Raw genomic sequence first — 53794 nt, forward strand, 5'->3', positions numbered from 1 at the left:
CGGCCCCGGCTCCCGGGTCGTCCGGGACCTGCCGGTCGCCCTGCCGGGCGAGCGGGACCAGATCACCACGCGCAGCTCTCCCGGTTTCGTGGCGCTGCGCACGGAGGTCGGACGGGCGGTGCGGAACGCTCCGCCGGAAGGACCGAAATGAGCGACCGCCACGAACCGCGCGACCGGGGAACCGGGTCTCGAGGGGGTCGAGTCCGGGGTGGAGGGGCTACAGGGCCCTGAAGAGCCCCTCCTGCACCACGGACACCAGCAGCCGCCCCTCCACGTCGTAGATGCGGCCGCGGGCCAGACCGCGTCCGCCTGTCGCGATCGGTGACTCCTGGTCGTACAGGAACCACTCGTCCGCGCGGAACGGCCGGTGGAACCACATGGCGTGGTCCAGCGAGGCCATGTCGAAGTTGCGCGGGCCCCACAGGGGCTCGACCGGGAGGCGGACGGCGTCCAGCAGGGTCATGTCGCTGGCGTAGGTCAGCGCGCAGGTGTGCACGAGCGGGTCGTCGCCCAGCGGCCCGACCGCGCGCATCCACACCGCACTGCGCGGTTCGGCGCCCTTGACGTCCTCGGCGCTCCAGCGCAGCCGGTCGGCATACCGGATGTCGAAGGGCTGACGGCGCGCCATCCGCTCCAGCTGCTCCGGCAGCGCGCCCAGATGCGCCCGGACCTCTTCCATGACGGTCGGCAGGGACTCCGGGTCGGGGACCCTCCGGGCCGGCGGCAGCTGGTGCTCGAAAGGACCTTCCTCAGGCCGGTGGAAGGAGGCGGTGAGAATGAAGACCGTGCGGCCCTGCTGCACGGCGGTGACCCGGCGGGTCGTGAACGACCTGCCGTCCCTGATCCGCTCGACCTGGTACACGATCGGCACCCCCGGCCGGCCCGGGCGCAGGAAGTAGGCGTGCAGCGAGTGCACCTGACGGTCGCCGTCCGTGGTGCGGCCCGCGGCGACCAGCGCCTGGCCCGCCACCTGGCCGCCGAAGACCCGCTGGAGGGACTCCTGCGGGCTGCGGCCGCGGAAGATGTCGACCTCGATCTGCTCCAGGTCGAGAAGATCGACCAGTCTGTCGGCCGGGTTCGTCATGCGGGGGACTCTCCTCGGCTCACAGCTGACCGACGTCGGTGACCCGGACCACCGCGCGGCCCTCCGCGTCGGAGGCCGTGAGGTCGATCTCCGCGCTGATGCCCCAGTCGTGGTCGCCGTTCGGGTCGTCGAAGATCTGCCGGACGCGCCACAGACGGTTGTCCGGTTCCTCCTGGATGACCAGCAGCTTGGGACCCCGGGCGTCGGGTCCGGTGCCGAGGTCGTCGTACTCGTCCCAGTACTTGTCCATCGCCCGGCCCCAGGCCTCGGCGTCCCAGCCGGCCTCGGCGTCCATCTCGCCCAGCTCCTCGACCTGGTCCAGGGCGGCGAGCTCGACGCGGCGGAACAGGGCGTTGCGGACCAGCACGCGGAACGCGCGCGCGTTGGTGGTGACCGGCTTGACCTCGTCGGCCTTCTCCTGGGCCTCCTCGGCCGTCATCACCTCCGGGTTGGCGAGCTGCTCCCACTCGTCCAGCAGACTGGAGTCGACCTGGCGGACCGTCTCGCCGAGCCACTCGATCAGGTCCTGCAGATCCTCGGACTTCAGGTCGTCCGGGATGGTGTGGTCCAGGGCCTTGTAGGCGCCGGCGAGGTAGCGCAGCACGATGCCCTCGGTGCGGGCCAGCTCGTAGAGGGACACCAACTCGGTGAAGGAGAGCGCCCGTTCATACATGTCGCGAACGACCGACTTCGGCGACAGCGGATGGTCGCCCACCCACGGATGGCTCTTGCGGTAGGTGTTGTAGGCGTGGAAGAGCAGCTCCTCCAGGGGCTTCGGGTAGGTGATGTCCTGGAGGCGCTCCATGCGCTCCTCGTACTCGACGCCGTCCGCCTTCATCGCGGCGACCGCCTCGCCGCGCGCCTTGTTCTGCTGGGCGGCCAGGATCTGCCGGGGGTCGTCCAGCGTCGACTCGACGACCGAGACCATGTCCAGGGCGTACGACGGAGACTCCGGGTCCAGCAGCTCGAACGCGGCGAGCGCGAAGGTGGACAGCGGCTGGTTCAGCGCGAAGTCCTGTTGCAGGTCCACGGTGAGGCGCACGATGCGGCCCTCGGCGTCCGGCTCGTCGAGCTTCTCCACGATGCCGCCGTCGAGCAGCGAGCGGTAGATCGCGATGGCGCGCCGGATGTGCCGCAGCTGCTGCTTGCGCGGCTCGTGGTTGTCCTCCAGCAGATGCCGCATCGCCTCGAAGGCGTTGCCCGGACGGGCGATCACCGACAGCAGCATCGTGTGCGTGACCCGGAACCGGGACGTCAGCGGCTCCGGCTCGGACTCGATGAGCTTGTCGAAGGTGTTCTCCGTCCACCCGACGAATCCCTCGGGCGCCTTCTTGCGGACGACCTTCCGGCGCTTCTTCGGATCGTCGCCGGCCTTGGCGAGCGCCTTCTCGTTCTCGATGACGTGCTCGGGCGCCTGCGCGACGACGAAGCCCGCCGTGTCGAAGCCCGCCCGTCCGGCGCGGCCCGCGATCTGGTGGAACTCGCGGGCCCGCAGCGTACGGACACGGTTGCCGTCGTACTTGGTGAGCGCGGTGAACAGCACGGTGCGGATGGGCACGTTGACGCCCACGCCGAGGGTGTCCGTGCCGCAGATCACCTTCAGCAGCCCGGCCTGCGCGAGCTTCTCCACCAGCCGGCGGTACTTGGGCAGCATGCCGGCGTGGTGGACGCCGATGCCGTGCCGGACGTAGCGGGAGAGGTTGCGGCCGAACTTGGTGGTGAAGCGGAAGTTGCCGATCAGCTCGGCGATCTGCTCCTTCTCCTCGCGCGAGCACATGTTGATGCTCATCAGCGCCTGCGCCCGCTCGACGGCCTGCGCCTGAGTGAAGTGGACGATGTAGACCGGCGCCTGCCTGGTCTCCAGCAACTCGGTCAGCGTCTCGGTGAGCGGGGTGAACCGGTACGCGTACGACAACGGCACGGGCCGGGTCGCCGAGCGGACCACCGACGTCGGCCGGCCGGTGCGCCGGGTGAGGTCCTTCTCGAACATCGAGACGTCGCCGAGCGTGGCGGACATCAGGATGAACTGGGCCTGGGGAAGTTCCAGCAGGGGGATCTGCCAGGCCCAGCCGCGGTCCGGCTCGGCGTAGAAGTGGAACTCGTCCATGACGACCTGGCCGACGTCCGCGTGCTTGCCGTCGCGCAGCGCGATCGACGCGAGCACCTCCGCGGTGCAGCAGATCACCGGGGCGTCGGCGTTGACGGACGCGTCACCGGTCAGCATGCCGACGTTCTCGGTGCCGAACAGCTTGCACAGCTCGAAGAACTTCTCCGACACGAGCGCCTTGATCGGAGCCGTGTAGAAGGTGACCTCGTCCCGGGCCAGCGCGGCGAAGTGCGCCCCCGCCGCGATCATGCTCTTGCCGGAGCCGGTGGGCGTCGACACGATCACATTGGCCCCGGAGACCGCCTCGATCAGCGCCTCCTCCTGGTGGGGGTACAGCGTGAGACCGCGCTCCTGGGCCCACGACTCGAAGGCTTCGTACAGGGCGTCGGGATCGGCGGTCGGCGGCAGCTGGTCGATGAGGGTCACGCACCCATCTTGCCTGGCCTTCCGCCCGGTAGGGGAATCGGATGTCCTGAGGAAGATCACGACCGCTACGCTGTGTCGCCGACGGCGCGTCAGCGCACCGGGGCAACCGGACAGCGGCACAGGACGAATGGGGCGGGCAGCGGCGATGATGGGACCAGCACACTCACTGTCGGGGGCCGCCGCCTGGCTCGGCGTCGGTGCGGCCGCCGCCGCGGCCGGGCACTCGATGCCCTGGCCCGTCCTCTTGACCGGCGCCCTGATCTGCGCCGGAGCCGCGCTCGCTCCGGACCTCGACCACAAGGCGGCCACCATCTCGCGCGCCTTCGGGCCGCTGTCGCGGTGGCTGTGCGAGATAGTCGACAAGCTCTCCTACGCCGTCTACAAGGCGACGAGGAAGCAGGGCGACCCGCGCCGCTCGGGCGGCCACCGCACGCTCACGCACACCTGGCTGTGGGCCGTCCTGACCGGTGCGGGCGCCTCGGGCATCGCGATCACCGGCGGCCGCTGGGCGGTGCTGGCCATCCTCTTCGTCCACATGGTGCTGGCGATCGAAGGCCTGCTGTGGCGGGCCGCCCGCGGCTCCAGCAGCGACGTCCTGGTCTGGCTGCTGGCCGCGGCCACCGCGTGGATCCTCGCCGGTGTCCTGGACAAGCCGGGGAACGGATCGAGCTGGCTGTTCACCGAGCCCGGCCAGGCGTATCTGTGGCTGGGACTGCCGATCGTGCTGGGGGCGCTCGTGCACGACATCGGGGACGCGCTGACGGTGTCCGGCTGCCCGATCCTGTGGCCGATCCCGGTGGGCCGCAAGCGCTGGTATCCGATCGGCCCGCCGAAGGCCATGCGGTTCCGGGCGGGCAGCTGGGTCGAGCTGAAGGTGCTGATGCCGGTGTTCATGCTGCTCGGCGGGGTGGGCTGCGCGGCGGCACTGAACTTCATCTGAGCCGGGCGCCCGCGCGGGCCCGCTCCGGCGGGCCGCGCCGCGCGCCGCTCACGGTCCGTCCGGCGCCGGGTGTCAGCCGGCCTGCCCCGCTTCGCCGCCGTACCGCCGCTCGCACCGGGCGATGCGGCCGTCCGAGCCCATGGTCCCGGCCTTGCCCGTGCGGAAGGGGCGGCTCTCGGAGGAGATCTCCACGTCCACCGGGCAGGGCTCACCGTCGTCCCACTCGGTGGTCCGCGCGCGTGTTCCTCGGACGGGGGGCGTCGCGGTCAACCGGGCAGGCTGTCCTCGTCGACGATGTGCACGGCGGCCTCCTCGGCGGACGCCGCCGCGCCGTCTATGCCCACGTCGTTGGCGATCAGCGCGCTCTCCTCGTCCTCGTGCGCCCCTTCGTCGGGGGCCACCAGCCGGCCGGATCGGGCGGCGCCGACCTCGTTGTCCAGGGGTTCCCCGTCGGTGCCGTCGCAGTCGCCGATTCCGTCGCCGTCGGGCGGCGCGAGGTCGGGCAGTTCCTCGGCGAGCCGCTGGTCCAGCGTCTCCCCCTGCTGGCGTTCCGCCGCCGTCACCCCGACGTGATCCACGGCCCAGGGTCTCTCCGGAGGGGACCAGCCCCGGTCGAGGGGGTCGTCGACCCCGTCGTAGTCCAGGGTGTCCTCCGCATCCAGCAGACCCGAGTCGTCCCGGATCTCGGACGCGTCCGGCTGGTAGACGTCGTCTCCCCATCCTTCGGCGCTGGTCACGGTACCTCCAGGTGCTGGGGACGGGCCCTTCTCGCCGCGGTCGGCGGGCGTGCCGCCGGGACGCGGGGCACCGACCGCGCACGCGGATGAACCGACGTTCCCGGGCGCTCCCCGAGCCGGTGCCGATGTCCAGCCTTCCACCCCGGTTCGGGGCTGCGCAACGCCAAGGCGCGAGCGCCGGGGCGAGCGGTGGCCCGGTGGGCCCGCGGCCCGCACCCACCGCGCCCCCCGGTCACCCCTCCCGGCCGCCGCCCGCGGTCACCCGTGCCACGACCTCCACAGCGCGGCGTAGGCGCCGTCCGCCGCGACCAGTTCGTCGTGGCTGCCCAGCTCACTGATGCGGCCGTTCTCGACGACGGCGATGACGTCGGCGTCGTGGGCGGTGTGCAGGCGGTGCGCGATGGCGACGACGGTGCGGCCGTCGAGGACCCGGGCCAGCGACCGTTCCAGGTGCCGGGCCGCCCGCGGGTCGAGGAGCGAGGTCGCTTCGTCCAGGACCAGCGTGTGCGGGTCGGCGAGCACCAGACGGGCCAGCGCGATCTGCTGGGCCTGGGCGGGGGTGAGCGCGAGCCCTCCCGAGCCGACCTCGGTGTCCAGTCCTTCACCGAGTGCTCCGGCCCAGCCGTCGGCGTCGACCGCGCCGAGCGCCGCCCACAGCTCCGCGTCGGTGGCGTCGGTGCGGGCCAGCAGCAGGTTGTCGCGCAGTGAACCCACGAAGACGTGGTGCTCCTGGTTGACGAGGGCCACATGCGAGCGCACCCGCTCGGCGGGCATCCGGGCCAGTTCGGCGCCGCCGAGCAGGACGCGGCCGTCCCGGGGCGCGTAGACCCCGGCGAGCAGCCTGCCCAGGGTGGACTTGCCGGCGCCCGACGGGCCGACCAGCGCCAGCCTGGTGCCGGGAGCGACCCGGAGGGACACCTCGCGCAGGACGTCCACGCCCTCCAGGTAACCGAAGCGGACCCGGTCCGCGTGCACGGCCCGCCCGTCGGGGACCACCGAGGCGTCGCCGGCCGCCGGCTCGATGTCCCGCACCCCGACCAGACGGGCCAGGGACACCTGTGCCACCTGCAGTTCGTCGTACCAGCGCAGGATCAGCCCGACGGGGTCGATGAGCATCTGCGCGATCAGCGCGCCGGTCGTCAGCTGCCCGACGTCGATCCAGCCGCGCAGCACGAACACACCCCCGATGATCAGTACCGAGGAGAGGACCGTCACGTGGGTGACGCTGACGACCGGGAACAGCACCGACCGCAGCCAGAGCGTGTAGCGCTCCCAGGCCGTCCACTCCTTGATCCGCCGTTCCGACAGTTCGGTGCGGCGCGGGCCGAGCCGGTGGGCCTCGACGGTGCGCCCGGCGTCCACGGTCTCGGCGAGCGCGGCGGCGACGGCCGCGTACCCGGCGGCCTCCGACCGGTAGGCGGCGGGCGCCCGCCGGAAGTACCAGCGGCAGCCGATGATCAGCAGCGGCAGCGCCAGCAGAACGGCGGGGGCCAGCGGCGGAGCGGTGACCACCAGCCCGCCCAGCAGCAGCGTGGCCCACACCACGCTGATGGACAACTGGGGCACGGCCTCGCGCATCGCGTTGGCCAGCCGGTCGATGTCGGTGGTGATCCGGGACAGCAGGTCGCCCGTCCCGGCTCGCTCCAGGACGCCCGGCGGCAGGGCGACCGACCGCACCAGGAAGTCCTCGCGCAGGTCGGCCAGCATCCGCTCGCCGAGCATCGCCCCGCGCAGCCGCACCTGCCGCACGAACGCGGCCTGCACGGCCAGCGCGAGCAGGAACAGCCCGGCGGTGAGCTCCAGGTGGAGTTCCCGCGTCCCGTCCGACACGCGCTGCACGAGACCGCCCAGCAGCCAGGGGCCGACCATCGAGGCGGCGACGGCCACCGTGTTGACGGTGACGAGCAGCAGGAAGGCCAGGCGGTGGCGCCGGAACAGTTCGGCCACGTAGGCGCGTACGGTCGCGGGGGCGCCGACCGGCAGGGTGTTCGCCGTCGTCGGGGCCGCCGGGTCGTACGCCGGTGGCGCCACGCCGATCATGCCGACTCCTCGATCTCTTCCAGGGCGATCCGCAGGGCGTCGTCGTCGTTCCGGTCACCGCGTCCCGGCAGGGCGGCGCGGTCGTTCGCGTCCGGCGAGCCGTCCGCGTCCGGGGAGTCGGCTTCCGTGGCCGTCTCGCGGGACACCACCGCCCCGTACCGGGGCTCGGTGCGGACCAGTTCCCGGTGCCGACCGACCGCCGCGACCTGGCCGTCGTGCACCAGCACGACCCGGTCCGCACGGTCCAGCAGCAGCGGCGACGAGGTGAACACCACCGTCGTCCGGCCTGCCCGCAGATCCCGTACGCCCCGCGCGATCCGCGCCTCCGTGTGCGAGTCGACGGCGGAGGTCGGCTCGTCCAGGACGAGCACCTCCGGGTCCGTGACCAGGGACCGGGCCAGCGCGAGCCGTTGGCGCTGGCCGCCGGAGAGCGACCGGCCCCGCTCGGTGACGCGGGCGTCCATCGGGTCCGCCGCGTCCAGCGACCCCTGGGTGATCGCCGCCAGTACGTCCGCGCACTGCGCGGCCGCCAGCGCCTCGGCCGCCGGCACGTCACCGGAGGCGGGTACGTCGAACAGCTCACGCAGCGAGCCGGACAGCAGGACCGGGTCCTTGTCCTGGACGAGGACGGCCGCCCGGGCCGAGTCGAGCGGCAGACCGTCCAGCGGCACCCCGCCCAGCAGCACCGACGTGCCCTTCTCGGCGGGATGTGCGGGATGCCCGCCCAGCCGTTCGGCCAGCCGCCCCGCCGCGTCCGGGTCGCCGCACACCACCGCGGTCAGCAGTCCCGCGGGCGCGAGCAGACCGGTCTCCGGGTCGTACAGGTCCCCGGAGGGGAGGTCGGCAGCGTCCGGCCCGGCGGTGTCCGACCCGGCGGTGCCCGGCCCCGTGGTGTCCGACCTGGCGGTGCCCGGCCCCGTGGTGTCCGTGGCCCGCTCCAGCGACAGCACACGCGCCGCCCGCCTGGCCGAGGGCCGCGAGAAGGAGTAGGCCATCGCGATCTCCTCGAAGTTGCGCAGCGGGTAGGTCAGGACCATCACCGAGCTGTAGACGGTGACCAGTTCGCCCACGGTGACCCGGCCCTCGTGGGCCAGCCGGACGCCGTACCAGACGACCGCGATGAGCAGCAGCCCCGGCAGCAGTACCTGGATCGCCGAGATCAGCGACCACATGCGGGCGCTGCGCACCGCGGCCTGCCGCACCTCCTGGGAGGCGCGGCGGTAGCGGTCGAGGAACAACTCCTCGCCGCCGATGCCGCGCAGCACGCGCAGACCGGCGACGGTGTCCGAGGCCAGTTCGGTGGCCCGGCCCGCCTTCTCGCGCTGGAGGTCGGCGCGTCGGGTCGCCCGCGGCAGCAGCGGGAGCACCGCGACCGCCAGCACCGGCAGGCCCACGGCGACGACGACACCGAGCGCCGGCTGGTAGACCACGAGGGCGACGCAGACCAGCACGGTCGTGACCGCCGCCGCGGTGAACCGGGAGACGGCCTCGACGAACCAGCCGATCTTCTCGACGTCGCCGGTGGAGACGGCGACGACCTCGCCGGCCGCGACGCGCCGGGTCAGCGCCGAGCCCAGCCGGGCCGCCTTGCGGGCCAGCAGTTGCTGCACGCGGGCGGCTGCCGTGATCCAGTTGGTGACCGCGGCCCGGTGCAGGAATGTGTCGCCGACCGCGTTGCCGGCGCAGACGAGCGCCAACAGCCCGCCCGCGAGGGCGAGTCGGCCGCCGGAGCGGTCGACGACGGCCTGCACGGCGACGCCCACGCAGAACGGCAGCGCGGAGACCGAGGCGAAGTGCAGCAGTCCCCAGGCGAACGACGCGCACTGTCCACCGAGCTGATTCCGGGCCAGCCACCACAGAAATCGCGGCCCGGACCGCGCGTCCGGCAGGCCGGGGTCGGAGTAGGGAAGGTCTTGGATCTGCATGACGGATGACGTCCCGGAGGCTCGTGTCAGGGACCCGGAGGCTCGGGTCGGAAAGGGGCGGGTCGGGAGGGAGCGGAAAGGGAGACAAGGGGAGACGAGGAGGAACCGCGCGGTGTGGCAGCAAACCGTGAAAGGCTCGCGTCAGAAAGCGGTCGGAAGCAAACGGTTTTCGACGCCACCGCTCAGAACCGGCTGCCGTGTCCGGTACGCCACGACCGGCGGTGCGACCATGGGGCGATGCACAGTGGCAGCGGTGTCCGGCACGCGATCGTCACCACGGCGGCCCTCGTCGGTCTCCTGGCCCCCCTGACCCTCCTGTCCGCATGCGACGGCGCCCGCCACGACGCCCGTTCGGGGCGCGACGACGGCGCGGACTCCCGTTCCGCCGGCCACCCCGCCCCCGGCCGCACCCGCGTCCCCGGCATCGGCGACCGTCTGCTGCGCAGGATTCCCGCCGGCTCCCGCCAGGTCCTGGCCGTCTACGGCGCGGGCCCGGACTCCGCCGACTCCACCGCCGTTCTGTACACCAGGCGCGGCGCCTCCTGGCAGCGCGTCCGCGGCTGGCCCGCGCACAACGGCAAGCGGGGCTGGACCACCGGCCATCACGAGGGCGACAACCGCAGCCCCGTGGGAGTGTTCACGCTCACCGACGCGGGCGGTGTCCTCCCGGACCCCGGAGCGAGGCTGCCCTACACGCGCTCCACCGCCTTCGCGGCCCCCCGCTGGTGGGCCAGGTCGCACTGGCACGACTTCGACTACGTCATCGCCATCGACTACAACCGCGTCGAGGGCAGGCCGCCCAACGACCCGGCCCGCCCGGAGGGCCAGGGCAAGGGCGGCGGCATCTGGCTGCACATGGACCACGGCAGCGGCACGTCGGCCTGCGTCAGTCTGCCGAAACCGGCGATGGAGTACCTGCTGCGCACGCTCGACCCGGACAGCCGTCCGGTGGTGGTGATGGGGGACCGGGCCCACCTGAAGGACTGAACGACGTCGTGTCCGGCCCGGCCCGGCACGACACGACGACGAGCGGCGGGACGCTCAGCAGGTGCGCCCCTGCTCGGGCGCCCCGTCCACCAGCGTGTCCAGCAGCCCGCCGAGCACCTCGCGCTGCTCGCCGGTGAGCGGCGCGAGGATCTCCTCGGCGGCCGACCTGCGGGCTCCGCGCAGCTCCCGCAGGGCCTTGCGTCCGTCGTCGGTGAGCTCGATCCGGATCACCCGGCGGTTGGCCGGATCCGGCACCCGGCGCACCTTGCCGCTCGCCTCCAGCCCGTCGACCAGCGTCGTCACCGCCCGCGGCACCACCTCCAGGCGTTCGGCGAGGTCGGCCATGCGGGGCGGCGAGCCGAAGTGCGCCAGGGTGCGCAGCAGCCGGGACTGGGCCGGGGTGACGCCCAGCCCGGACTGCTCTATGTGGCGCTTCTGGATGCGGTGCACGCGGCGCGTGAACCGCAGCAGCTGCTCGGCGAGCAGGCTGTCCGGATCGGGGGTCGTCATACGGGAACAATAACAGGACCAGGTTCATTGTGAGCATAGGTAACAATGAGCTAAGCTCCGTTCGTTCTCGTCCTCTCACTCCCCGTAGGAGCCCATGCATCCCGACCACGAACCCCGCTGGACACCGCCGGCCGACGCCAAGGAGCAGCCCCGGCAGGTCCGCCGCATCCTGCGACTCTTCCGCCCCTACCGCGGCCGCCTCACCGTCGTCGGCCTCCTGGTCGGCGCCGCGTCCCTGGTCTCCGTCGCGACGCCCTTCCTGCTGAAGGCGATCCTCGACGTCGCCATCCCCGAGGGCCGCACCGGCCTGCTCAGCCTGCTCGCCCTCGGCATGATCCTGAGCGCCGTCCTCACCAGCGTCTTCGGCGTGCTGCAGACCCTGATCTCCACGACCGTCGGCCAGCGCGTCATGCACGACCTGCGCACCGCCGTCTACGGCCGTCTGCAGCGCATGTCGCTCGCGTTCTTCACGCGCACGCGTACCGGTGAGGTGCAGTCCCGCATCGCCAACGACATCGGCGGCATGCAGGCCACCGTCACCTCCACCGCCACCTCCCTGGTCTCCAACCTGACCAGCGTGATCGCCACGATCGTCGCGATGATCGCCCTCGACTGGCGCCTGACCGTCGTCTCCCTCCTGCTGCTGCCGGTCTTCGTGTGGATCAGCCGCCGCGTCGGCAACGAACGCAAGAGGATCACCACCCAGCGCCAGAAGCAGATGGCGGCGATGGCGGCCACGGTCACCGAGTCGCTCTCCGTCAGCGGCATCCTGCTGGGCCGCACCATGGGCCGCTCCGACTCGCTCACCCGGACCTTCTCCGACGAGTCCGAGCGCCTGGTCGACCTGGAGGTGCGGTCGAACATGGCCGGCCGCTGGCGCATGGCCGTGATCACCATCGTCATGGCCGCCATGCCGGCCGTCATCTACTGGACCGCCGGGGTGACCCTGCGGCTCGGCGGACCCGAGGTCTCGATCGGCACGATCGTCGCCTTCGTCTCGCTCCAGCAGGGCCTGTTCCGCCCGACCGTCAGCCTGCTGGCGACCGGCGTCCAGATCCAGAGCTCCCTCGCGCTGTTCCAGCGCATCTTCGAGTACCTCGACCTGCCGATCGACATCACCGAGCGGGACAAGCCGGTCCGCCTCGACCGGATCAAGGGCGAGGTCCGCTTCGAGGACGTCGAGTTCCGCTACGACGGCCACGACGGCAGGAGCGCCCCGATCCTCGACGGCATCGACATCGCCGTCCCCGCGGGCAGCAGCCTCGCGGTCGTCGGCCCGACCGGGGCCGGCAAGTCGACGCTGGGCTACCTGGTACCGCGCCTGTACGACGTGACGGGCGGGCGGGTCACCCTCGACGGGGTCGACGTCCGCGACCTCGACTTCGACACCCTCGCCCGCGCGGTCGGCGTCGTCTCGCAGGAGACGTACCTCTTCCACGCCTCGGTCGCCGACAACCTCCGCTTCGCCAAGCCGGACGCCACCGACGAGGAGCTGCGGGCCGCGGCGGAGGCGGCGCAGATCCACGAGCACATCGCGTCGCTGCCCGACGGCTACGACACGGTCGTCGGCGAGCGCGGCCACCGCTTCTCCGGCGGCGAGAAGCAGCGCCTGGCCATCGCCCGCACCATCCTGCGCGACCCGCCGGTGCTGATCCTCGACGAGGCCACCAGCGCCCTGGACACCCGTACCGAGCACGCCGTACAGGAGGCCATCGACGCCCTGTCGGCCGACCGCACCACGATCACCATCGCGCACCGCCTGTCCACGATCCGCGGCGCGGACCAGATCGTGGTCCTCGACTCCGGGCACGTTGCCGAACGGGGCACGCACGAGGAACTGCTGGAGCGGGACGGACGGTACGCCGCCCTCGTACGCCGGGATGCCCAACTGGAGCCGACAAGCTGAAAATATGCCGGGTTTGTAGCGATATGCGGGTTAACGTGCCCGCATGCAGACGAACACTCCGCCTCGGAACACGATCCGACTGACGCGCCGGGGCCGGCTCGTCCTCATCGCGACCGGAGCCGTCGTGGCCGGCACCGCCGTGGCGGTGCCGCTGCTGACCCGGGAGGAGACCGGCGACACCCGGCCCACCTCGCTGGTGATCCCGGAGGGCTGGCGGGCGAGCCAGATCTACGCGGCCGTCGACAAGGCCCTCGCCCTGCCCCCGGGCAGCACGCGGAAGTCGCTCCCGAAGGCGAACCTGAGGCTGCCGGACGACGCCCGGGGCAACCCGGAGGGCTATCTCTTCCCGGCGACGTATCCACTGCCGGAGAGGGCGACCCCGGAGTCCCTGCTGGCGGCCATGACCGAGAACGCCGGAAGGAAGTTCAACGGCGCCCCGATCGCGGCCGGCGCGCAGCGCAACGCGATGAACGTCTATCAGGCGGTCACCATCGCCAGCCTCGTCCAGGCCGAGGCCGCCACCAAGGCCGACATGGGCAAGGTGGCGCGGGTCATCTTCAACCGGCTGGAGCGCGGCATGCCGCTGCAGATGGACTCCACCGTCGACTACGGGCTCAACCGCCCGAAGGGGCGGACGACCGAGAAGGACACCCGGATCGACAGCCCCTACAACTCGTACCAGCGCATGGGCCTGCCGCCCACGCCGATCGACAACCCGGGGGTGGACGCCATGCGCGCGGCCATCAGCCCGACGCCGGGCGACTGGCTGTACTTCGTCACCGTCAAGCCCGGCGACACCCGCTTCACCGCCGACTACGCCGAACACCGGCGCAACGTCGCCGAGTTCGACGCCCGCCACCCCGGCGGACGGCCGACCCGATGACCGGGAGGCCGGCTGCCTCCAGGCCGTCGCCGCGGGGCGTCACGCGGCGACGGCCGGTTCCCCGGCGAGTAGGCGCCTGATGTCCCGGACGGCGGCCCGGCCGGCCCGGTTGGCGCCGACGGTGCTGGCCGACGGCCCGTAGCCGACCAGGTGGACCCGGGGATCGGCGAGCGCGCGCGTCCCCGCCATCCGGATACCGCCGCCCGGCTCGCGCAGCCGCAGCGGCGCCAGATGGTCGATCGCCGCCCGGAACCCGGTGGCCCACAGGATGACGTCGGCGTCGACGTGCCGCCCGTCCTTCCACTCCACCCCGTCCGGTGTGATCCGGTCGAACATCGGCTGCCGGTCGAGGACCCCGTCCGCGATCGCCTGCCGGACCGCGTCGTTCAGCGGCAGCCCGGTCACCGACACCACGCTCCGCGGCGGCAGCCCCTGCCGCACCCGCTCCTCCACCAGCGCGACGGCCGCCCGGCCCACCTCCTCGGTGAAGGGCCCCTCGCGGAAGACCGGCGGCCGCCGGGTCACCCAGGTGGTGGCGGCCGCGTACGGGGCGATCTCCATCAGGTGCTGGGTGCCGGACGCGCCGCCGCCCACCACGACCACCCGCTGCCCGGCGAACGCCTCCGGCCCGGGGTACCGCGCGGTGTGCAACTGGCGTCCCGAAAAGGTCTCCTGGCCGGGGTAGCGCGGCCAGAACGGCCGTTCCCAGGTGCCGGTCGCGTTGATCAGCGCCCGCGCCGACCAGGTACCGGCCGAGGTCTCGACGAGCAGCCGGCCGCCCGCGCCCTCCCGCACGGCGCGCACGTCGACCGGCCGCCGCACGGGCAGGCCGAAGGCGCGTTCGTACCCGGCGAAGTACTCGGTGATCACCTCGGAGGACGGCCGCGCGGGATCGGCGTCCGTCAGCTCCATCCCCGGCAGCGAGTGCATTCCGTGCACCTTGCCGTACGTCAGCGACGGCCACCGGAACTGCCAGGCGCCGCCCGGACCGGGGGAGTGGTCCAGCACCACGAAGTCGCGCTCCGGCTCGAAACCGGTACGGCGCAGGTGATAGGCGCCGGACAGGCCGGCCTGACCGGCGCCGATGACGACCACCTCGACCTCGCGCATGTTGTTCACGCTTCTACCAACCGCGCGAAGGTCACGGGTCTTCCCAGCCCCTTGGCCCGCCGACTCCTCGGTCGCCGGCCTTCGGCCGCCTGCCCCGGTCTCCGGTCGCGGGCCCCTGATCCCGGGCCGGAGGCCCGCGGCATGGGTCAGGATGGGGGCATGTCAGACGCCTTCACCACCCGAGTCCTGAACGTGGCCTCCGGTTCCCACGAGCGGGTCGTGGACCTCACCCGCGACTGCGAAGCCTTCCTGCGGGAGGCGGCGGCCGGCCGGGACGGCCTCCTGAACGTCTTCGTCCCGCACGCGACCGCCGGCATCGCGATCATCGAGACGGGGGCCGGGAGCGACGACGACCTGCTCGCCGCCCTGCACACCCTGCTGCCCGCCGACGACCGGTGGCAGCACCGGCACGGCAGCCCCGGCCACGGCCGCGACCACGTCCTGCCGGCCTTCGTGCCGCCGCACGCGACGCTGCCGGTGCTGGGCGGCCGCCTGGAACTGGGCACCTGGCAGTCGGTGTGCCTGGTCGACACGAACAGGGACAATCCGCATCGAAAGGTACGCTTGAGCTTCCTTGCGTGAAGAATTCGGCCCACGACGGTGACCTGGGCTCCCGAAGACCGGCCGGCCGCGAGATCATGCAGGTGACCCATACGAGTCCGGTCAAGGAGAGCGCGATGGGAACGTACGAAGATGTCTTCCGCGCCAGCCTCGAAGCCCCGGAGACCTTCTGGCTGAAGGCGGCGCAGGGCGTCGACTGGGAAGTGACGCCGTCGCGGGCCCTGGACTCCACGGGCGCCCCCTTCCACCGCTGGTTCCCGGACGGGCGGCTGAACGTCTGCTTCAACGCGCTCGACCGGCACGTCGACGCCGGCCGGGGCGAGCAGCCCGCGCTCGTCTACGACTCCCCGGTCACCGGCACCCACCGCACCTACACCTACGCCGGCCTGAGGGACGAGGTGGCGGCCTTCGCCGGCGCCCTCACCCGGCTCGGCGTGGGACACGGCGACCGGGTGGTGATCTACATGCCGATGGTCCCGGAGGCGGCCGTGGCGATGCTGGCCTGCGCCCGCATCGGCGCCGTCCACTCGGTCGTCTTCGGCGGTTTCGCGCCGCCCGAGCTCGCGGTCCGCATCGACGACGCCACCCCCAAGGTGGTCGTCTCCGCCTCCTGCGGCATCGAGGGCAAGCGCGTCATCGCCTACAAGCCGCTGCTGGACCGGGCGATCGAACTCGCCGCCCACAAGCCGGAGAAGTGCGTCGTCCTGCAACGCCCGCAGGCGGAGGCCGAGCTGGGGCCGGACGACCTCGACTGGAACGAGGCGGTCGCCGGCGCCGAGCCGGCCGCTTGCGTCCCCGTGGCCGCGACCGATCCGCTCTACATCCTCTACACCTCCGGAACGACCGGGAAGCCCAAGGGAGTCGTCCGCGACTGCGGCGGCTACGCCGTCGCGCTGCGCTGGTCGATGGAGGCCGTGTACGACGTGGGCCCGGGCGAGACCATGTTCACCGCCTCCGACGTGGGCTGGGTGGTCGGTCACTCGTACATCGTCTACGGGCCGCTGCTGGCGGGCGCCACCACGGTCCTGTACGAGGGGAAGCCGGTCGGCACGCCGGACGCCGGCCAGTTCTGGCGGGTGGCCGCCGAGTACCGCGTCAAGTCGATGTTCACGGCGCCGACCGCCTTCCGCGCCATCCGCAAGCAGGACCCGGAGGGCTCCTTCGCCGCCCAGTACGACCTCTCCCACCTGCGCTACCTGTTCCTCGCCGGTGAGCGCCTCGACCCCGAGACCTACCGCTGGGCGAGCGAACTGCTGGACATCCCGGTGATCGACAACTGGTGGCAGACGGAGACCGGCTGGCCCATCGTCGCCAACCCGGTCGGCATCGAGGCCGCCCCCGTCAAACCCGGCTCGCCCACCTTCCCGCTGCCGGGCTGGGACGTCCGCGTCGTCGGCCCCTCGGGGCAGCCGCTCCCGGCGGGCACCGACGGCGCGATCGTCGTCAGGCTCCCCCTGCCGCCCGGCGCCCTGCCCACCCTCTGGAACGACGACGCGCGCTACGTCGCCTCCTACCTCTCCGCCTTCGACGGCTACTACCTCACCGGCGACAGCGGCCACATCGACGAGGACGGCTACGTCTTCGTCATGGGCCGCACCGACGACGTCATCAACGTCGCCGGGCACCGGCTGTCCACCGGCAGCATGGAGGAGGCCCTGGCATCCCACCCCGATGTCGCCGAGTGCTGCGTCATCGGGGTCGCCGACGCCCTCAAGGGGCAGGTGCCGCGCGGCTTCGTCGTGCTGAAGGCGGGCAGCGGCCGCGAACCGGAGGAGGTCGAGGCCGAACTCGTCCAGCTGGTGCGCGAGCGGATCGGCGCCGTCGCCGCCCTCAAGGACGTCGCGGTCGTGCCCGCGCTGCCCAAGACCCGCTCGGGCAAGATCCTGCGCAAGACGATGCGGGGCATCGCCGACGGACGGGAGGAACCCATCCCCTCCACGGTGGACGACCCGAGCGTCATCGAGTCGCTCCGCCCGGTCCTGCGCCGCACCGGCCAGCCGGGCTGAGCGGGACATCGCGCGCGCGGCGGGACTGGGCGGGCGGGTCTTCTACGACGCCGGGCTCGCCGAGTCGATCCCCTACCGCACCGCCCTGGCCCAGGGAGGTACTCCACCGGGTCGGCCCGCATGGACTCGAGGTCCATGCGGGCCACCTCGCGGTACAGGTGCTCGACCGGAGATGGTCCCGCGCATGCCGCCGCTCTCGATGACCAGGGCCAGGCGCAGGCCGTCGCGGCGTTCGCCGGGGTTGCTGCCGTCACAGACCTCGTACGGCGGACGGTTCTCATGCTCACACGGGCCCGTCGCCCGTGGCGGCCTGGGTGTGCCGGCCGCCACGGGCGACGGTCTCATCCTTGGGGGATCCCCTTGCGCGCCAGGTACTTCGCGCGCCCCCGCCGGCCGATCGCCTCGGCCGGGCCCAGCAGGTGCGGCACGGCCCAGGGGAACGACTCGAGGATCCGGCACAGGACCGAGTCGCTGTACGGAAGGTAGTGCTCCAGGCGGCGCCGGCGCAGCGCGCGCTCGAAGACCCGCGCGACGTCGTCGGCCGTGCTCACCTTGCCCAGGAAGTTGAGCAGGCTGCCGTCGTGCGTCGCCTCGTGCAGCAGCATCGGGGTGTCGACGGCGCTCGGGTAGATTCCGCTGACCGCGACCCCGGTCCCGCGCAGTTCGGCGCTCAGCGCCGCGAGGTAGGCGCGCAGCCCCGCCTTGGCCGCCGAGTACGCCGCCGAGCCGGGAAGCGCGAGGATGCCGCCCGTCGACACCGTGGCGACGATGTGCCCCCGGCCGCGCGCCTTCATCACGCGAGCCGCGGAGGCCGCGAGCTCCGTGACGGATCCGAGCATGACGTCGAGCTGGAGGCGGAGCCGGGCGGCCGAGGAGTCCACGACGTCTCCGGGGACGATCACCCCGGCGTTCAGGAAGACCAGTTCCAGCCGGTCGGCCCAGTCGTCCTCGATCCGTGCGCAGAGCGCCGCGACCGCGTCCCGGTCGGACAGGTCGCAGGCGACGGGGACGGCGTCCGCTCCGGCCGCGAGGGCCGCCTTCCGGGCGAGTGTCTCGTCGCGCTCGACGCACAGCAGGGTGCCGCCCCGTGCGGCGAGCCGGGCGCAGACGGCCTCGCCGATCCCGCCGGCGGCGCCGGTGACGAGCGTGAGAGGCGGACGGTCAGACATGGCTGGGCTCCTTCGGCGGTTCGGACGTGGGGGAGGCCGAGGTGGTGCCGGCCGGCGCGTCGGCGCGCAGGCCGTCGTAGGTGTGGTCGTCGACGTCGTGCCAGCCGAACCGGTCGCGGAACTGCGCGAGGTAGGCCATGTACGTGGAGCGCTCGACGTAGTTGGTGTGTCGCGGGCTGTCGACGTACTCGACGCCGCCGCGCAGGTCCGGGGTGTCGGTGCGCTTGAGCTCGGTCAGCTCGTCCTTGCGGACGCCGGTCTCCCGGGCGTTGATGTCGATCATGATGAGCTGGGCCATCTCGTCGAACCGCTTGTACGCGGCGTCCGCGAACTCGACGAAGCCGAGCACGTACAGGGAGTCCAGCTCCCGCGCGAAGACGTTGAGGTACAGCTGCGGGTGGCCGTGCTTCCACTCCAGCAGTCCCTGGTCGAGGAACGGCATCCGGTACTCGTAGCCGGTCGCCAGGAGTATCTCGTCGACCTCGGCCTCGCTGCCGTCGGCGAACACCACGCCGGTCTCGGTCAGGCGCGCGATGTCCGGCTTGGCGACCAGGTCGCCGTGCGCGAGGTGGTGCAGCACCTGGGTGTTCATGATGGGGTGGCTGCTCAGCGCGTCGTGGTCCGGCGCCGGGAGCCCGAGGCGGGTCAGGTCGCCGACGAGCGAGTCGAGCATCGCGTTGACGTCGCTGGAGAGCACGACGCCCTTCGGCGGGTCGAGCTTCCCGGTGAGCAGAGCGTCGGTCGGCAGGCCGGCGACGTGCTTGGGCACGAACCGGTAGCCGCGCCGCACCGACAGGTACGCCGTCTCCGCGTGCCGTGCGGCGTCGCAGGCGATGTCGACGCCGGAGTTGCCGGCGCCCACGATGAGCACCCGCTTGCCGCGGAACTCCAGGCCGTCCCGGAAGGTGACCGAGTGCCGGACCGTGCCGCGGAAGACCTCCTGCCCGGGCAGGGCGACCTGGTTCGGGTGCCAGGTGACGCCGGGGCAGCAGATGAGCCCGTCGTACTCGCGGACCGTGCCGTCGGAGAGCGTGACCCGCCACCGGTCGTCGGCGATCGGCTCGGCGGACGTCACCTCGGTGCCGAAGCGGACGTGCCGGTGGAGGTCGTACTGGCGGCCGAAGTCCCTGATGTAGTCGCGGATCTCCCGCCAGCGCGGGTAGTCCGGGAAGTGGGCGGGCATGGGCGCGCCGTAGAAGCCGCTGGTGTACCTGGAACTGATGAAGTGACAGCTGTCGTACATCGGGCTGCCGGCGAAGTCGGGGTCCCAGATCCCGCCGAAGTCCGGATTGCGCTCGTACCAGTCGAACGGCACGCCCTCGCGCAGCAGGTTGCGCGCCATGATCATCCCGGAGGGCCCGGCGCCGACGACGCAGTAGCGCCGGGTGTACGCCGGCCGCTCGTCCGGGGTGCGCCGGTCCGGGCGGTGCCGGTTCCTGGTGCCGGCCAGCTGGGTGTAGGCGAGCGGGCGCCGGGAGCGCAGCCGCAGCGCGGCGACGACACCGGCGGCGGCCGTGACGACGATCAGCAGCGGAACGGCGTTGACGATCACGTTGTCGGAGCCGGTCAGGGTCTCGTAGTTCGTGGAGGCCAGGACGAACGCCGTCCCGAGTCCGAGCGCGCCGACGACCGGTGCCACGACGCCGGAGAACGGCCGCCGGTCGCCGCGGCCGCGGAAGAACACCGCCACCGCCAGCGCCGTGCCGGCCTGGACGAGGACGATCGACAGCGTGCCCAGGCCGACGACCGCCGCGGCGATCGTCTCGTAGGGGTCCGCGCCGGCCAGGCCCATGACGCCGACGACGCCGACCGTGACGGCGGTGACGACGGTGCTGCCGACGTGCGGGCTCTGGTGCACCGGGTGGTAGCGGCCGAGCGCCCGCGGCGCGACCTGCTCCCAGCCGAGTGCGAACAGGTAGCGGCTCGCGGCGTTGTGCAGCGCGATCCAGGAGGCGAGGACGCTCGTGCACAGCAGTACCGCGCAGGCGTCGACCAGCACGGTCCCGCCGTACTGCTGGGCGAGCGTGAAGACCAGGTTCCCCAGGTCCTTGCGCGCCCGCTCCGGCGCCGCGGTGCCGCCGGCGCCGCCGATCACGATCCACGCGGTGAGCACGTAGAAGACGGCGATCGAGGTCACCGAGATGTACAGCGCGCGCGGGATGCTGCGCGCCGGGTCCCCGGTCTCCTCCCCGTACAGGGCCGCCGACTCGAAGCCCACGAAGCTCGTGAAGGCGAACATGAGCGCGATGCCGAGCGAGCCGCCGAACAGTTGCCCCGCCGAGAACGACTCGGCCGGGAACGCGGCGCCGCCCTTGTGCCCGACGACGAGGACGTCGAGGACGAGCAGGACCGCGAACTCGAGGGCCATGAGGATGCCGAGGAAGCGCGCCGAGACGTCCGCGCTCCGGTGCCCGAACGCGGCCACGACCACCACCCCGGCCGCGGTGAACACGCCCCACGGAACGTCGACGCCGGACTGGGCGAAGACCAGGGAGGTGAAGTACCCGAACACCGCGGCCATCCCGACCGCGAGCGAGAGGTACCCCAGGGCCGCGACGTACGCGGTGGCGACGCCGGCCTGCTTGCCGAGGCCGCGGGCGACGAAGACGTAGAACGCGCCGTCGTTCACGACCCGCCTGCTCATCGCCGAGTATCCGACGGCGAAGCACAGCAGGACCGCGGCCGCCAGGATGTACGCGGCGGGCAGGGAGATGCCGTCGCCGCGGACGAGTGCGAGGGGCGCGTTGCCGGAAATGGCGGCCATCGGGGCCGCGGCGGCGATGACAAGGAAGACCACCCGGCGGGTGGACAGTACGCGGCGCGCTCGGCCCTTGCCCGCTTCGGGCGCGCCTGTGCTGGGCGCGGAACGTTCGCCCTGCTGATCGGTTCTCACGGTGCCTCCTCTTGCTGTGCTCGGCGAGGTTGGGCGTGAGCGTACGCGGCGTTTGGTCGGCTGACCAGATATCTTGGTCGCGTGACCAAATCGAGACGCCGTGCCAGACTGAGGCCCATGGATGCCGAACCCGTCGAGTCCGGGCAGTCGCCGAGCAGACGCCGTCGTGCGCAACGCGCCACGAGCGAGGAACTCGTCACGGCGGCGATCCGGGTCATCGGCCGGGAGGGCGTGGCCTCGGCCACCACCCGCAAGATCGCCGAAGAGGCGGGCGTTCCGCAGGGCACGGTCCACTACTGGTTCACCGACAAGAACGAGCTGCTCCAGGACGTGGTCCTCGCCATCGTCGAGCGCCTGCGGAAGTCGGTCGCCGCGGGTGACCGACTGGACGGCGTGGTGACGCCGGAGGATCTGCGGGCGGGTCTGCGCGCCGCGTGGGCCGAGGTGTCCGGCGACGACCCCGGCACCCAGCTCGGGTACTACGAACTCACCGCGCTCGCGCTGCGGAACCCGTCCATGCGCGAACTGGCCAGGCGCCAGTACCGCAGCTACCGGGATCTGGCGGCGCACACCCTCGCGCCCCTGCTCGTGGACGTCGAACCCGGACGGGCCGCCGCGCTCGCCCAGCTCGTGGCCGTCACCTTCGACGGTCTCGTGCTGGCCTGGCTTGCCGATCCCGAGGGCACCCGGCCCGAGCCGGTCCTCGACCTGCTCGCCGACGCGGTTCTCCAGGCGAGGGAAGCCGGCCGCGGCGTCGCCGCGCAGGCGGCGGACACCGGCGCCTGACACCGGCGCCTGACATCGGCGCCTGACACCGGAACGGCCGGTCGCCGAGTCACGCCGATGGCGCCGCGCCGGGTGAGGAAGGCGCGCGCCGCGGCGGCCGGGCAAGGCCGGCGCCGTGGCGGCAGGTCCGGACTCCCGCCGTGGCGGCAGGTCCGGGCCATGTTCCGGTTCAGGGCCCGGGGTTCGCCCGGCCCCCGCGCCGCCGGACGGGCGCATCGCGCGCTTTCCGGCACGGCGGACCGGCACCGGTCGCTGCTCGTGGCTGGGTGCTCCGGCCCCGGCCGGGCGCGTCGGGGAGGCGGTGTGTCGCGCACCCCGCGGCCGGGGCCGGAGTGGGTTGAAGGTAACACCGATGCAGTCCTTGCGAAAGAGCTTTCACGTCTCACGTTCAACCATTGCCTGGTCAACTCGGTTTTCTGCGAGAAGGGTTGACCTCGGGTAACCCGCGCCGTACGGTCTCGACCGAAATTTCTTGCAGCAAGAACCATCGATGAGGCCTTCCCTGGCACGGCGCGTTGTCACCCGAGGCCGACCTCCGGTATCACCCCCCTCCGGAACTGGAGAAAACATGGCCAGAAAGACCGTGGCCGCTGCACTCGCCCTGGTGGCGGGAGCCGCTGTGGCCGTCACGGCACCGACGCCGGCGCAGGCAAGCGCGCCCGGCGGCAAGGACGTCACCGCGGTGATGTTCGAATGGAACTTCGCGTCCGTCGCGAAGGCCTGCACGGACGAGCTGGGCCCCGACGGGTACGGGTACGTCCAGGTCTCCCCGCCCAACGAGCACATCCAGGGCAGCACTTGGTGGACGGCCTACCAGCCCGTCAGCTACAAGATCGGCACCAAGCTGGGCAACCGCTCGGACTTCAAGAGCATGATCGACACCTGCCACGCGGCGGGCGTCAAGGTGGTCGTCGACAGCGTCATCAACCACATGGCGAACGCCTCCGGCACCGGCACCGCCGGGTCGTCCTTCACCAAGTACGACTACCCCGGCACGTACTCCGCCGCCGACATGGACGACTGCACGGCCAACATCACCAACTACGCCGACCGCTGGAACGTCCAGCACTGCGAACTGGTGGGCCTGCCCGACCTCGACACCAATGAGGAGTACGTCCGCAAGACCATCGCCGGCTACCTGAACGACCTGCTCTCCCTCGGCGTCGACGGCTTCCGCGTCGACGCCGCCAAGCACATCGCCGAGGACGACCTCGCCAACATCAAGTCCCGCCTGAGCAACCCGGGCGTGTACTGGAAGCAGGAGACCATCGGCGCCTCCGGTGAGGCGGTCCAGCCGTCCGAGTACTACAACACCGGCGACGTCCAGGAGTTCCACTACGCCTACGACCTCAAGCGGGTCTTCAACAACGAGAAGCTCGCCGAGCTGAAGAACTTCGGCGAGGCCTGGGGCTACGTGCCCAGCGGCAAGGCGTCCGTCTTCGTCGCCAACCACGACACCGAACGCAACGGCGGCACCCTCACCTACAAGGACGGCGCCAACTACACCCTCGCCCACGTGTTCATGCTGGCCTGGCCCTACGGCTCGCCCGACGTGCACTCCGGCTACGAGTTCAGCAACACCGACGCCGGCGGGCCGAACAACGGTCAGGTGAACGCCTGCTACACCGACGGCTGGAAGTGCCAGCACGCCTGGCGCGAGATCGCGAGCATGGTCAAGTTCCGCAACACGGCCGCCGGAACGGCGGTGACCAACTGGTGGGACAACGGCAACAACCAGATCGCCTTCGGCCGCGGTGACAAGGCGTACGTCGTCATCAACCACGAGGGCGGCACGCTGAGCCGTACCTTCCAGACCTCCCTGCCCGCCGGCAGCTACTGCGACGTGCAGAGCGGCAAGGGCGTCACGGTCGACTCCTCCGGGCAGTTCACCGCGAGCCTGGGCGCCAACACCGCACTCGCGCTGCACGTGGGGGCGAAGAACTGCGACACCACCACTCCGCCCGACCCGGCCCCCACCGCCGGCGCCTCCTTCAACGTCAACGCCACCACCCAGTGGGGCGAGAACATCTACGTCGTCGGCAACACCTCGGCCCTCGGCAGCTGGAACACCTCCGCCGCCCTCAAGCTGGACCCGGCGAGCTACCCCGTCTGGAAGCTCGACGTGTCGATGCCGGCGGGAACGTCCTTCGAGTACAAGTACATCCGCAAGGACGCGAACGGCGCGGTCACCTGGGAGAGCGGCGCCAACCGCACCGCCACGGTCCCGTCGAGCGGCGTGATCACGCTGAACGACACCTGGCGAAGCTGACCGCCCCGCCCGGCACACCCCGACCGCGGGCGACGCCGGGAGGACATCGAAGAATCCGGACCGTCCGGCCGCCTCACCGCGGCCGGGCGGTTCGGCTTCTTCGAGGCTTGCCTCTCCCCGAGGCCGGGCGGGGACCCGGCCGGCGGCCATGGCCAGGTGCCAGGTGCCAGGTCAGTCTTCCGAACCGTCGAGCGGGGAATGGGCGAGGCTGTCCGCGAGCCACTGCTCGACGGCGGCGATGTGCACGGTCGCGGCCGACGCGGCCGGCAGGGCATCCCGTTGCTCCAGCGCGCGGAGGATCGCCTCGTGTTTCCGGTGGGGCGTGTTCCACGGCCCGCTCGGCGCGGGTTCCCCGGACGATGCGTGCCCGCTGGGTGCGCGTGGAGAGGACCCGCAGCAGCATGGACAGCACCGGGTTGCCGACCACCTCCACGATGCGCAGGTGGAACTCGATGTCCTGCGCGACGAATTCCTCGACGGTGGACACGGACCGGGACCGGTCCAGGACGGCACGCAGTTCGGCCAGGTCCTCGGCCCCCAGCAGCGCGGCGGCCGTCTCGGTCGCCTGCGGCTCGAACATCCGGCGCATTTGAGGGAGTTGCAGGGCCGTCCGGCCCTGGGAGACGTCCGAGGCGAAGGCGAGGGTCTCCAGCAGGAGATGCGGTTCCAGGCTCGACACGTAGGTGCCGTCACCCTGCCGGGTGACGAGGATCCGCATGGCGGTCAGGGCCCGCACCGCCTCGCGGAGCGAACTGCGGGACAGGCCGGGCTGTCCGGCGAGCACGTCCTCCTTGGGCAGCCGCGCACCCGGCGCGAGTTCGCCGTCGACGATCACCGCCTTGATCCTGTCCATGGCTTCGTCCGTCGCTGCCACGAGCGTGCCTCCCGGTGCCAGGGTGGGTGCGAGCGGGCGGCCCGGCGGGCCCGCGGGAGGGCCGGTGGGGCCGGCCGTGCCGCGGATGCCTGCCGTCACTCCTGCTTCTCGCCCGAGGCGAACCGGGAGATGACCAGGGCGACGATGATGATCGCCCCGTTGAGGAACTGGTTCCACAGCGGGGGCACGCCCGCCAGCGTCATGACGTTGACGACGAGCTGGAGCGTCAGCACGCCGGTGAGCGCGCCGAAGACGGACCCCTTGCCGCCGTTGAGGCTGACCCCGCCGATCACGGTCGCGGCGAACACCTGGAAGATCCAGCCGCTGCCCTGGGTGGCGGAGATGGACCCGTAGTGGCCGCTGTAGAGGACGCCGGCGAACGCGGCCAGCAGGCTGCCGAGGACCAGAACCGCCCACACGATCCGGTCGACCTTGATGCCGGCCGTGCGAGCCGCTTCCGCGTTGCCGCCGATCGCGTACAGCGCCCGGCCGTGGCGCAGCCAGGCCAGCGCGCTGCCGCCGAGGGCGAACAGCACCACGCAGATCCAGATCGCGGCCGGCGCACCCAGCCAGGACGCCCTGCCCAGGTAGGTGAAGGAGGAGGGCAGTTCGACGATGGACTGGCCCTGGGAGAGGGCCACCTGAAGGCCGCGCAGCATGGTGAGCATGCCGAGGGTGACGATGAACCCGTTCAGGCGCAGCTTCAGGATCAGGAATCCGTTCACCGCGCCGATCACGATGCCGACCAGCAGGCAGAGCGGTACGGCAGTCCACTCGGGCAGCAGTCCGAGCCCGTTGAACCGGCCGCCATGGGTCGGCAGCACCAGCCAGACCGCGATGACCGGCGCCACGCCGATGGTGGACTCCAGGGAGAGGTCCATCCGCCCCGCGACGAGGATCAGCGCGGTGGCGAGGACCAGCAGGCTCAGCTCCGTTGACTGCTGGGCGACCCCGATCAGGTTGTCGGCGGTCAGGAAGGCCGGCGAGACGATGAAACCGATCACCATCAGAACGAAGATGGCCGGGATCAGGGACAGTTCACGGAAGCGGCCGAGGTGGAGCCCGCGCCGGGTGTCCCCGGCGACGGGCTGTGAGGCTTTCGTCGCGGAGTCGGTGACATCTGTGGTGGCGGACATGACTACCCTTCGCGCTCTTCGGAGTCGGATGCTTCGTGCCTGCCGGCCACGCCCTCCATGGCGGCGACCAGTTCCTCGTCCCTCCAGCCGGGGCCGAACTCGGCGACCGTCCGGCCGTGGAACATGACGACGACCCGGTCGCACGCCTTGAGGTCGTCCAGCTCGTCGGAGACGATCAGCGAGGCCCTGCCGCCGTCCGCCACCTGCCGGATCCGGTTCAGGAGGAACTCCTTGGACCTGACGTCCACGCCGTTGGTCGGGCGGATGGCCACCAGTACGTGCGGGTCGGTGGCCAGCGCCCGGGCGACCACGACCTTCTGCTGGTTGCCGCCCGACAGCGCCGACACCGGGGTGGCCGCGCTCGGGGTCTTGATGCCGAGGTCGCGGATCATCCGCTGGGCGAACGAACGGGTGCGGGCGGGCAGGACCGTGCCGTAGGGGCCGAGCTGGTCGGTGACCGTCAAAGTGGCGTTCTCCGCAACACTGCGGCCGTTGACCAGACCCTGCAGATGCCGGTCCTCGGGAACCAGGCCGACCCCCGCGGCGAGCGCGGACGGAATGCTGCCGGTGCGGACGGACCGGCCGGCGACCGAGATCGTGCCCTCGGCGGCGCGGTGCAGACCGGCGATCGCCTCGCCGACCCGGACGTTGCCGCTCGCCGTCGCGCCGGCGAGCCCGACGACCTCGCCCGCGCCGACGGACAGCGAGAGGCCGCGGCAGACGCCCTCCAGCGTCAGGCCGTCGACCGTCAGCAACTCCCCGGCGTCGGCCCGCCTCGCCGCGGGGGCGGTTCCGGCGAAGACGCCGCCGGCTGCGGACTCACCGGTCATGGCCTCCACAAGTGCCTGGTGGCCCACGTCGGCCACCGGCGCGGTGAGGATGTGCGCGGCGTCGCGGTAGACGGTGACCGTGCCGCAGAGGTCGTACACCTCTTGCAGGTGGTGCGAGATGAAGAGGAACGCGACGCCCTGGCTCCGCAGGTCGCGGAGCTTCTCGAAGAGCTTTCCGATGCCCCGCGCGTCCAGCTTCGCGGTCGGCTCGTCGAGGATGATGAAGCGCGCGCCGAACGACAGCGCGCGGGCGATCTCGACGAACTGCCGCTGCTCGACGGAGAGATCTCCGGCCCGTGCGGTGGCGTCGACGTCCACGCCGTACTCGGCGAGCAGTTCCTCGGCCCGTCGCCTGAGCTCCTTCCAGCGGATGGGGCGCAGCGCGCCGTCGCTCTGCCGGTTGAGGAAGAGGTTCTCGGCGACGGTGAGGTCCTGGATGATGGTGGACCGCTGGTAGACGCAGGCGACCCGGGAGCGCCAGGCGGCGATGTCCCCGAAGGCGGGCGCCGGGTCGCCGGAGAAGCGCAGGCTGCCGGTGTCGGGTTGCTGCAGCCCGGTGAGGATCGACACGAGCGTCGACTTGCCGGCGCCGTTGCGGCCGACCAGCGCGTGCGCCTCGCCCGCGGTGACGGTGATGCGCGCGTCGCGCAGGGCGACGGTGGCGCCGAACCGCTTGCTGACTCCGGCGGCCTCGGCCACCGGGACGGGGGGCCCGTCGCCGTACGCGGGGGCGGTCGCGGTGTCCGCCATGGTGGATACCCTCCTTCAGATGAGGTGACCGGGGCCTGTCCGGCGGTCGGGCCCGAGCGGCCCTGGAGGCACGGTCGGGGCGGAGCGCCCCCGAGGGGCGGCCGGGGCGGCGACGGCAGGGGTGCCCCGCCGCTCCGCGCGCGTGCGGCCCGCGGGGTCACTGGCTGACGGTGTTTCCCCACAGGGTCTTGTCGTCCACGTTGTCCTTGGTCACCAGCGGCGCGGGCAGCTGGTCCTCCAGGCCGCCCGGGATCTCGATGATGACCGAGTCGTGGTCGGTCTTGCCGGGCTTGAACGTCTTGCCGTCGGCCGCGGCCTGGGCGTAGTACAGCGCGTACTTGGCGTAGAGGTCCGCGGGCTGGGAGACGGTGGCGTCGATCTGGCCCTTGCGGATGGCGTCGAACTCCTGCGGGATGCCGTCGTTGGAGACGATCGCGATGTGGCCCTTGGTGCCGGCCGGCTCGAGCAGGCCCTTCTGCTGCAGCAGGGCCAGGGTCGGCTGCAGGAAGGCTCCGCCGGCCTGCATGTAGACGCCGTTGATGTCGGGGTGCTGGGCGAGCAGGCTCTGCAGCTTGGCGGAGGCCACGTCGCCCTTCCAGTCGGTGGGCAGCTCGAACACCTTGACGGCCGGGAACTTCTCCTTCATGCAGGCGGCGAACGCCTCGGAGCGGTCCCGTCCGTTGATGGAGTCCAGGGCGCCCTGCAGCTCGGCCACCTCGCCCTTGCCGCCGAGCTGCTTGCCGAGGAACTCGCAGGCCTTGATGCCGTACGCCTTGTTGTCGGCGCGCACCACCATGTAGACGTCGCCCTTGTCCGGCCGGGTGTCCACGCTGACCACGGGGATCTTCTTGGCCGCGAGGGCGTCCAGGGTGGAGGCGACCGCACCCGTGTCCTGCGGGGCCATGACAACCGCCTTGGCGCCCGTGTTCTCGAACACCTGGACGTTGGCGACCAGTTTGGTTACGTCGTTCTGCGAGTTGCTCAGCGGCAGCGCGTTGACGCCGTCGGTCTTGATGCCCTTCTTCAGGTACTGCGCGTAGGAGTTCCAGAAGTCGGTGTCGGAACGCGGCAGGTCGATGCCGATGGCGGGCTTGTCACCGCCCGGGCCCGTCGCGTCGCCGCTGCTGCGATTGCAGGCGGTGACCAAGACGAGGGCCGCCAGGACGGTGCCTAAGACCGCGGCGGTCGAACGGGTGCGAGCGAGCTTCATGACCGTGTTCTCTCCTTAGCCTGACGAGAGGCCGCGGGACGACGCCGACAGGACGCGGGCCGCCCGGTGTGCCGGGTGGGGATGCCGTCACCCGGCCAGGGCGTTGACTGACGGCACCGACGGAACGGGAGGGACCAGGGCCAACGGGTGGCCCTCGGGGAACGCACGGGAGAGCTGCGTCAAAGAGTGTAGTGATTCCTCCGATGTATCTCGGACTCCGAGGACGTTACGGCGGCGTTGCGGATGCTGACAAGGGGAGCGTCATGACCATTTCCCGCGCGGCCGTGCCACGGTGGCCGACGGTGGCGTGCGATTGCCTCAACTCCGCTCAGAAAGCGCTTTTTGCCCGCGCCCGTGGGGCGTGCCGGGCGGCCGTGGGACAGGCTGGTCCGCGGCGTGTGCGCCGGAGGCTCCGTTGCCAGGCGCTCGCAGTGCGTCTACAGTCGCGTTGCTGTCATTCCTCCGATGAATATGAACGAATACGTGGTGCGGTGCTCGAGCGCGCTCCGGCCCGTCCGGCCCGTGAGCCCTCGCGCCTCCGCCGCCCACAGCCCGCCCCCCGGCAGAGGAGTTGCCTTGTGAGACTGCTACGCGTCGACGACGTCTTCCTCGCCTCCGGCGGAGGCCGGCGCCAGAGCTTCGCCCGAGCGTGAAAGGCATCCCTGTGACTGCAAGCTTCGCCCGGATCACCGCGGTCGACACCTACGACGTCCGTTTCCCCACCTCCCGGGAACTGGACGGCTCCGACGCGATGAATCCGGATCCCGACTACTCCGCCGCCTACGTGGTCCTGCGCACCGACGCCGGTGACGGCCTCGAAGGACACGGCTTCACCTTCACCATCGGACGCGGCAACGACGTCCAGGTCGCCGCGATCGGGGCCCTGCGCCCCCATCTCGTCGGCCGTTCGGTGGACGAACTGTGCGCCGACCCCGGGACACTCAACCGGGACCTGATCGGGGACAGCCAACTGCGCTGGCTGGGACCCGAGAAGGGCGTGATGCACATGGCGATCGGGGCGGTCGTCAACGCCGCCTGGGACCTCGCCGCGAAGCGGGCCGGACAGCCGTTGTGGCGCTTCCTGGCCCATGCCGACCCGGAATGGCTGGTCTCGCAGGTCGACTTCCGCTACATCGCCGACGCCCTCACCCCCGAGGAGGCCCTCACCCTGCTGCGCGAGGGCCGCACCGGACTGGCGGACCGGGAATCCGTCCTGCTGGAACGCGGCTACCCGGGCTACACCACGTCACCGGGCTGGCTCGGCTACCCGGACGAGAAGCTCACCCGGCTCGCCAAGCAGGCCGTCGCCGACGGCTTCACCCAGATCAAGCTGAAGGTCGGCGCCGACCTGGACGACGACATCAGGCGCCTGCGCACCGCCCGGGCCGCAGTCGGCGACGGCGTACGCATCGCGATCGACGCGAACCAGCGCTGGAACGTCGCCGAGGCGATCGAATGGACCACCGCGCTCGCCGGGTTCGACCCGTACTGGATCGAGGAACCCACCAGCCCCGACGACATCCTCGGGCACGCCACGATCCGGGCGGCGGTCGCGCCGGTCAAGGTCGCCACCGGCGAGCACGTGCAGAACCGCATCGTCTTCAAGCAGCTGCTGCAGGCCGGTGCCCTCGACGTGCTCCAGATCGACGCGGCGCGGGTCGGCGGTGTCAACGAGAACCTGGCCATCCTGCTCCTCGCCGCGAAGTTCGGGGTCCCGGTCTGCCCGCACGCCGGCGGGGTGGGCCTGTGCGAACTCGTGCAACACCTCTCCATGTTCGACTACCTGGCGCTGTCCGGCACCACCGAGAACCGGGTCATCGAGTACGTCGACCACCTCCACGAGCACTTCACCGCGCCGGTCGTCATGCGCGAGGGCCATTACACCGCCCCGCTCGCCCCGGGTTTCTCCGCCACCATGCGCCCCGAATCCATCACCGCATACCGTTACCCGGACGGCACGTTCTGGGCCGCCGACCTCGCCGGACAGGAGGAGCGCGCATGACGGGTCTGACAGGCCTGAAGGCGATCGTCACCGGCGGCGCCTCCGGCATCGGTCTCGCCACCGCCCGGCTGCTCGCCGACCAGGGCGCCTCGGTCGCCGTGCTCGACCTGGACCCCTCCGGCGTGCCGGCGCCGCTGCTCGCCCTGAAGGCCGACGTCACCGACGACGCCGCGGTGCGCGCGGCCGTCGCCGACGCGGCCGGGCGGCTCGGCGGCCTGGACATCGTCGTCAACAACGCCGGCATCGGCGCGCAGGGCACGGTCGAGGACAACCCCGACGAGCAGTGGCACCGCGTCCTGGACGTGAACGTCCTCGGCATGGTGCGCACCAGCCGGGCCGCCCTGCCGCACCTGCGGCGCTCGTCGAACGCGGCGATCGTCAACACCTGCTCCATCGCGGCCACCGCCGGACTCCCGCAGCGTGCCCTGTACTCCGCCAGCAAGGGCGCGGTCCTCGCGCTGACCCTGGCCATGGCCGCGGACCACGTCCGTGAGGGCATCCGCGTCAACTGCGTCAACCCCGGCACCGCCGACACCCCGTGGGTCGGACGGCTGCTCGACGCCGCCGACGACCCCGAGGCCGAGCGCGCCGCCCTGAACGCGCGCCAGCCCATGGGGCGCCTGGTCACCGCGGAGGAGGTGGCGGCGGCCGTCGTCTATCTGGCGAGCCCCGCCGCCGCGTCCGTCACCGGCACGGCCCTCGCGGTGGACGGCGGGATGCAGGGGCTCCGGCTGCGTCCGGCGGCCGGCTCGTGAGGACGACGACGCTGGGCGGCTCCGAGGTCCGGGTGACCGAGCTGGCGTTCGGGGCCGCCGGCATCGGCAACCTCTACCGCCCCGTCACCGACGAGGCGGCCGCCGCGACCCTGGAGGCCGCCTGGGACGCCGGCATCCGGGCCTTCGACACCGCTCCCCACTACGGGCTCGGTCTGTCCGAACGCCGCCTGGGCGCAGCCCTGCGCGGCCGGCCCCGGGAGGCCTACACCGTCTCCACCAAGGTCGGACGCCTGCTGGTGCCCGACGACGGCGACGGCGGTGACGACCTGGCGAACGGCTTCGCCGTACCGGCGACCCACCGCCGCGTCTGGGACTTCAGCGCCGACGGCGTCCTGCGCTCCCTGGAGGCCAGCCTCGCCCGGCTCGGCCTGGACCGGGTGGACACGGTCCTGCTGCACGACCCCGACGACCACGCCGACCAGGCACTTCGCGAGGCGTACCCGGCCCTGGAACGGCTGCGCGGCGAAGGCGTCGTCGGCGCGATCGGCATCGGCATGAACCAGTGCGCCGTCCCCGCCCGGTTCCTGCGCGAGACCGACATCGACGTCGTTCTGCTGGCCGGCCGCTACACCCTGCTCGAACAGGAGGGCCTCGCCGACGTGCTGCCCGCGGCCGCCGCCCGCGGCCGTGGCGTCCTGATCGGCGGCGTCTTCAACTCCGGTCTGCTGGCCGACCCGAGACCGGGCGCCGCATACGACTACGCGCCCGCCCCGGCCGCCGTGCTCGACCGGGCGCTGCGGCTGAAGGAAGTCACCGAACGTCATGGTGTGCCGCTGCGCGCCGCCGCGCTGCGCTTCCCCTTCGGCCATCCGGCCGTGGCCGCGGTGCTGACCGGCGCCCGCTCCGCCGAGGAGGTGCGCGACGCCGTGGAGTTGCTGCGGTGCGCCGTCCCGGACGCGCTCTGGGACGACCTGCGCGCGGAAGGACTGCTGGACCAGGGCACACCGGTCCCCGCGCCCGTACCGGCCGCCGGGCAAGCCCCGCCGTCGAAGGAGCCGATGTGAGGATCGCCCTGCACACCAAGGTCCGCGCCGACCGCGTCGAGGAGTACGAGTCCGCCCACCGGGAGGTCCCCGAGGAACTGACCGCCGCGATCCGCGCCGCCGGCGTCACCGCCTGGACCATCTGGCGCAGCGGCACCGACCTCTTCCACGTCCTGGAGACCGAGGACTACTCCGCGGTGATCGCCGAACTGGAGAAGCTGCCCGTGAACATCGCCTGGCAGGCCCGGATGGCCGACCTGCTGGAAGTCGTCCACGACTACTCCGCCGAGGGCGCCGACGCCTCGCTTCCCGTGGTGTGGGAGCTGTGAGCACCGTGCCGGACGGGCCGGCCGTCGTCGACTCGCACCACCACGTCTGGGACCTCGCCGTCCGCGACCAGGACTGGCTCGGCGAAGACGGACTGGCCCCGCTGCGCCGTGACTTCACCCTCGCCGATCTGGAACCCGAGGCCCGGGTCGCCGGCGTCCACGCCACCGTGCTCGTCCAGACGGTCGCCGTCGCGGAGGAGACCCCGGAGTTCCTGGCCCTGGCGGCCGGCAGCGATCTGGTCGCCGGGGTCGTCGGCTGGACCGACCTGACCGCCCCGGACGTCGCCGACGCCCTCGCCGCACTGCGCGAAGTCCCCGGCGGGGAACACCTGGTGGGCATCCGCCATCTGGTGCAGGGCGAGCCCGACCCCCGCTGGCTGCTGCGCCCCGACGTGCTGCGCGGACTGTCCGCCGTCGCCGATGCGGGACTCGTCTACGACCTGCTGGTCAAGCCGCACCAGCTGCCCGCGGCCGTCGAGGCGGCGCGGCGTCTGCCGGGCCTCACCTTCGTCCTGGACCACCTGGCCAAGCCCCCCATCGCCGCCGGCCAACTCCAGCCCTGGGCGGAGGAGGTGCGGCGGCTCGCGGCGCTGCCCAATACCGTGTGCAAACTCTCCGGCATGGTCACCGAGGCCGACTGGGCGTCCTGGACCGTCGACGACCTCGCGCCGTACGCGGACACCGTCCTGGACGCCTTCGGTCCCGAGCGGGTGATGTTCGGCTCCGACTGGCCGGTGTGCCGGCTCGCCGCCGGCTACGCCGACGTCCTCGGGGCGGTCCGCGCCTTGATCGCCGGTCTCGGTGCGGCCGAGCAAGGGGAGATCCTGGCGGGCACCGCCGTCCGCGCCTACGGGCTGCCGTCCGCTCCGCTGTAGGCGCCGGTCTGCGCGCGGGGCCGGGCCCGCCGGGGAGCGGCGGGACCGGCTCTGTCGCGGCGTGACGGCTTTCAGAACTGTGTGAAGAACTTCCAGACCTCGCCCGGCACCCAGGTCCTGGAGCCGCTGTCACCGCCGGCTCCGTCCTGGGGCGCGGCGATGTGTCCCTCGTCGAACGCGGCCCATTCGACGGGGTGCCCGGCCGAGCATCCCGAGTAGGAGGTGACGCGGTGTGTCAGGCTGCCCTGTGCCGGCTCCGGCGGGTTCTGCGCGGTGCAGCCGTTGTTCTTGACGAACCTGTCGCGCAGCGACCGCCCGCCGGCGATGTTGAGGACGCCGTCCCGGATGCCGTGTATGCCGAGGTAGGCGATGGGCTGGGTGCCGCCGGCGCACCCGCTGAGCTGTCCGCCGGACTGGACCGCGACCGCGCGGAAGACCGTCGCCCGGGAGCACGCCAGCGAGTAGCTCATGGCGGCGCCGTAGCTGAAGCCCACGGCGAAGAGCCGGGTGGTGTCGACGCAGAGCGCTCCCTCGATCTGACTGATCAGGCTGTCGACGAGGGTGACGTCCTCACCGCCGCTGTTGGCCCAGCCGTTGTTGAGTCCCTGGGGTGCGACGAAGATGGCGCTGTTGTTCGCCAGTCGCTGCAGTCCGTAGTAGGCCCAGGTGCCGGTCTCCACGGTGCGGCCGGTGGCGACGTCGGTGGCGGTGCCGCCGAGCCAGTGGAACCCGAAGACCAGCCGGTAGGCGTGGTTGCGGTCGTAGTTGTCCGGGACCTTGATGATGTAGCTGCGGGTCTTGCCGCCGCTCTGGATCGTGTACGTGCCGCTGGCCATGTGGGGGCGTTGCCGCAGCCGGCCGTCGCGGTGGCGGTGTTGCCCGCCGTCGGTGACGCCTCGGCGCCGAAGGCGCCTTGCGTGGCCGTGACGCCCATGGCGAACGCCAGGAGTGTCGCGACCATGACAGACCATAATCTGGACCTTGACATCGGTGACTCCTCTTGTCGGTGGTGTCAGCTTGTCGGTCGGTGTCGGCTTGTCGGTCGGTGTCAGCGGTAGCCGGCGGCCACGATGTTCGCCTGTACGGCGTTCTCGGTCGCGTCGGAGGGGTAGCCCGAGACGATGGCGCCCTCGTAGAACGTGCCGGCGCTGAGGTTGGTGTTGCCGTTGCAGCAGTCCCCGCCGCTGCCGAGGATGATCGCCCCCTGCTTCTTCATGGGGTTGTAGCCGTTGGGAAGGGAGCCGTCGTACAGCGTGGCCAGGCCTCCGGACTGTGCGTCGGCGCCCTTCATCGCGAACCGCGTGGTGCCGTTGTTCTTCAGCGTCGCCGTGACGAACTTGTCGGTGAAGGCCCGCTGGTTGGGGTTCCAGGAGCTGCTGCCGCCGGGGAACAGGCCCCATTCCAGGTCCGCCTGCACCCAGGGACCGGAGCCCGAACAGCCCCCGAACCAGCAGGACGTGCTGAAGTTGATCGCGTCCATGGCTCCCGGGCCGTCGGCCTTGCGGGTGGTCTCGCTGTTGCCGTAGTCGAAGCAGCAGCCGCTGTTGACGTGCTTGCCGCTGGTCACCATGTACATTCCCTCGGGTGCGCTGCCGGTGGGCACGCCCGTCAGGTGGCCGTCACGCCAGTAGCTGTTGCCGGGGTTGATGTACAGCGAGTACGCCTTGCTCCCCGCGACGGTGAGCGACTCGCTCGTGGCCTTGGCCGCCGTGTCGGACCCGCCGATCCCGCCCGGGCCCTGGTAGCCGAGCTTGTTGCCGTGCCCGGACTGGTCGTAGACCCAGGTGATGACACACGTGGTGCCGGCGCAGAACGAGTCCTGGGCCGCGGCGTTCGCCGCCCCGCCCGCGGCCACGACGCCGATGTCCCTGGTCGCGTTGTCCGACGAACGCCGGACCTGGTACAGAGCGCCGTTGTACGACGAGTAGAGGGCGCGCACCGTGCTGTGGGCGGCGATGCACGGCGTACCCCCCGAGGCGTACAGGTCGCAGGGGCCGGCGCCGGCCGCCGACGCCGGCGCCGGCCAGGTCAGCGCGGCCAGCATCAGGGTCAGGACCGCTGCCACGCACGCGGCGGCGGCCGCCACCGGACGCCGCGCGGCGGACGGGGGACGCGGTAAGAGGACGGATGAGGGCGGCATCGGTTCGCTCCTTGTCGCTGGGTGTCCGGTGGGGGAGGACGCGGTGGTGCTCGGCGCCTGCCCGGCCGTCCGAGGGGCCGGGGGCGGTGGTGTCAGACCGCGGTGACGGTCCACTGGAGGTTGGTGCTGTCGTCGGCGGACCAGAGCTTGACGGTGGCGCCCGAGCTGACGTTGCCGCCCGAGTCGAGGCACGTTCCGGTGCTCCGGTTGGTGATGGTGTAGCGGCCGTTGCCGACACCGCTGATCTTCCACTGCTGGCTGTTGCCGCCGCTCCAGGCGCTCTGCTTCGCGGTGGCGCCGACGGTGGCGTCCCCGAGGCTGTCGATCACCATGCCGTTGGTCCGGTTCACGATGCGGTGGTAGCCGGTGCCCAGGTCCACCAACTGCCACTGCAGGTTCGTGGATCCGTCGCCGTAGGTCCACTGCTTCACCGCGGACCCGGAGGCGACATTGCCTCCGCTGTCCAGGGCCAGGCCGCTGGTGACGTTGCCGATCTTCACCCAGCCGGTGGGCAGCGCACCGGCGTTCAGCGGCGGTATCTGTCCCGAGAACGTCAGCTTGACCACGTAGGCGGGGGCGCTGAAGGGCGCGGTGCCCGACGGCATCGAGATGTGCAGACCCGAGCCGTCCTGGGTGCGGTTGGGCAGATCGACGTAGGAGCCGGCCGTCGAGTCGAGCAGTTGGACCGACTTCAGCGTGGACAGGCTGAACCGGCTCGACGTCAGCGTGGTGATGTTCAGAGTGCTGCCGGGCCAGCCGAGAACCGTGGCGTACAGAACCGTGTTGTCCTTGCTGCGGGTGAACCGGATGTCGGTGTTCTTGCCCTCCACGGGCGTGGTGAAGGAACCGCCGCCCATCTTGGTGGGCCCCTCGCCGTAGGCCACCCAGGCTCGCGTGGCGTAGACGGACTCACCGAAGCGCCGGAGGTAGTCGCCGAATCCCTGGAGGATGGACTTCTGTCCGGCCGGGATGGTGCCGTCGGCCATCGGGGCGATGTTCAGCACCATGGTGCCGTTCTTGCTGACGCGGTCGAGCAGGGCGTGCAGCAGGGCCTTCAGCGAGTAGTAGCCGATGCCGGTGGTGTAGCACCAGCTCGAACTGGACACGGAGTCGTCCGTCAGCCAGTAGGGGGTCTGGATGTCGGCCGGCCCGCCCCGCTCGAAGTCGTAGACCTCACCGCGGTTGTCGAGGCCGTCCTTGTACGTCGCGACGACGTCCTTGTTCCAGGAGACGGCCTGGTTGTAGTAGTGGGCGAGGAAGTCCAGCCGCTTCGACTCGTCGATGTTGTTGAGGTCGAAGTCCTGGTAGAGGATGTCGGGCTGGTACCCGTCGATGACCTCCTTGAGCTTGTCCAGCCACAGTTGCTGCTCGGACGCCCGGTCGAGCTGGCCGTAGAGCTTCTTCAGGCCGGCGTCCGACTGCGCGGGCACGCTGTCGAAGTAGCCCAGGAAGTTGTAGGCGTGGTGCAGGGAGACCCACAGCTTGAGGCCCTTCTTGCGGATGGCGTCGGCGTGCAGCCGCAACAGGTCGAGCCTGGGCCCCTTGGCGACGGAGTTCCACTCGTTGACGGAGCTGTTCCACAGGGAGTACCCGTCGTGGTGCTCGGCGACCGGTCCGGCGAACTTCGCTCCGGCGTCGGCGAACAGCTGCGCCCACTCGTCGGGGTCGAAGTTGCCGCCGGCCGACTTCAGCTTGGGAGCGAACTGGACGAAGTCGCCGGCCTTGTCCTGGGCGCCCTGGATGAAGTTGTGGTACGGCCAGGCCGAGGGGTCGCCGTAGGTCGCCTTGTGATGGGTGTTGCACCCGTCGCCCGCCTTGTACATCAGGCGCGGGTACCACTCGCTGCCGTACGCCGGGACGCTGTAGGCGCCCCAATGGTAGTAGATGCCGAACTTGGCGTCCTGGAACCATTCCGGCGCGGGCGGGTGCTGGTCGACGGAGGACCAGCTCGGGGTGTAATTGCTCGGACCATTGGTGGCTCTGGCGACGCCGGCGGGCAACAGCCCGGCCGTGGCGGCGCCGGTGAGGCCGCTCAGGATGAGCATGCTGCGTCGGCTGAGTCCGGAAGAAGACACGGTGGGAAACCTCTCCGGTGAGTGGGGGGTGATCCGCTGCGCCGCGGGCGACCTGCGAACACGTGCGACACCGGCGCCACGGGGAGCCGGGACGGACGTGCGGCCTGCCGCGATGGGACGGTCGCACGGCAGGTGCGTCGCTTCCCGGGCGGGGATGTCGGCATGCCGAACTCCAGGCGGTCAAGGGTCGGTACGGACGCTCATGCGGTCGTGACGCGTGGTGCCGTCGTGCTTGTACCGCCACACGGGGGTGGCTCGAACGGCGCCCGGGCAGGATGTGACTGCGGCTCATGTTCGTGATGACGAACAACGCCCGGTGCTCCGGACAACTGGATACCAGGGGACTGTGGGTGGTCGTCAATAGTTGTTGCGCGATTCATCGGACGTGTGGGGGCTTGCCGACGTAAATGTCCGCCCGGCGGGCATGAAGCGGGGCCGGACCGTGACGGTCCGGCCCCGGAGGCGCGATGTGCTGGAGTTCGACGGCCGGCCTCGTGGCGGGAGGCAGGATCGCCGTCGTGGGGCCGGCCTCGGTGGCGCACCCCGCCGGGCCCCGCCGCACCGGATCCCGGTCCGTCGGCGGCCGGCCCGGACCGGCGATCCGGTCAGTCGTCGTCCGTCACCCCGCGCAGGTTCTCCGTGATCGACTCGCCGAAGGAGTGCGCGATGGCCGGCAGCACTCTCTGCTGGGCCAGCTCCCGGGCCGACCGAGTGGCTTCCCGGACGGCCGCGAGCACCAGTTCGGCGAGGCCCTCGGTGTCGTGCGGGTCGGCGGCCACGGGCGCGATCTCCAGCTTCCGCAACTGCGCGGAGCCGTCGACGGTGGCCCGTACGGCGCCATTGCCGGAGACGGCCTGGACCCGCAGTGCGCTCAGCTCCTGCTGAGCGTCGAGCAGACTGCGCTGCATCGCCTGGGCCTGCCGGAGGAACTGCTGCATGTCGGGGCGGCGTGCGCCCAGCGGGCTCGTCATGGTGGGACTCCTGCCTCTGCCGGCCGTCAGGCCAGCCGCCATTTCTGGTTGCCGGTGCCGGCGCAGCTGTACAGCTGCAGCCGGGTGCCGTTCGCGGTGCCGAAGTCCCTGACGTCGACGCACTTGTCGGCCTTGACGTTGACCAGGTCCCCCGCGGTGGTGAAGCGCCACTGCTGGCTGGCGCTGCCGTTGCACTCGTAGACGTCGATGGCGGCGCCGTCCGTCGTGGAGCCCTTCAGCACGGACATGCACATCCCCAGCGAGCGGATGGTGCCGTCCTGGTGGAAGGTCCACTGCTGGTTCGGGTTGTTGCCGCAGCCGTAGATCTGCAGCACCGTCTGGTTCGGAGCGCTGTAGATGTGGTCGGTCACATCGATGCACTTCTTGGAGTCCACACCGACGATGCGGTATCCGGAGCTGCCCGAACCGCCGCCGCTGCCGGCGCTGCTCACCGACTTCCCGCCGCCGGACACCGGCTGCTGCGCACTCTTCGTGACGCCGCCCGAGGGGGATGCCGAAGCGCCCTTGCCGCCGGAGCCCGAGGAGGGCGAGGCGGTCGGGCTCGCCGCCCCCTTGTGCGGGGTGTACGCCGGTGGTTCGTACCGCACCGGGCCGCCCCCGCCGGATCCGGAGCCGGAGCCGGACGGCGGACGGGCGCTCCGCTGTTCGCGCCCCCCTCCCGGAGTGGCGCTGGGGCTGTAAAGCGGCTTCTCCGTGCTCGTGGCCCGCTCGGCCGCCTGCTTGCGGTCGCGCTGGTAGTCGATCAGTTTGCCGACGCCGAAGACACCGGCGCCCAGGACCACGATCACCAGGCCGGAGGTGAGCACCCGTGACAGCACGCTGGGTGTGTCACGGTCCCCGGGTTGCCGGGAGCTTGACGCGAAGCTTGCGGCGAAGCCCGGAATTCCTGGTGCTCTGGGCTCCTTACGGGTGGGTTCGCCCACTGCCGTGAATCCTTTCGGGGGTACGGGTTGCGGCACCTGTCGTGACGACGAGTCGGTAACCCTTGGCCGACCACATCGAGGGTGATCGGCTGTCAGCGCCTGAGTCATGGCTCTGCGTAAATTGTTGCGCACTCTACAACAGGCTTTGTTCCCCTACCAATTGGCGCCGGCCGCTTCTTGGGGATTCTCGCACGGGTCAAACGTGAACTCCGCCGCGAATGTACCGCAGCGGTATGCGGCTGAATTCGGCCACGTCGGGCCTGGATGGCCTGGATGCCTCGCCGCAGGTGACCGCAGGTGACCTCCGGGGCAGTCAATGGTGTCCGGACGGGCGAAATCGGCTTTATCTGGCCTTGTTCGGCTATTGTGCTCCGGCGTCGGCGAGTTGCGGCCTGAGGTGGGCGTGGTCCGCGGCTTGGTGGTGCCGAAAAGTTCCCGCCGTGCAACTGAACGCCGTGCACTGACAGGCAAGTTGTCGTGCACGGGCAGGCAATCCTCCGGCGGCCGGTGGGCGTACCGTTGCGGAGCCGGATGCCGAAGGCCGACAACAGTTGGAGGTGCCCCGTGTCCGACGTCGTCGAGTCGACCGGGTCGACACTGAGAAAAGAACGGTAAATCCAGCGCGCCGTCGACCCGGTTTACGCATTCGATGTCACGGGTCTCGCGGCGCGATCGGTCGCGGCGGACGCATATTCTTTTCTTCGCGTTCTTTTCTTCGTGCGAGCGGAACCACTCCAAGCGGGTGAATGAACTCCGTCCCTCGCGCGGCAGCGCGGTCATCCAGCTCGCCGGACCGACGAGCGCCCGGCCCGGTGAACGGGGCTGTCCAGGCCGGCTCCGGCGCTGTGATCACACCGGTCAGACCACCACCACCATCCAGCCCGTGACCAGCGGTCCCGGGACAGCTCCGAGGAGTCATGGTCCGTGTCCACTCCCACTCCCCACACGACCGTCGGCGGTGTCGAGTACGGCGTCACGCTGCTCGACCTGCAGGCCGCCGCCGGCGACACGCATCTGACCGCGCACGACGTCGCGGTGTGGCTGCAGGAACTGCAGAACTACGTGATCGGCCTGCAGAACGAGTGGCAGGGCATGGCGGCCAACGAGTTCCAGGACCTGATGGTGCTGTGGAACCGCTACGCCGCCCAGCTGAACGAGGCGCTCACGGCCATCGGTGACGGACTGATGGGCAACTACCACAACTACGACAACACCGAGATCACCAATCACCGGAACATGGCCTCGATCAAGACCAGTCTGCCGGCCGCCAACTTCACCTGAGGGCCGTTCCCGCACCGCCTGCGGACGGAACCTCGCCGGCCCCGCCTGTGCCCGCGGTACAGGACCCGGCCGGCGCACGCCGACACACGCCGCGGTCGCACCGGATCGCGACATCCTCCCAAGGAGCCCCCTGTGCCCAGCCCCGACAGCCTCCCGATCCTCGTCACCGCCGGCCTCGGCGACGCCGGGCCGGCCATCGTCAACCGTGCCGACGACTGCATCGACCGGCTCAACGAGCTGAAGCGGCGGCTCACCCCGCTCGCCGACTCCTGGATCCGGAGCCAGGCCGCGGGCTACTACCAGGAGCGGCAGACCGAGTGGGACCAGGCCGCCATGGGCCTGTTCGACCCGCAGGTGGGCGTCCTCGGCGAGATCGCCCGGGCGCTGAACATCAGTTACCAGAACAGCGCGGACGCCGAACTGTCCAACATCCAGACCTGGAACAACGGCAACTAGGGCCTGTCGTTCGGGCCCTTCCCCCACCCCACGACCCCGAGGACAGTACAAAGTGGACGACGAACGGTGCCGGATCACGGTGGTCGGTACCCGGCGACGGGTCGACCTGGCGATACCCGCCCGGGCCGCCATCGCCGAGTACACCCCGACCCTGCTGCGGCTCACCGGTCAGGAGGAAGAGGACGAGACCTTCCCGGCGGTCTGGTCCCTGGCCCTGCCCGGCGCCAAGCCGTTCTCTCCGGGCGCGTCCCTGACGGAGTCCGGCGTCGCGGACGGCGCCACGCTGTACCTGCGGGACGTGGCGGCGGGTGAGTTCGACGAGCCCCTCATCACCGACCTCGACGAACTCGTCCAGGAGGCCAACGAGGAGGGGCTGCGCTGGGACACCCGGCACCGCGCGCTGACCCTGCTCTTCCTCGGCCTCGGCGGGATGGCCGGCGCCCTCGCCCGGTTCGTGGGACTGTCCGTGGACAGCCCCCGCTACCCGCCGGCCGGGGCGGCGGCGATGGCGGCGGGGTTCGGCCTGGCCCTGCTCGCCGGGCACGCCACCCGGCGCGCCTGGCCGCTGGCCCTGCCGGTACGGCTGGGGATGGCGCTGTCGGCCGTACCGCTCCTCGCGGTCAGCGCGGTCCTGCTCCCCACCGTGCTGGACTCCACCCCAAGGACGGTCGTCGCGGGGGCCGCCGGCGCCCTGGCGGGCGCCCTCGCGGCCCGGCTGGCCGTCAACCACGTGCTCACCCTGACCACGCTGGTGGTCACCGCCGTGGTGCTGCCCGTCGCGGGTCTGCTGGCCGGCTTCGGCGCCGACGGCACCGAGAGCGCGGCTGTGGTCGCGGTGCTGGCGATGGGTTCGCTGAGCGTGGCCCCGGTGGTCGCCGGGCATCTCGTCGCGCTGTCCGCCTCCCCCGGCGAGGACACAGCGACCGGCGAGGCCGTCCCGGAGCTGGTCCGCAGGGGCCGCCGGGTGCTGGCCGGGCTGGCCCAGCTGCTCTGCGCCGCACTGATCGCCGCCCTGGTGCCACTGGTCACCTCCGAGAACGCCTGCGGTCTGGTCCTGGTGGTGTGCGTGAGCGGGGCGCTGCTGCTGCGCGCGGGCCAGTTGAAGATCACCGCGGCGGTGCTGCCGGCGGTCGTGGCCGGTACGACGGGCCTGCTGGCCGTCGCCGTCAGCGCCCCCGGCGAGCTCGGCGCGCCCGACTGGGCGGGGCCGCTGGCCGGTCTGCTGGCGGGCGCGGTGATGCTCGGCGCCGGCCTGATCCGGGCCTTCCCCGAGGGCGAGCCGATCGGTGAGCGGCCCGCCTGGACCGGCGGGCTGTCCTCGACGCTGGCACTCGCGGCCGTGCTGCTCGCCGTCGGCGTCTTCGGGGTGTTCGGCACGCTGATGAAGCTGGGTGAGTCGATGTGACGACGGCACTGCAGCGCGTCGCCTCCCGCGGCTGGGGGACCCACCGGACCGTCGGGGCGGCGATCCGCGCGGCGGCCGACGGCGCGGTGGTCTCCATCCAGCCCGGCACCTATACGGAATCCCTGGTCCTGGACCGCGACATCACCGTGGTGGCCGAGAAGGGCCCTGGCACCGTACGGATCACCGCGGCGCACGGCCCGGCCGTCAGCGTCTCGGCGGGCCGTGTCCGCCTGCGCGAACTGGAGATCGAGGGCGGGGACCGGGCCGAACCCGTGGTGCTGGCCCGGGGCGGTGCGCTGGAGCTGGAGCGCTGCGAACTGTCCGGCGGGCGGCTGGAGCTGGCCCGGGACAGCACGGCGCAGGTACACGGCTGCACGGTGCACGACGCCGAGCGGGCCGGGGTGCACCTCACCGGGACCGCACGCGGCACCTTCGAGGACTGCACCGTCCGCTCGATCGACGGCTACGGGATCACCGTCGTCGACACCGCCCGGGCGGAGCTGCGCCGCACCCGGGTGCAGCGCACCACGGACTGCGGGGTCCTGCTCGGCGGCACCGGCAGGGCGACCTTCGACGACTGCGAGCTGGCCCACACCGGCGATGCCGCCCTGCTGGTGTACGCGCCCGCACAACCGCTGCTGCGCGGCTGCCGCCTGCACGACACCAAGGCGCAGGGCGTACGGATCGAGGACCCGCCGGGCCGGCCCGCGCCGCAGCCGCCGCACCAGGACCGGGACCGGTCCGAGGCGGCGGGTCCCGGCACGGGCGGCGAGGGCGCCGGCGCCGGGCAGGACGAGCGCCGGATCCGGCTCGACGCCTGCGAGATCTTCCGCACCCGGGCGGAGGGCGTGCTGGTCTCCGGCTCCAGCGGGGTGCTGCTGCGGGACTGCGACGTCCGGGAGGCGCACGGCGCGGGACTGTTCGCGTACGGCGCCGCACGGGTCGAGCTGGAGTCGGTCCGCATCGTCGACGTGCCCGACAGCGCGGTCGCGGTCGGCGGAACCGCCGAAGTCCGGGCCCGGGGCGGGGTGTTCTCCCGCACCGGCACCGGCGGACTGCTCGCCGACGGGGACGCCGTACTGGAACTGGCCGACTGCCGGATCGCGGTCACCGGCCACTCCGCGGTGCAGCTCGCCGGCAACGCTCGCGCGGTGCTGGCGGACTGCGCGGTGGAGGACAGCGCCCAGCACGGCATCCGGATCGCCCAGGGCGCCGACCTGCTGGCCGAACGCACCCGGATCGAGCGCGCCGGGCTGACGGGGGTCACGGTGGACGGGGCGGACGCGGTGCTGCGCGACTGCGTGATCAGCGACGCGGAGACCGGGATACGGCTCGAGACCCGGCACCGGCCGCTGCTGGACGGCTGCGAGGTGCGGACGACCCGGCGCGCCGGGATAGAGGTGGCGGCCGGTACGGCGGCGCTGATCACCGGCGGGCGGGTGGTCGGTACCGGGTCGGCCGGGGTGTTCCTGGAGGAACGCAGCCAGGCGTGGATCGAGGAGACGGAGATCTCCGGCGCGCAGGGCAGCGGACTGGTGGTGTGGACCGGGGCCACACCGCGGATCCGCGCGGTCACCGTCACCGGCGCCGGCAAGAACGGGGTGTACGTGCACGAGGGCGGGGCGGGCGTCCTGGAGGACTGCGAGATCTCCGGTTCGGCCTTCCCCGCCGTCCACACCGGTTCCGGGGCGGCGCCGGTGCTGCGCCGACTGCTGGTGCACGACGTCCAGGAGGACCTGTCGGCGGCCGAGGACGCGCAGGCGGTGTTCGAGGACTGCCGGGTACGGGACGTGACGGTCAGCACCCTGCCGCACTCCGAGGCGGAGCCGCGGGCCGCGGCCGTGGCCGGCGGTCCGGCGCCGAGGAAGTCCGCCTCGGCGGGAAGGCGTTCCACCCGGGAGGAGTCCGCGGAGGGCGCCACCCGGGAGCAGCTCCCGGGCCTGCTGGCAGAGCTGGACGCGCTCGTCGGCCTCGACCGGGTCAAGCAGGAGGTCGGCTCGCTGGCCAAGGTCATGCAGATGGTGCAGAGGCGCCAGGAGGCCGGGCTGCAGCCTCCGCCGCTCAGCCGCCACCTGGTGTTCGCCGGCAATCCGGGCACCGGCAAGACCACGGTGGCCCGGTTGTACGGGCGGCTGCTGGCCGCCCTCGGACTGCTGGCCCGCGGCCACCTGGTGGAGGCCGACCGCGGCTCGCTGGTCGGGGAGTACGTCGGCCACACCGCGCCGAAGACCACGGCCGTCTTCCGGCGGGCGCTGGGCGGAGTGCTGTTCATCGACGAGGCGTACGCCCTGGTGCCGTACGGGCAGTCGACCGACTTCGGGCACGAGGCGATCGCGACGCTGGTGAAGCTGATGGAGGATCACCGCGACGAGGTCGTGGTGATCGCCGCCGGCTACCCCACCGACATGGAGCGCTTCATCGGCTCCAACCCGGGGCTCGGCTCCAGGTTCACCCGGTCCCTCACCTTCGACGACTACTCCTCCGGCGAACTGGTGGAGATCGTCCGCTACCAGGCGGCCCGGCACCAGTACCACCTGCCGGACCAGACGCTGGCCGCGCTGCTGGAGTACTTCGACGGGATCGAGCGCACCGAGCACTTCGGCAACGGCCGGACGGCCCGGCAGGTGTTCCAGCGGATGACCGAACTGCACGCCCAGCGGGTGGCCGAACTGCCGAGTCCCAGCACCGAGGATCTGACGGTCGTGCGGCCGCAGGATCTGCCGCCGAGGGCCGTGGTGGGGGTGATGGGGAATTGACGGATCTCCTGCACCGGAAACGCGTCCGCCGACGGCAGGTGACAACCGTCGGCGGACAGCGATCCGAAAGACCGCCGGGGGGCGGAACGGATTTCGGTTCAGGTCACGACATCCTGGGAGGTGCCTTCGGTCGGAAAACGTGACGCGCGGTCGACCTCGGCGTAGGTCTGCCCGGTCCTGTTCACGAGCGCGATGTATTCGCCGACCAGTTCCAGAGTTGTTCCCATGAAGTACAGCGCCTTTTCCATTGCCGGATTCATGGACGCCGCGAATTCTCGAGCCATGGGCTGGATCTTGCTGGGGACCTCGCTCGGAATGGAGCCGTAGTAGGTCGGGTCCTTGTACCAGTCCATCTCGTTCTGGCCGAACACGTCGTCCTTGGCGGACAGTACGTGCTCGCGCAGTCCCCGGTAGGCGTCGACCGCCGTCCGCGCCGCGCTGAGCAGGGCGTTCTCGGTTGCTCGCAGGCCTGCCAGGTCCACCCTGATGGGCGGCGTCGCGGGTACGTCGGAGCTGGAGACGGTGTCCCCCTGCTGCCCGGCGTCCGGGGGCGGGTTGTTGAAGGTGGGGAGTGCGCCCCAGCCGACCGCGACGTTCGGCACCAGATATCCGAATTCTTTTCCGCGGTCCGGATCGTTCCCCGGTTCGGTCGAGCCCGGGTCCTGCTGCCATTGGTCGTACGGTGAGTGAGTGATATTGCCTTCGTCCGGCATCGCCAACCTCTCTTTCATCCTCTGCTAAAGTACCAGAGCTTGGTTTCCGAGGGTGGCGATGCGCGTTCCCACGTGATTGATACGAGTTCGTCGAGCGCCTCGCAAGCCGTTATGAGAGGGGCGAATCGTGCCCGATATGTCGTGGTCTGATTTCAAGGTGCATCTGGGTCATCTGAAAGAAGCCGGTGGGACGGTCAGGGGGCAGTCGAGTCATATCGCGTCGGTCATGAGCCAGATTGCCGCCGAGTTCGAGACGGTCGGCGCCGAATGGCAGACCCCCTCCTCCGCCAGCCTCGAAGAGGTGCAGCAGTGGTTCGCACGCGCGCAGGGCGAACTGCACGACCTGCTGGAGGAGGTCGCCCGCCGACTGCGGGTGGCGTACGACAACTACCACGCCATGGAAATCGCCAACTACCACAACATGACCTGACGTCGCGCGGTCTCCGCCCGGCGGAGCCGCACACCCCGACAGCGGAGCCCCGCATGCCTGACCTCGCCGACTACGACCTCTCCTCCCTGTACATCGACCCCACAGGGCTCTCCGACAGCGCCAGGAAGCTGCTGGCGCACGCGAAGGAGGTCGCGGACACCATCACCGCGATCAACAACACGCTGGCGGGTCTCGCGCTCGGCTGGGCCGGCCGGACCCAGGAGGAGGTGGAGAAGATGAACAACCAGTGGACGTCGACCATGCGCGGCCTGTTCGGCACCGAGGACGCCCCGGAGAGCGGGGTGCTCAACGTGATGGCCGCCGGTGTGATGGCGGTCGCCGCGGGCAACGCCCAGACCGAGGTCGCGCTCGCCGAGATGTTCCAGAAGTTCCTCCAGGGCCTGGACTCCTCCGGCGGCAGCACCCCCGACTCGTCGCCGCAGGATCAGACGAACGGGGACCTCACCGCCATCACCGCGGACTGGTGAAGGACACCACGACATGACGCGCATCGCCTTCCACCGCCCTGCCCGGACCTTCCCGCCCTCGCTGCCGGAGAACAAGATCTCCCTGGCCGCCCCGCCCCAGAAACCCCACACCAGCCAGGCGGCCAACTGGCTGGTCGTTCTGTTGCCGTTGCTCAGCAGCGTGAGCATGGCCGCGTACCTGGTCACCTTCGGCCGGCCGTGGATGATCATGATGGGCGTGTCCTTCGTGGTGCTGTCCGTGGCCATCACGCTCTACGTCCGCTGGCAGTCCCGCTCCACCACCCGGCGGCAGCGGCTGCGCCAGCGGGACCGCTACGTCGAGTACCTCTCCGGCATCCGTGCCCAGGCCCGCGCCTCGGCGGCGGCCCAGCGCGCGGTCGGGGCCTTCCTGCACCCCAGCCCGCGCCGGCTGTGGGCCATCGCCGTCGGCCGCCGCCGGGTCTGGGAACGCCGTCCCACCGACGCCGACTTCCTGAAGGTACGGCTCGGACTCGGCCGTGGCGCGGCGAAGCTGCAGCTCACACAGAGCAACAAGTCCGACCCGACCGCCGAGTACGAGCCGCTGTCCCAGCGCGCCTCGGACAAGCTGGCCCGCGACTACGCGACGGTCGGGCTGCAGCCCGCCTGGATCGACCTGGCCGGCAGCGGCGTGGTCAGCCTCCTGGGCTCCGCCGAGCGTACCCGGGCCACCGCCGCCGCACTGCTGCTGCAACTCGCCGTGCTGCACGCCCCGGACGACGTCCAACTCGTCGTACTCGCCCCGCAGGAGCCGGACCGGGAGAACGAGCAGGAGGACGACTCGCCCTGGGACTGGACCAAATGGCTGCCGCACACCCATGAGACCGACGCCGGGGGCTCCGCCGCCGGTCTCGTGCCGACCGTCGCCCGCCGTCTCGACGGCATCGCCGACATCATCGAACGACGGCTGGAACGGGCCCGGGCCGAGCGCACCGAGCGCGCCGCCCTGCTGCCCTCGGCGCGCGACAAGGCCACCCTGGGCCGGCGCTGCGTCGTGGTCGTCGACGGCTACCGCCCCGACGCCGCCTGGGCCCGTACGCCCCTGCTCGCCGAACTGCTGGCCGAGGCCGGCCCGGGCAGCGGTATCCATGTGGTCTGCCTGGTGCGCAAGGAGAACGAGGAGCCCGGCCGGGTCGATGTCCGCGCCCGGCTGGAGGACACCGGGGACCTGACCCTGGAGAGCCGGGACCCGAGCCTGTTCAACCCGGTCCAGGACGCCGTCGCCGACGAGGCCGAGCCCGCGCTGTACGAAGCGGTCGCGCGCACCCTGGCCCCGCTGCGGCTGTCCGGCGAGCGCGACCAAGTGCTCTCCCGCACCGTGTCGCTGCCCCGGATGCTGGGCGTCGGCGACCTCGCCGAGCTCGACCCCACCGCCCTGTGGCGCGCCCCCGACGACGAGGCGCTGCTGCGGATCCCGATCGGGGTGACCGGCACCGGCGAGGACCTGGTGCTCGACCTCAAGGAGTCCGCGCAGGGCGGCATCGGCCCGCACGGGCTGGTCGTGGGCGCCACCGGCTCCGGCAAGAGCGAACTGCTGCGCACCCTGGTCACCGGCCTGACCATGACCCACTCGCCGGAACACCTCAGCTTCGTCCTGGTCGACTTCAAGGGCGGCGCCACCTTCGCCGGGGTCACCGAACTCCCGCACGTGGCCGGTCTGATCACCAACCTCGCCGACGACCTCGCCCTGGTCGACCGGATGCGTGCCGCGCTCATCGGCGAACAGCAGCGCCGCCAGCGGATGCTGCGCGACGCCGGCAACGTCGACTCCGTCCGCCAGTACCAACTGCTGCAGGCCCAGGGCGGCACCGATGTGCACGGCAGGCCGCTGGAGCCGATGCCGTACCTGGTGATCGTGGTCGACGAGTTCGGCGAACTCCTCTCCCAGCGCTCGGACTTCATCGAGCTGTTCGTCCAGATCGGCCGGGTCGGCCGGTCGCTGGGCATGCACCTGCTGCTCGCCACCCAGCGGTTGGACGAGGGCCGGCTGCGCGGCCTGGAGTCCCACCTGTCGTACCGGATCTGCCTGCGGACCTTCTCCGCCGCCGAGTCCAAGGCGGTCATCGGCACGGCCGACGCCTACAAGCTGCCGCCGATCCCCGGCTCGGCGTACCTCAAGGTCGACGAGTCGGTCTACGAGCGGTTCCGGGTCGCCCATGTCTCGGGCGCCTACCAGGCGGACGGCACAGAGCCGGCCCGGACCGGCCCCCCGCCGGAGCCGGTGCCGTACGGGCTGCGCACCGCCGAACTGGCCCGCACCGGGGAGCCGGAAGAGGATACGGCGCCGGCTCCGGTGCCGCTGCCGGCCGCGGGGACCCGTACCGAGATGCAGGTCGTGGTGGAGCGGCTGGGGATGTACGGCCGCCCGGCGCACCAGGTGTGGCTGCCCCCGCTGCCGCCGCATATCGACCTCGACTCGCTGCTGGGCCCGGTCGGCGAAGACCCCGACCGGGGCTTCCAGGCCGTGAAGGGCAACCTCCCCCTCGGCCGGCTCGTCTTCCCCCTGGGGGTGGTGGACCTGCCGCTGCTGCAGGCGCAGCGCGCCCTGCAGGTCAACCTCGACGGGGCGCACGGCCATGTCGCCATCGTCGGCGCGCCGCAGACCGGCAAGTCCATGGCGCTGCGGACCATCGTGCTCAGCGCGATGCTCACCCACACGCCCGATGAACTCCAGTTCTTCTGCGCGGACTTCGGTGGTGGCTCGCTGGGCCCCTTCGAGCGGGCGCCGCATGTCTCCGGCGTGGCCTCCCGGCACGACGAGGCCAGGGTGCGCCGGGTGCTCGCCGTCGTACGGCAGACCGTCATCGACCGGGAGCGGCTCTTCGAACGGCTCGGGATCGACTCCGCCGCGGACTTCCGCCGGCTGAGGGTCCGAGGCGGGCTGCCCGACGGGCAGAACGCGGCCGACATCGTGCTGGCCATCGACAACTGGGCGGCGCTGCGCGCGGCCGTGGACGAGGCCGAGAGCCAGGTGCTCGACATCGCCACGCGCGGCCTCGGGGTGGGAGTCCATCTGCTGATCACCGCCAACCGCTGGATGGAGATACGCACCAACCTGCGTGACGCCATCGGCGGCCGGCTGGAGCTGCGGCTCAACGAGACCGGCGAGTCCGAAGTCAACCGCAAGGCCGCCAAACTGCTGGTCAACGCTGTTCCCGGGCGCGGCATCGCACCCCCCGGCGATCTGATGCACATCGCGTTGCCCCGGCTCGACGGGGCGCAGACCCTGGAGGGACTCGGCGCCGCGCAGCAGAGCGCGATCGCGGAGTCCGCGGCCCGGTGGACCGGCGCGGCCGCCCCGCCGGTGCGGGTGCTGCCCGAGCTGATCACCCCCGCCGAGCTGGCCGCCGCGGTCGAGACCGCGCAGGCGGCCGAGCGCGCCGAGACGGCGCGTTCCGCCGCGGCGGCCGAGGCCGGTCCCGCGGCCGCCGCCGGTCCCGCGCCCGACGGGAAGGCGGTCACCGCCGCACGAACCGTCCCCCGTGCCCGCTCCGCGACAGAAGTGCCCATCGGCATACGGGAGTCCGACCTGGCACCGGCCACGATCGATCTGGGCACGGGAGACCCGCACTTCCTGGTCCTGGGCGACTCCGGCTCCGGCAAGACCTCGCTCCTGCGGTCCTGGATGCGCGGAGCGGCCGAGCGCAACTCCGCGCACGACATCCGCTTCATGGTCTTCGACTACCGGCGCTCGCTGCTGGAGACCGTGCCCGACGAGTACCTGGCCGCCCAGGCGGCCGACAACGACCATGCGGCGGCGTACGTCGAGCAGCTCACCGCCAAGCTCAGCGAGCGGATGCCGCCCCCGGGGATCAGCTCCCGCGAACTGCGGCGGCGCGACTGGTGGACCGGGCCCGAGCTGTACGCCGTCGTCGACGACTACGACCTGGTCGCCGGGCAGGCCGGGCAGCGAGGCCCGCTCGCCCCGCTCGCCGAATACCTCACCCACGCCGCCGACATCGGCTTCCACCTGGTGGTCGCCCGCCGGGTCACCGGAGCGGGACGCGCACTGATGTCCGATCCTCTGCTCAGCAGGATGCAGGAGTTCGGCACCGGCGGCCTGATCCTCTCCGGCGACCCCCGCGAGGGCGTCCTCATCGGCGACCAGCGCGCGGCCCGCCGGCTTGCCGGCCGCGGTGTGCTGGTGGGCCGCCGTGTCCAGCCCGCGATCGTGCAGACCGTGCTCGATCCGGGGATCGACTGACCCCGGCACGCCGTCCCAGGCCCCTCCCACCCCACTGCCCCAGGCCCCGCCCCTCGCAGGGGCGCCCGGCCGCCGCGAAGGACCCGACATGGCGCCCATCAGCTTCGACTCCCAGCCCATCCGTGAGTTGGCCGACCACTGGATGCAGGTGGGCAACACGTTCTTCGAGACGTACGCGTCCACGACCGCGGCGGTCGGCGGCATCCCCTGGTCCGGCATCGCCTCGGACGCGGCGCGCGAGGCGTATGCGTCCAGCCAGAACGCGGGCGGGGGCGCGCCGGGCGGCGGTGTCGCCCTCAAACTCCTCGAGTCGGCGATCACCGCCTGGCGGATCAGCGAGGCGCTGCAGACCTACGCGAACCAGCTCGACAGCACCATCGAGGAGATCAACGAGGCGGAGGCGCTGGCCGGCCTCGCCGCCCTCTTCGGGCTGGTGCTCAGCTTCCTCCTCCCGGGCCTCGGCGCCCTGCTGGGCATGTTGTTCGGGGTCGTCGGCCGGGCCCTCGCGTTCATCGTGGGCGTCGTCGGCCGCGTCGTCTCGGCGATGGGCGCCCTGGCACCCGTCGGCAACTTCCTGATCAACGCGATCCTGGGGGGCGCGATCACCCTGGGCACGGACGTGTTCGCGCAGGCCCTGGCCTCGTGGGCCACGCACAACGACTTCCACATCGACTGGAAGGCGGAGGGCATCAACATCGGGATCGGCGCCGGCGTGGGCGGCTGGATGGGGCCGGACTGGCGCCCCACCGGCACGGGCCCGAAGGCCGGGAACCCCGCCACCGTCGACGGCGGCGCCCCCAACGTCCAGATCCCCAGGAACACGCCGGTCCCGCAGAGTTCGACCCCGCACGTCAGCACCCCTTCGGTGACCGGCGTCCACACACCTCCGCCGCTGCGCGGCGACCTCTCGGAGACGGTGTCCCTGAACCCGGGTGGTGCGGCGCGCCCGGGGCCGGGGGTGGGACGGGTGGACACCTCCGTGCCGAATGCGACGGTGCCGGGAAGCGGGACGCCGCGTCCCGGGCCCGCGGTGGGCCGCCCGGAGACGGCCACACCGCACACCCAGACACCGGGCGGCCCGACGCACGGCCCGGTACGGAACGTCCCGACGGGTCACAGCGCGGACCCGGCGACGCCGGCGGGCACGACGCCGAACACCGGCCCCACTCGCACCGGCCCCACTCGCACCGGCGGCACCAGCCGCGTCGAGACGACCACCATCAGCCCGTCCGGTCCGACGGGCCCGCACACCCGCCCCGGCTCCGGTACCGGCGCCCCGGAGCAGACGCGGCCGACGGCCGACGTGTCCGGCACCCGGACACAGCCGGGGCCGAGCACGTCCACGCCGGACTCCCCGGTGCCCGGGCAGCGCGGGCCGGCATCGTCCGGACGCCCGGTTCCCGACCGGGCGAACAACGCCGCGGGCGGCAGCCCGGCCGCGGGCGCGCGCCCCGACGCCGGGACGTCGAACGCCGGCCCGGGCACGTCGGCGGGCTCGGGCAGCGGCGCCTTCCCCGGCAGGGGGCAGCGTCTGGGTGGGGAGCCGGAGGGTGTCAGGCCGAACTCCGATGTGCGGTCGGGGGGTGCGAACGGTGCGAACGCCGGGGGTGGTGCGGTGCCTCGGCCGGTGCGGTCGGGGCCGGGCTTCGAGCGTCCGGCGACGGTGAACGATCTGCCGGTGGGTGAGGGTTCGCGGGCCGGCGCGGGTGCGGGTTCTGCGGCGGATCCGTTTCCGGGCAAGGGGCAGCGTCTGGGTGGGGAGGGGCGCTTTGTGGAGCACGGTGGGTCCGGTGGTGCGGTGCCTCGGCC

The 53794-nt window shown here is 71.8% G+C and carries 38 protein-coding genes and 4 pseudogenes (1 of these 42 running past the window's edge); 22 read left to right on the forward strand and 20 right to left on the reverse strand.

Annotated features, from left to right (window positions below; genetic code table 11):
* A protein-coding gene (locus ACZ5GT_RS02860) for an ABC transporter ATP-binding protein (RefSeq protein ID WP_469013299.1) crosses the window boundary here: on the forward strand, nt 1-151 show its 3' portion. 617 nt of this gene lie to the left of the window's left edge; 151 of the gene's 768 nt are visible here — the last part of the coding sequence; its start codon lies beyond the left edge, outside the window; its stop codon occupies nt 149-151.
* 66 nt (nt 152-217) lie between these two features.
* Here the strand turns inward: ACZ5GT_RS02860 and ACZ5GT_RS02865 are convergent, their stop codons facing one another.
* Nucleotides 218-1084, reverse strand: coding sequence for an acyl-CoA thioesterase (locus ACZ5GT_RS02865; protein WP_469013301.1), 867 nt, complete (start codon nt 1082-1084; stop codon nt 218-220).
* A 19-nt stretch (nt 1085-1103) separates the two neighbouring features.
* Nucleotides 1104-3617, reverse strand: a complete 2514-nt coding sequence (locus tag ACZ5GT_RS02870; protein ID WP_469013303.1) for a DEAD/DEAH box helicase — start codon at nt 3615-3617, stop codon at nt 1104-1106.
* A 145-nt stretch (nt 3618-3762) separates the two neighbouring features.
* Here ACZ5GT_RS02870 and ACZ5GT_RS02875 point away from each other — a divergent pair, with 145 nt between their 5' ends.
* Nucleotides 3763-4557 (forward strand): metal-dependent hydrolase, encoded by a 795-nt coding sequence (locus ACZ5GT_RS02875; RefSeq protein ID WP_469013306.1) that lies wholly within the window; start codon nt 3763-3765, stop codon nt 4555-4557.
* A gap of 72 nt (nt 4558-4629) precedes the next feature.
* Here ACZ5GT_RS02875 and ACZ5GT_RS02880 read toward each other — a convergent pair.
* From ACZ5GT_RS02880 to ACZ5GT_RS02895, 4 genes and pseudogenes are all read right to left on the reverse strand, one after another.
* Nucleotides 4630-4800 (reverse strand): annotated as a pseudogene (locus ACZ5GT_RS02880) (type B 50S ribosomal protein L31); the annotation flags it as partial.
* A 23-nt stretch (nt 4801-4823) separates the two neighbouring features.
* Nucleotides 4824-5294, reverse strand: coding sequence for a DUF5709 domain-containing protein (locus ACZ5GT_RS02885; RefSeq protein WP_469013307.1), 471 nt, complete (start codon nt 5292-5294; stop codon nt 4824-4826).
* Between the two features lie 258 nt (nt 5295-5552).
* The gene (locus tag ACZ5GT_RS02890; protein ID WP_469013311.1) at nt 5553-7334 is read right to left on the reverse strand and encodes an ABC transporter ATP-binding protein; all 1782 of its coding nucleotides are present in this window, start codon (nt 7332-7334) and stop codon (nt 5553-5555) included.
* Complete coding sequence (locus tag ACZ5GT_RS02895) at nt 7331-9259, reverse strand: ABC transporter transmembrane domain-containing protein (protein ID WP_469013314.1); 1929 nt, start codon at nt 9257-9259, stop codon at nt 7331-7333. Before ACZ5GT_RS02895 ends, ACZ5GT_RS02890 begins: the two co-directional genes overlap by 4 nt.
* A gap of 237 nt (nt 9260-9496) precedes the next feature.
* Between ACZ5GT_RS02895 and ACZ5GT_RS02900 the strand changes: the two genes are divergently transcribed.
* Nucleotides 9497-10246: a L,D-transpeptidase family protein gene (locus ACZ5GT_RS02900; RefSeq protein ID WP_469013320.1), complete on the forward strand. Its 750-nt coding sequence runs from the start codon at nt 9497-9499 to the stop codon at nt 10244-10246.
* Nucleotides 10247-10300: 54 nt separating this feature from the next.
* On the opposite strand, the gene ACZ5GT_RS02905 is transcribed toward ACZ5GT_RS02900, so the two are convergent.
* Entirely contained in the window at nt 10301-10756 is a 456-nt protein-coding gene (locus ACZ5GT_RS02905) for a MarR family winged helix-turn-helix transcriptional regulator (protein WP_469013322.1), read from the reverse strand.
* A gap of 94 nt (nt 10757-10850) precedes the next feature.
* On the opposite strand from ACZ5GT_RS02905, the gene ACZ5GT_RS02910 reads away from it, so the two are divergent.
* Together ACZ5GT_RS02910 and mltG are read left to right on the forward strand one after the other, a co-directional pair.
* Complete coding sequence (locus ACZ5GT_RS02910; protein WP_469013327.1) at nt 10851-12662, forward strand: ABC transporter ATP-binding protein; 1812 nt, start codon at nt 10851-10853, stop codon at nt 12660-12662.
* 43 nt (nt 12663-12705) lie between these two features.
* Entirely contained in the window at nt 12706-13545 is an 840-nt protein-coding gene (gene mltG, locus ACZ5GT_RS02915; RefSeq protein ID WP_469013330.1) for an endolytic transglycosylase MltG, read from the forward strand.
* 39 nt (nt 13546-13584) lie between these two features.
* Here the strand turns inward: mltG and ACZ5GT_RS02920 are convergent, their stop codons facing one another.
* Nucleotides 13585-14664, reverse strand: a complete 1080-nt coding sequence (locus ACZ5GT_RS02920) for an NAD(P)-binding domain-containing protein (RefSeq protein ID WP_469013334.1) — start codon at nt 14662-14664, stop codon at nt 13585-13587.
* 150 nt (nt 14665-14814) lie between these two features.
* On the opposite strand from ACZ5GT_RS02920, the gene ACZ5GT_RS02925 reads away from it, so the two are divergent.
* Nucleotides 14815-15237, forward strand: coding sequence for a YjbQ family protein (locus ACZ5GT_RS02925; protein WP_398265464.1), 423 nt, complete (start codon nt 14815-14817; stop codon nt 15235-15237).
* A gap of 95 nt (nt 15238-15332) precedes the next feature.
* Nucleotides 15333-17222, forward strand: coding sequence for a propionyl-CoA synthetase (locus tag ACZ5GT_RS02930; RefSeq protein ID WP_469013338.1), 1890 nt, complete (start codon nt 15333-15335; stop codon nt 17220-17222).
* 341 nt (nt 17223-17563) lie between these two features.
* On the opposite strand, the gene ACZ5GT_RS02935 is transcribed toward ACZ5GT_RS02930, so the two are convergent.
* Together ACZ5GT_RS02935 and ACZ5GT_RS02940 are read right to left on the reverse strand one after the other, a co-directional pair.
* A complete protein-coding gene (locus ACZ5GT_RS02935; RefSeq protein WP_469013340.1) occupies nt 17564-18391 on the reverse strand; it encodes an SDR family NAD(P)-dependent oxidoreductase in 828 nt (275 codons plus the stop codon).
* The gene (locus ACZ5GT_RS02940) at nt 18384-21284 is read right to left on the reverse strand and encodes an amino acid permease (RefSeq protein ID WP_469013343.1); all 2901 of its coding nucleotides are present in this window, start codon (nt 21282-21284) and stop codon (nt 18384-18386) included. The genes ACZ5GT_RS02935 and ACZ5GT_RS02940 overlap by 8 nt, the downstream gene beginning before the upstream one ends.
* 117 nt (nt 21285-21401) lie before the next feature.
* On the opposite strand from ACZ5GT_RS02940, the gene ACZ5GT_RS02945 reads away from it, so the two are divergent.
* Together ACZ5GT_RS02945 and ACZ5GT_RS02950 are read left to right on the forward strand one after the other, a co-directional pair.
* A complete protein-coding gene (locus ACZ5GT_RS02945; RefSeq protein ID WP_469013346.1) occupies nt 21402-22070 on the forward strand; it encodes a TetR/AcrR family transcriptional regulator in 669 nt (222 codons plus the stop codon).
* Nucleotides 22071-22638: 568 nt separating this feature from the next.
* A complete protein-coding gene (locus ACZ5GT_RS02950; RefSeq protein WP_469013350.1) occupies nt 22639-24339 on the forward strand; it encodes a carbohydrate-binding module family 20 domain-containing protein in 1701 nt (566 codons plus the stop codon).
* 171 nt (nt 24340-24510) lie between these two features.
* Here the strand turns inward: ACZ5GT_RS02950 and ACZ5GT_RS02955 are convergent.
* The 4 genes and pseudogenes from ACZ5GT_RS02955 to ACZ5GT_RS02970 form a co-directional block, all read right to left on the reverse strand.
* Nucleotides 24511-25213: pseudogene (locus tag ACZ5GT_RS02955) on the reverse strand (FadR/GntR family transcriptional regulator).
* A gap of 95 nt (nt 25214-25308) precedes the next feature.
* Nucleotides 25309-26349: an ABC transporter permease gene (locus ACZ5GT_RS02960; protein ID WP_469013353.1), complete on the reverse strand. Its 1041-nt coding sequence runs from the start codon at nt 26347-26349 to the stop codon at nt 25309-25311.
* Between the two features lie 2 nt (nt 26350-26351).
* Nucleotides 26352-27929 carry a sugar ABC transporter ATP-binding protein gene (locus ACZ5GT_RS02965; RefSeq protein ID WP_469013355.1) on the reverse strand — a complete coding sequence of 526 codons (1578 nt, stop codon included), beginning with the start codon at nt 27927-27929 and terminating at the stop codon, nt 26352-26354.
* 157 nt (nt 27930-28086) lie between these two features.
* Nucleotides 28087-29139 carry a sugar ABC transporter substrate-binding protein gene (locus tag ACZ5GT_RS02970; protein ID WP_469013357.1) on the reverse strand — a complete coding sequence of 351 codons (1053 nt, stop codon included), beginning with the start codon at nt 29137-29139 and terminating at the stop codon, nt 28087-28089.
* Nucleotides 29140-29803: 664 nt separating this feature from the next.
* On the opposite strand from ACZ5GT_RS02970, the gene ACZ5GT_RS02975 reads away from it, so the two are divergent.
* Genes ACZ5GT_RS02975 through ACZ5GT_RS02995 form a run of 5 tightly spaced genes read left to right on the forward strand, consistent with a single transcriptional unit; the run spans nt 29804 to nt 34104 of the window.
* A complete protein-coding gene (locus tag ACZ5GT_RS02975) occupies nt 29804-31141 on the forward strand; it encodes an L-fuconate dehydratase (RefSeq protein WP_469013362.1) in 1338 nt (445 codons plus the stop codon).
* Nucleotides 31138-31896: an SDR family NAD(P)-dependent oxidoreductase gene (locus ACZ5GT_RS02980; RefSeq protein ID WP_469013367.1), complete on the forward strand. Its 759-nt coding sequence runs from the start codon at nt 31138-31140 to the stop codon at nt 31894-31896. Before ACZ5GT_RS02975 ends, ACZ5GT_RS02980 begins: the two co-directional genes overlap by 4 nt.
* A complete protein-coding gene (locus ACZ5GT_RS02985) occupies nt 31893-32921 on the forward strand; it encodes an aldo/keto reductase (protein ID WP_469013372.1) in 1029 nt (342 codons plus the stop codon). The genes ACZ5GT_RS02980 and ACZ5GT_RS02985 overlap by 4 nt, the downstream gene beginning before the upstream one ends.
* A complete protein-coding gene (locus ACZ5GT_RS02990; protein ID WP_469013379.1) occupies nt 32918-33229 on the forward strand; it encodes an L-rhamnose mutarotase in 312 nt (103 codons plus the stop codon). The genes ACZ5GT_RS02985 and ACZ5GT_RS02990 overlap by 4 nt, the downstream gene beginning before the upstream one ends.
* On the forward strand, nt 33226-34104 hold the full coding sequence (locus ACZ5GT_RS02995) for an amidohydrolase family protein (RefSeq protein WP_469013383.1): 879 nt from the start codon (nt 33226-33228) through the stop codon (nt 34102-34104). The genes ACZ5GT_RS02990 and ACZ5GT_RS02995 overlap by 4 nt, the downstream gene beginning before the upstream one ends.
* Before the next feature lie 71 nt (nt 34105-34175).
* Here the strand turns inward: ACZ5GT_RS02995 and ACZ5GT_RS03000 are convergent, their stop codons facing one another.
* From ACZ5GT_RS03000 to ACZ5GT_RS03020, 5 genes and pseudogenes are all read right to left on the reverse strand, one after another.
* Nucleotides 34176-34940: a CE1 family esterase gene (locus tag ACZ5GT_RS03000; RefSeq protein ID WP_469013387.1), complete on the reverse strand. Its 765-nt coding sequence runs from the start codon at nt 34938-34940 to the stop codon at nt 34176-34178.
* A 212-nt stretch (nt 34941-35152) separates the two neighbouring features.
* Nucleotides 35153-36109: pseudogene (locus tag ACZ5GT_RS03005) on the reverse strand (arabinofuranosidase catalytic domain-containing protein); the annotation flags it as partial.
* A 227-nt stretch (nt 36110-36336) separates the two neighbouring features.
* Entirely contained in the window at nt 36337-38289 is a 1953-nt protein-coding gene (locus ACZ5GT_RS03010; RefSeq protein ID WP_469013745.1) for an alpha-L-fucosidase, read from the reverse strand.
* Between the two features lie 635 nt (nt 38290-38924).
* Nucleotides 38925-39290 carry a YbaB/EbfC family nucleoid-associated protein gene (locus ACZ5GT_RS03015; protein WP_469013392.1) on the reverse strand — a complete coding sequence of 122 codons (366 nt, stop codon included), beginning with the start codon at nt 39288-39290 and terminating at the stop codon, nt 38925-38927.
* Nucleotides 39291-39316: 26 nt separating this feature from the next.
* The gene (locus ACZ5GT_RS03020) at nt 39317-40129 is read right to left on the reverse strand and encodes a ricin-type beta-trefoil lectin domain protein (RefSeq protein WP_469013396.1); all 813 of its coding nucleotides are present in this window, start codon (nt 40127-40129) and stop codon (nt 39317-39319) included.
* 1029 nt (nt 40130-41158) lie between these two features.
* On the opposite strand from ACZ5GT_RS03020, the gene ACZ5GT_RS03025 reads away from it, so the two are divergent.
* The 4 genes from ACZ5GT_RS03025 (at nt 41159) to ACZ5GT_RS03040 (ending at nt 46132) form a co-directional block, all read left to right on the forward strand.
* A complete protein-coding gene (locus ACZ5GT_RS03025; RefSeq protein WP_469013400.1) occupies nt 41159-41515 on the forward strand; it encodes a WXG100 family type VII secretion target in 357 nt (118 codons plus the stop codon).
* A 132-nt stretch (nt 41516-41647) separates the two neighbouring features.
* Entirely contained in the window at nt 41648-41971 is a 324-nt protein-coding gene (locus ACZ5GT_RS03030) for a WXG100 family type VII secretion target (protein WP_469013405.1), read from the forward strand.
* A gap of 52 nt (nt 41972-42023) precedes the next feature.
* Nucleotides 42024-43376, forward strand: coding sequence for a type VII secretion integral membrane protein EccD (gene eccD / locus ACZ5GT_RS03035; RefSeq protein WP_469013410.1), 1353 nt, complete (start codon nt 42024-42026; stop codon nt 43374-43376).
* Entirely contained in the window at nt 43373-46132 is a 2760-nt protein-coding gene (locus ACZ5GT_RS03040; RefSeq protein WP_469013416.1) for a right-handed parallel beta-helix repeat-containing protein, read from the forward strand. The genes eccD and ACZ5GT_RS03040 overlap by 4 nt, the downstream gene beginning before the upstream one ends.
* Before the next feature lie 98 nt (nt 46133-46230).
* Here ACZ5GT_RS03040 and ACZ5GT_RS03045 read toward each other — a convergent pair whose 3' ends face one another.
* Nucleotides 46231-46845, reverse strand: a complete 615-nt coding sequence (locus ACZ5GT_RS03045; RefSeq protein ID WP_469013422.1) for a hypothetical protein — start codon at nt 46843-46845, stop codon at nt 46231-46233.
* Nucleotides 46846-46981: 136 nt separating this feature from the next.
* On the opposite strand from ACZ5GT_RS03045, the gene ACZ5GT_RS03050 reads away from it, so the two are divergent.
* From ACZ5GT_RS03050 to ACZ5GT_RS03065, 4 genes and pseudogenes are all read left to right on the forward strand, one after another.
* Nucleotides 46982-47275: a WXG100 family type VII secretion target gene (locus ACZ5GT_RS03050; protein WP_469013746.1), complete on the forward strand. Its 294-nt coding sequence runs from the start codon at nt 46982-46984 to the stop codon at nt 47273-47275.
* 53 nt (nt 47276-47328) lie between these two features.
* Nucleotides 47329-47763 carry a WXG100 family type VII secretion target gene (locus ACZ5GT_RS03055; RefSeq protein ID WP_469013427.1) on the forward strand — a complete coding sequence of 145 codons (435 nt, stop codon included), beginning with the start codon at nt 47329-47331 and terminating at the stop codon, nt 47761-47763.
* Between the two features lie 13 nt (nt 47764-47776).
* Nucleotides 47777-51985: a type VII secretion protein EccCa gene (gene eccCa / locus ACZ5GT_RS03060; RefSeq protein ID WP_469013433.1), complete on the forward strand. Its 4209-nt coding sequence runs from the start codon at nt 47777-47779 to the stop codon at nt 51983-51985.
* Nucleotides 51986-52073: 88 nt separating this feature from the next.
* Nucleotides 52074-53794, forward strand: a pseudogene (locus ACZ5GT_RS03065) (hypothetical protein); the annotation flags it as partial.

The sequence above is a fragment of the Streptomyces sp. NPDC031340 genome, from assembly GCF_055569945.1.

Excerpts from the sequence above, each read along its gene's own strand:
- ACZ5GT_RS02890 (WP_469013311.1), bottom strand. The coding sequence starts at position 7,334 with ATGATCGGCGTGGCGCCACCGGCGTACGACCCGGCGGCCCCGACGACG.
- ACZ5GT_RS02960 (WP_469013353.1), bottom strand. The coding sequence starts at position 26,349 with ATGTCCGCCACCACAGATGTCACCGACTCCGCGACGAAAGCCTCACAG.
- ACZ5GT_RS02895 (WP_469013314.1), bottom strand. The coding sequence starts at position 9,259 with ATGCAGATCCAAGACCTTCCCTACTCCGACCCCGGCCTGCCGGACGCG.
- ACZ5GT_RS02925 (WP_398265464.1), top strand. The coding sequence starts at position 14,815 with ATGTCAGACGCCTTCACCACCCGAGTCCTGAACGTGGCCTCCGGTTCC.
- ACZ5GT_RS02865 (WP_469013301.1), bottom strand. The coding sequence starts at position 1,084 with ATGACGAACCCGGCCGACAGACTGGTCGATCTTCTCGACCTGGAGCAG.
- ACZ5GT_RS03045 (WP_469013422.1), bottom strand. The coding sequence starts at position 46,845 with ATGCCGGACGAAGGCAATATCACTCACTCACCGTACGACCAATGGCAG.
- ACZ5GT_RS03010 (WP_469013745.1), bottom strand. The coding sequence starts at position 38,289 with ATGCTCATCCTGAGCGGCCTCACCGGCGCCGCCACGGCCGGGCTGTTG.
- ACZ5GT_RS02945 (WP_469013346.1), top strand. The coding sequence starts at position 21,402 with ATGGATGCCGAACCCGTCGAGTCCGGGCAGTCGCCGAGCAGACGCCGT.
- ACZ5GT_RS02930 (WP_469013338.1), top strand. The coding sequence starts at position 15,333 with ATGGGAACGTACGAAGATGTCTTCCGCGCCAGCCTCGAAGCCCCGGAG.
- ACZ5GT_RS03000 (WP_469013387.1), bottom strand. The coding sequence starts at position 34,940 with ATGGCCAGCGGCACGTACACGATCCAGAGCGGCGGCAAGACCCGCAGC.
- ACZ5GT_RS02970 (WP_469013357.1), bottom strand. The coding sequence starts at position 29,139 with ATGAAGCTCGCTCGCACCCGTTCGACCGCCGCGGTCTTAGGCACCGTC.
- ACZ5GT_RS02935 (WP_469013340.1), bottom strand. The coding sequence starts at position 18,391 with ATGTCTGACCGTCCGCCTCTCACGCTCGTCACCGGCGCCGCCGGCGGG.
- ACZ5GT_RS02905 (WP_469013322.1), bottom strand. The coding sequence starts at position 10,756 with ATGACGACCCCCGATCCGGACAGCCTGCTCGCCGAGCAGCTGCTGCGG.
- ACZ5GT_RS03055 (WP_469013427.1), top strand. The coding sequence starts at position 47,329 with ATGCCTGACCTCGCCGACTACGACCTCTCCTCCCTGTACATCGACCCC.
- ACZ5GT_RS03015 (WP_469013392.1), bottom strand. The coding sequence starts at position 39,290 with ATGACGAGCCCGCTGGGCGCACGCCGCCCCGACATGCAGCAGTTCCTC.
- ACZ5GT_RS02950 (WP_469013350.1), top strand. The coding sequence starts at position 22,639 with ATGGCCAGAAAGACCGTGGCCGCTGCACTCGCCCTGGTGGCGGGAGCC.
- ACZ5GT_RS02875 (WP_469013306.1), top strand. The coding sequence starts at position 3,763 with ATGATGGGACCAGCACACTCACTGTCGGGGGCCGCCGCCTGGCTCGGC.
- eccCa (WP_469013433.1), top strand. The coding sequence starts at position 47,777 with ATGACGCGCATCGCCTTCCACCGCCCTGCCCGGACCTTCCCGCCCTCG.
- ACZ5GT_RS02900 (WP_469013320.1), top strand. The coding sequence starts at position 9,497 with ATGCACAGTGGCAGCGGTGTCCGGCACGCGATCGTCACCACGGCGGCC.
- ACZ5GT_RS03050 (WP_469013746.1), top strand. The coding sequence starts at position 46,982 with ATGTCGTGGTCTGATTTCAAGGTGCATCTGGGTCATCTGAAAGAAGCC.
- mltG (WP_469013330.1), top strand. The coding sequence starts at position 12,706 with ATGCAGACGAACACTCCGCCTCGGAACACGATCCGACTGACGCGCCGG.
- ACZ5GT_RS02980 (WP_469013367.1), top strand. The coding sequence starts at position 31,138 with ATGACGGGTCTGACAGGCCTGAAGGCGATCGTCACCGGCGGCGCCTCC.
- ACZ5GT_RS02965 (WP_469013355.1), bottom strand. The coding sequence starts at position 27,929 with ATGGCGGACACCGCGACCGCCCCCGCGTACGGCGACGGGCCCCCCGTC.
- ACZ5GT_RS02910 (WP_469013327.1), top strand. The coding sequence starts at position 10,851 with ATGCATCCCGACCACGAACCCCGCTGGACACCGCCGGCCGACGCCAAG.